Here is a 42,282-nt window from a genome sequence, read left to right as displayed (position 1 = left end):
AATTGTTACCACTAAAAATAAAAAGGTCGGAAGAAAAAATCTTCCGACCACTCCTGCCTGCAGCACCTGGCATCCTCTCTCATACTCGTGCATAACCACCCGAGCGGCAACCTTAAACCCAGCGAGGCCGACCTGAAACTAACAAAGAAATTAAAAGAAGCAGGTGCCCTGCTCGATATCCCGGTTCTGGACCATCTCATCTTTACCGACCATGCCTATTACAGTTTTGCCGATGAAGGAATTTTGTAATGCGACGAATGCTTAGGATATTAGCAAAGGATTCACCTCCTGGTTGAAAGGCAGCAGGAAAGACTGCACCATGCCTTTCACTACACATGAATGGCTCAGGCCTTAAAAAGATAAATTGATGAAAAAAGTCCTTATTCCCTTACTTATTCTTTTCGTAGCAGGCATTTTATTTTATACCCTCTACGGATCCGCCAGCAGCGAGGAGGCCCGGGAAAGTAAATACGTGGAAGAAATTATTCAGAAACGCCGCGATAAGGATAATTTCATGAAACACGATGAACAATCGCCGCTAAAACCGGAGCAGAAAGAAAGTTTTGCAGGACTTAAATATTTTGAGCCTGACCCTGCTTATCGTGTCGAAGCCCGGATAGAGGAAAATAAAAAAAAGGACCTGCTCGTGCTGGCCACCAGCGACAATAAACAGAAACCATTTAAGAAATGGGGCTATGCCATTTTCACACTCGATGGAGAGGAACATCGCCTGCTATTGCTGCAATCGGCACAGGGACTTAAAACAGAAGGACTCTTCCTGGCCTTTAGCGATGCAACCAGCGCCAACGAAACCTATGGAGCAGGCCGCTATCTGGACCTGGAAATACCCAAAAAGAAAACAATGATTATTGATTTCAATAAGGCGTATAACCCCTACTGCGCCTATACTGATGGCTTTAGCTGCCCTTTTCCGCCAAAAGAAAATAACCTTTCGGTAGCCATTCGGGCCGGAGAGAAAACTTTTCAAAATTACGACTAAGCAGTAAGGCCAAGTGGCCAAAATCCTTAATTTTGTGGATTAAAGATTTTTTGCACTGCAAGAACGGTAAAACATGAGAATTTCTCTTAACTGGCTAAAAAAATATATTTCATTCGAACATTCCGCAGAGGAAATTGCCGCTCTCCTTACTGCCTCAGGACTGGAGGTAGAGGGCATTGAAAGAGCAGAAAAAGTACCCGGCGGACTGGAAGGTATGGTAATTGGAGAGGTGCTCAGCTGCGAAAAGCACCCAAACGCCGATAAGTTAAGCATTACCACAGTAGATATTGGCAGCCAGGTATCGCCCATTGTTTGCGGCGCTCCCAATGTAGCAGCCGGCCAGAAGGTGGTTATCGCTACGGTAGGCAGCACCCTGTATCCTGCCGGAGGCGAACCTTTTAAAATTAAAAAAGCGAAAATAAGGGGCGAAGTATCGGAAGGCATGATTTGCGCAGAGGATGAAATTGGCCTTGGCAGCTCCCATGCCGGCATTATGGTGCTGGATACCCATCTGCCCAACGGAACGCCGGCAGCTCAATACTTCCAGCTCGAAAGTGAAGAGGTACTGGAAATCGGACTTACACCCAACCGTGCGGATGCCGCTTCTCATATGGGCGTGGCCCGTGAGTTGAAAGCACTGCTTAACCGCCCGCTCCAGCTGCCTTCTGTCGATGCTTTTAAAGTAGAAAATACCGACCATCGTATCGAAGTAGAGGTGCAGAACCTGGAAGCCTGCCCCCGCTACTCCGGCCTTACCATAAGCGATGTAGAGGTAAAGGAATCGCCGGAATGGCTCCGTAACCGCCTGTTGTCAATTGGCCTCCAGCCTATTAATAACATTGTAGATGTTACCAACTTTGTACTCCATGAGCTGGGGCAGCCCCTGCATGCCTTCGATACCGCAGCCATTAAAGGAGACAAGGTAGTGATTCGTACCCTGCCACAGGGAGCAGCCTTTACCACGCTTGATGAGAAGGAACGAAAGCTACAGGCCGAAGACCTGATGATTTGTAATGCCGAGGAAGGAATGTGTATTGCCGGAGTATTCGGCGGCCACAAAAGTGGCGTGAAGGAAAGCACAAAGGCCATCTTCCTCGAAAGTGCCTATTTTTCTCCTGACTGGATACGCCGTACTGCTCAGCACCACAGTCTCAAAACCGATGCCTCCTTTCGCTACGAGCGGGGAGCCGATCCTAACATCACCGTTTATGCCCTAAAGCGGGCTGCCCTGCTGATTAAAAAAGTAGCCGGAGGCTATATCTCTTCCGAAATCACAGACATCTATCCCCAAAAAGTAGAGGACTTCCGGATTGAAACCACCTACAGCTACATAAACCAGCTAATAGGAAAGGATATACCCGCGGCAGAAACCGATCGCATACTCGAAAGCCTCGATATTAAACTGACCGACAAAACAGCCGAAGGCTTTACTGCCCTGGTACCGCCTTACCGGGTAGATGTGCAGCGTCCTGCCGACCTGGTAGAAGAGGTGCTTCGTGTGTATGGCTACGACAATATTGAAACCAGCGAAACGCTCAGCAGCAGCTATCTGGCAGCCTTTCCGGCATTAGACGAGAACCTGCAGCAGCGCCGTATCAGCGAACTTTTAGCCGCTAACGGATTTCTGGAAACCATCACCAATTCGCTTACCAAGCCAGAGTATGCACAGGAGGTCGACTTTATTGACAAAAGCCGAACGGTGGAAATTCTCAATAAGCTGAGCGAAGATTTGGGGGTGATGCGCCAGAGTCTCCTGTTTGGCGGTTTGGAAGTGATTGCCCATAATATTAACCGCCGCCAGCGCGACCTCAAGCTGTTCGAGTTTGGTAAAACTTACCAGACCAATGGCGATGGCTTTGAGGAAAAGAAGTTCCTGGGTATCTGGCTGAGTGGAAATGCCGGGGCAGAACACTACCTGCAGGCTTCCCGCCCTGTAGCTTTTCAGGACATCCGCCTGGCTGTGGAAAAAATATTTGGCCTCTTTGGCATCAGGGAGTATGATACGCAGGTGATTCATGAAAAAGGATTTGCCTACGGCACAGAAATTATGTATAATGGTAGGTCGAAACGAAGGAGGGGCCAGTCTAAGGAGGAGCCGCTTGCCCGATTAGGGAAAGTAGCCCCGGCACTCGCCACACTGGCAGGTGTTAAGCAGGAAGTATTCTGGGCCGAAGTAAGCTGGGCAGCTTTGCTCGAGGCTTATAAAGAGCATTCGGTTACTTACCAGCCGATTTCAAAATTTCCGGAAGTAAGACGCGATTTGTCGCTGGTTATCGATAAAAAAGTACAGTTCGAAGACATCAGCAAGATCACCAACCGCCAGGAAAACAGCCTGATAAAACGTGTAGGCGTTTTTGATGTATATGAGGGCGACAAGCTGGAAGAAGGTAAAAAAGCATATGCTCTGAGCTTTATTTTACAGGATGAGGAAAAAACCCTTACCGATAAGGTAATAGACAAGGTAATGCAGCGGCTGATCAAAACGTTTGAAGACCAATTGGGAGCAGTTATCAGAAAGTAAGCATGGAGCAGGAATCTTTAGCCGGTAAGTTAAACATGCTTGAGCGCAGGCTTAAGCTGCTGTTATCCGACCATCAGCGGGTACAAAAAGAGCTCGAACAGGTACGAAACGAAAATAAAGAGCTAAAGTCTGTTGTGCGGACTAAAGAAGAACAACTGGATAACTTTAAAAATAAAATTAATATTAGTAAAATTGCAAATTCGGCAACAGTAGATGAGAGTGAATCTGCTGAGATAAAGCAAAAGCTGAGTGATTATATAAAAAAGATAGATTTGTGTATTGCTCATTTGAGCGAGTAATAAATTTAGAAGGTTTTCTATGGCAGAACTTTCCATCCGCTTAAAGATCGGCGACCGCGAGTACCCCATGAAGGTAAGCGCGGAAGATGAGGAAAAAATACGTAAGGCAGGCAAAATCATAAACGAACGGATTCGGACTTACCGGAACCGCTTCGGAATTAATGATAAGCAGGACCTCCTGGCCATGGTGGCGTTCGATTGTGTTGTAGAACAAATGGGGGCCTCCATTCCGGAAAGTCTCCCTGAGGATACAGGCATGAGCGCAAAAATAGACCAGCTGAATGCCCTGATTAACGAGGCTTTACAGTAAAACAGATCCACCTGTCATACTTTTTATGTAGCACTTAATTTTGCACTCTGCAGTTGCCTCCATTTATTGTTAACTATATCAATAAATTAATCATAGTTTAACAAACTCAACATGGAAGTAGCCATATATGTCCTGCTCACCGCCATTGTAGCGCTGGCAGCAGGTATCTTTATCGGGCGTATGCTTTTACAAAAAGTATATAAGCAGCGAGAAGAAGACGCAAAAGAGAGAGCAGCCCTTATTATCAAAGAAGCGGAAGCCAGCAGCGAGAGCATTAAAAAAGACAAAATGCTGCAGGCAAAGGAAAAATACCTGAAGCTTAAAGCAGATTTTGAAGAAGAGGTAAACCGTAAGAAAAATATTCTCAGCAATAATGAGAATAAGCTGAAGCAGAGAGAGCAGCAGCTAAAGCAACAACTCGAAAAAGTAAACCGCCAGGAAAAAGAGCTCGACAAGCAAAAAAGCGAACTGGAAGAGCAAACGGAAATAGCCCGCCGACGTCGCGAAGAGTCCGAGAAGCTTAAAGAGCAACAGATTTCCATTCTTGAAAAGGCGGCTAACCTTACCGCCGAAGAGGCTCGTAACCAGCTGATAGAAACCTTAAAAGATGAAGCCCGTACCAAGGCCTCGTCGCATATTAAGGATATTATTGAAGAAGCAAAGCTTACTGCTACCAAAGAGGCTAAAAAGGTGGTACTGGAAACGATTCAGCGTACCGCAACAGAGCATGCCATTGAAAACTGTGTATCGGTATTCAATATTGAAAGCGACGACATTAAGGGCAAAATCATTGGTCGCGAAGGACGAAACATCCGTGCTCTTGAAGCCTCTACAGGGGTGGAAATTATTGTTGACGATACCCCGGAGGCGATTATTATTTCAGGCTTCGACCCCGTTCGCCGCGAAATTGCCCGCCTGTCGCTGCACCGCCTGGTTACCGACGGCCGTATACACCCGGCCCGCATCGAGGAAATTGTAGCCAAAACCACTAAAAACATTGAAGATGAAATCGTGGAAATAGGCGAGCGTACCGTTATTGACCTGGGCATCCATGGCCTGCACCCGGAGCTGATTAAGATGGTAGGTCGTATGCGCTTCCGTTCCTCTTATGGCCAGAACCTGCTCCAGCACAGCCGCGAAGTAGCCAAGCTTTGTGCCACTTTGGCAGCTGAGCTTGGACTGAATGCGAAGCTGGCGAAGCGTGCCGGTCTTTTACATGATATTGGTAAAGTATGGCCGGAAGAGCCGGAGCTACCGCACGCTATCCTGGGTATGCAGCTGGCAGAGAAATACAAGGAAAATCCGGAAGTTTGTAATGCCATTGGTGCTCACCACGACGAAATTGAAATGACCTCCATGATATCGCCGATTATTCAGGCCTGTGATGCCATCTCCGGCTCCCGCCCTGGTGCCCGTCGCGAAGTAATGGAAAGCTATATTCAGCGCCTCAAAGACCTGGAAGAACTGGCTTTGAGCTTCGATGGTGTGAATAAGTGCTACGCCATTCAGGCTGGTCGTGAATTAAGAATTATGGTTGATGCCGAAAATGTAAATGATGAGCGGGCAGGTCTGCTCTCCTTCGAGATTTCACAGAAAATTGAAAAAGACATGCAGTACCCCGGCCAGATAAAAGTAACGGTTATCCGCGAAATGCGCTCTGTCGCTTATGCCAAATAGCAACGAACCAGAATAAATAAGGAGCCCCGGCAAATTTGCCGGGGCTTTTTTTTACCATTGCTGATGATTAAAAAGAACTGAAGTGGTGGTTCCGTATTTATTTGCTACAATCGATTTTTGAAATAAATACAGAAGGACGGGTAGACGCCAAGGAGGGGGAATATTTACTTTTCTATTACTTCTCAAGCCCTATACTGCTAAGGAGGCAGCTGAAATTATTCTGTAGCTTTGCTCCGATGACACTAGCTATATCACTGGCCATCTCTCGTTGTGGATGGTGGTATGAGCGCTCACTTGCGATAACAGAAATACTGAATCTGATTTTAGAAGAAATAGCTGCTTTCCTGAAAGGCAGAGGCAAAAAGAAAGGTGAGAACCTCATGCTCCTCACCTCTTCAGAATCTTTATATTAAATACTGGCCAGCAGCTTTCATGGCCGACTATTTTTTCACAAAGCGGTACGCACGTTTATAGCCGGTATTTGCATCCTTCACCGTTAGAAAATAATAGCCTGGCGAAAGGTCTTTCACATAAAATTTATAGCGGTTTCCGCTCATCTTCTCGCTTCTGAGACTGTAGGTATTTCCAAGAATATTATTCAGCTCAAAATTTACCGACACCATGGAAGGATCCTTCAGTTCTATAATCAGGTAATCGACAGCAGGGTTGGGAAACAGCTTAATATCGCTTCTTGGTTCCAGTACCTTGTCTTCAAAGAAAGAGAACTCTCTCGGCTTTTGTGTCTGATTTTCGGACGAAGATTGCGCCATAAGCCCCGAAACGGGCAGGACTACCAGCATTAACAACAAAAATACTTTCTTCATCTTCATGAGTGTAAATTTATAACATATAAGGCAATTTTTTTTATGTAGTATAACAAATACTGAACCAAATTCCACAACATTTCTGTTTGACGGCAGAAATATTGTGCCTAAAGGTAAGTTTCTTTTATTTTTTCGCCTATTTATAAATGTAACATTACCCTTTAATGGCTTTTTTCCTTATCAGAAAACAAGCTTGGAGCGTATCAAAGGCCTTCTTTAGCGTACGTAAGCGGGCGTATAAAGATATCAACTTTCTTACTTGCTGAAAACCAAACTGTTATACTTACGTAGAATAGGACAAATATTTTTTGAACTAAACCTATTTAGTTATGACACTTTTAGAAATAATACTAGCTATTATACTGCCACCGGCAGGAGTAGCCATGCGCTATGGTTTAGGTGGCAAGTTCTGGTTGAACGTGTTACTAACCATTATTGGGTGGTTACCCGGCGTAATTCACGCATTTATCGTGCTAAGCCGTTCAACCTCATACAGCAGATAATAAAACCAATTAACCATAAAATGAAAGGGAGCCGTTGTTACTGGGGCTCCCTTTTATTTTTGGCCTTTTAAAACGGGCTTTATCTCGTGCTCCCTGGAATATTCTTTTAACAGCCTTAGGGCAATCTTTTCATGCTTATCTAAATCATACTCATCTTTTTTTTCGGCCCGGCTCCGTTTAACCGCCTGCTCCAGGCGGCCATCTTCCGCTGCCTCCAATATGGCCGGATGTATATAATATTCTCTGCAGACCGCAGGGGTATTTCCTAATCTGTCGGCCACTCTTTGCACGAGAGTGCTCATAAGTTTTTTCCTGGGGTACTCCTCTGCTTCAGCCAAAGCTGCTTCTAACTCTTCCACCGCCGAAACAGTACCACCCCAGGTACGAAAATCCTTACTGCTAAATTCCTCACCTGCTATTTCGTGCAGGTAATCATTTACATCCTCCGAATCAACCGCCTTTCCTTTTCCGTTTTCCCGATAGCGGAAAATCTCATAGCCAGGCAATTCGCTACATTCCCTGATGAGCGCTACCAGTTCTTTATCATCAATATTAACTTCCCGCTCCTTGCCACTTTTCGCTTTATACTGAAAAACAGCTTCCTCTCCTTCTACTTTTAAGTGCTTCCGCCGCAGGGTAGTAAGTCCATAGGTATTATTTTCTTCCAGGTAAGCCTTATTCCCGATTCGGATATAGGCTTCGTCGAGCACACTCACTACCAGCGCAAGTACCCGCTCCTTTGTCCATTCTTCCTGCTGCAGGTCCTGCTGCACCCTCTTTCTGATGGAGGGCAGTTCTTTCGCAAAATCAATAAGTTTATTGAACTTATTGGCATTCCGGTAGGTCACCCAATCCGGATGATACAGATACTGCTTCCTTCCTTTCTCATCAAAACCCGTTACCTGCAGGTGCCCGTTCTCCTTCTGGCAAATCCACACATCATCCCACATAGGCGGAATAGGCAGCTTTTCCAGGCGCTCTACCATTACACTCTTGTTTATTTTGTGCCCATCCATATCGAAGTAAACATGCCCTCGTCCATGCTTCTTTCGCCGGTAACCTGGCTGCTCATCAGTAACATATATCAGCTTTCTTCTTTTCTTTCCTTCCATATCTCTGTTCAATCCTTAGCCATAACCGGACATGAGATGGATAAGTTTATGCCTGCTAACAAAAACCCTCCCGGATTATGGTCGTAAAATCAGGTAAGTTGAACTGAAATAAAATTGATTATGGCAGATATATTGAAAGGAAAAAAAATAGCTATACTGGCAACTGACGGTGTGGAACAGGTAGAATTTACAGAACCTAAGCGCCAGCTCGAAAAAGAGGGTGCCGAAGTACATACAGTTAGTATTAAAGATGGCAAAATAAAAGGCTGGGACCATGACCACTGGGACAAGGAGTTTCCGGTCGATAAGAAAGTAACAGAAGTGAAGGCCGAAGATTACCATGGCCTGGTACTACCCGGCGGGCAGATTAACCCCGATAAACTGCGGGTGGACAAAGATGCAGTTAGTTTTGTCCGCGACTTTTTTGAGCAGGGGAAACCCGTAGCCGCCATTTGTCACGGCCCCTGGACCATGATTGAGGCCGATGTGGTAAAAGGCCGAACCCTTACTTCTTATCCTTCCATTAAAACCGACCTTAAAAATGCCGGTGCCAATTGGGTAGATGAGGAAGTAGTAGTGGATGAGGGACTGGTAACCAGCCGAAACCCCGATGACCTGCCTGCCTTTTGCCGAAAAATGATTGAAGAATTCTGTGAAGGAGTTCATGATGAACAAACTGCCTAGCAGAATATGATGATGTATGTATGAAAATGTTAAGTTAGAAAAGGCTCCTGTTTTTAACAGGAGCTTTTTTATGCTTCCATTTTAAGGCTGTTTGACTGCACTATCTACACTAAATGTTTTACTTTTGTATGCATGCATAACATTAAAAGGGAAAATTCTTCCAGCTTAGAAAAGACAGCACTCCGGCAGGAATCCATCTATACTACCGTGGGTGAGCAAAAGCTCCACCTCCGCCGTTTTTACCACCATACCAATGGGCCAGCAGTGTGGATGGTCCATGGCTCCGTGGAAGATGGCCATATTTTTTACTCCTCTTCCGGTAAAGGGCTGGCCCCTTTTCTGGCTAAACAAGGTTATAACGTTTTTGTGGTCGATTTACGGGGAAGAGGCAAAAGTACTCCAAAAGTAGATGCCACAAGCAAATGGGGTTTAAGTGAAATACTGGAGAAAGACTTTGCCGCCTACCTCAGCAAAATAATTGAAATAAAAGGCCCACAGCCCCAGCACTGGATTGCCCACTCCTGGGGTGGGGTATTAATGCTTGCTTGGCTGGCCCGCCATACACCTGCTGCACGCGTAACAAGTATGGTATTCTTTGGTTCCAAGCGCCACATTAGCATTTTTAACTTTAAAAAACTCCTGCAAATCGATTTTGGCTGGAACTTCCTTTCGCGCCTGCTCGTGAAGCACTATGGCTATTTGCCGGGAAAAAGGTTCCGCATTGGTTCAGAAAGTGAATCGGCCCGCTCTTACCGCGAAACTTTTCGCTGGGTAGCCGATAAGGAATGGCTCGACTGGCACGATGGTTTCAACTATAAAAAGGCTTTAAAGAAAAAAGGCCTCCCTCCTGCACTTTACCTCACGGGTGCCAACGACAAAGTACTGGGACACTATAAGGATGTTGCCCGCCTGATAGCAGAAACAGGTTCGGACAGAGCAAAACTACAAATTATCGGTAAAAAGGAGGGCTTTCTCCACGATTACGACCACATTAACCTCCTGACTCACCCAGATGCAACCCGCGACCATTTTCAGCTGATTCTTCGCTGGATGCAGAAGCACAAACTATAGCTTAACTATTTCTTAACAAATACATAATCTTAACAAATCGATAAAAATAGCTTCATAATTCCGTAATTTTTTAATTTTGGGAGCATGGAAAACAAACACTTACCCGGAGCCATATTTTTATTATGCCTGCTCCTCTGGCAGGCTAAACCTGCCCAGGCACAAAAAGCACTTACTTACCCTGCCGCAGATGGCGTAATTTTTTACGCACCAGATACCAGCAGCCAGATCCAGTTTGGAGCACGCATTCAAAGCCGGCTGGATGTCAGTTCCATTTACTCTGACGGACTTACTCCTACCGAGGCAGAGTTCAGGCTACGCCGCCTCCGCCTCAAAGCCTCAGGTTATGTAATAGACCCCCGCCTGAGTTTTAAGCTGGAGCTAGGCTTTAGCAGCAACGACCTGAGGGAATCGCTGAATAATACGGCCAACATCCTCTACGATGCTTACATCCAGTACGCTCTCAGCCCCAGCCTTGCCCTGAGCTTTGGCCAGTTTAAACTACCCGGCAACCGCCAGCGGGTAATCAGCAGCCAGGCCATGGCCCTGGTGGATCGAAGCCTTCTTAATTCAGAATTTAACCTCGACCGGGATGTTGGCCTGCTACTGGAGTACGAAGAATCGTTAGGACAGTTAGGCTTCCGCTATGCAGGTGCTCTTACTAATGGAGAAGGCCGCAATATCCTCTCAGCTTCTCAGGACCTTAACCAGGGAGAGCTGAACCTTGCCGTTACCCAAAGAGTAGAACTGCTGCCTTTTGGCTGGTTCGAAGGTGGTGGCGACTATTTTGAGGGAGACCTCCTGCGCGAGGAAACCCCTAAACTTTCTGTAGGAGCCGGCTATTCCTACAACGATGACGCTATCCGTGAAAGAGGACAGAGAGGTTCGCTGCTGCTTGAGAACAGGGACATCAATACTTTTTTTACAGACTTTATTTTTAAATACGCAGGCTGGTCGCTCATGGGAGAATACATGAATACTTTTACTGATGAGCCTGTTACCATGTTTGAAGAGGAGGAAGTTGCCGTAGGTACAGGTAACGGTTATATGATACAGGGCGGCTACGTTTGGCCAAACCTTTGGGGTGTAAATACCCGCTACTCCTCCACCGAACCCGACCCGCTTGTGCTTTCCTTCTACCAGCCCACAACCGAGCTTTTGTTTGGTGTCAGCAAATACATCAGAGGGCACCGTATAAAGATTCAGTCTGATATTGGCTACTTAACTGATGAAAGTCTGGCTCCTGAGCAGCAGGAATACTGGCAATGGAGATTTCAGATGGAACTGGGTCTCTAAGCCCACAACACTACAAATAAAGAAAAGAAAAAGGAGCTTCAGGGGTTTAATGCCCTTGAAGCTCCTTTCTTTATAATTGCTACCATAGTAGCATAAACCTATTGCTGCATTAAATATGCCTTTATGTAGTCGTCAAGGTCTCCGTCCAGCACATTCTGCACATCTGTGCGTTCTACGCCCGTGCGGGCATCTTTAATGAGCTTGTAGGGGTGCAGCACATAGTTGCGGATTTGCGAGCCGAAGTCAATTCTTTTCTTCGTACTTTCGATCCTGTCGCGCTCCTCATTTCGTTTATTAATTTCCTCCTGGTAAAGGCGCGACTTCAGCATTTTCATGGCCAGCTCCTTATTTTTAAGCTGAGAACGTTCCTGCTGGCACTCCACTACTATGCCGGAAGGGGCATGATGCAGACGCACTGCGGTCTCCACCTTGTTCACATTTTGCCCTCCTGCTCCGCCTGAGCGGAAAGTATCCCAGCGAATATCGGCAGGGTTTACTTCTATTTCAATAGTATCGTCCACTACCGGGTAAGCATACACCGAAGCAAAAGAGGTATGCCTGCGCCCGCCGGAGTCGAAAGGCGATATCCGCACCAGGCGGTGTACACCAATTTCTGACTTAAGGTAACCATAGGCAAATTCACCATCGAATTCCAGGGTAGCGGATTTAATACCGGCAGCTTCGCCCGGCTGGTAGTTTACCTGCCGAACGGTAAAGCCGCTTTTCTCCCCCCACATAATATACATCCGCATAAGAATTTCGGCCCAGTCCTGGCTTTCGGTACCACCGGCCCCGGGATTAATTTCAACCATGGCGCTGAGCTGGTCTTCTTCCGCACTCAGCATCTTCTTATACTCCACCTCTTCGAGTATGTCCAGCACTTTCTGGTACTCCTGTGCTATCTCCTTCTCTTCCACATCGCCGGCTTCGTAAAATTCGTATAAGGTAGCCAGGTCGTCGAAAGCAGTTTGCACCTTCTCAAAGCTATTCGTCCACACTTTTTTGGAGCGGATTTCCTTCAGCACCTTTTCTGCTTCTGATGGGTTTTCCCAGAAGTCGGGCTGGGTAGTAATGGTTTCTTCTTCTTTTACTTCTGCAATTTTAGTATCGTAGTCAAAGATACCTCCTCAAGGCCGAAACGCGCGCCTTCAAGTCTTTCAACTGTTCAGTTGTCATAATTTATTTTTTAGGTTGAATGGTCTGTTACTGCAATAATATACTTTTTGCCCATACGGGCTTTTTTATCTCTTAGTATCCTGTCTAATACTTTTATCATCAGCCCTCCTGCCACGGCAGCTACGCTAAAGATAGTAACGCTCTCGTTCAGGTGGAAACCACCAGTTTCCATTAATATGTTGGCCTGGTCCAGTGCAAAGTAACCAACGCCTGCAACAAGGAGCAAGTCAGAGCTTACATTCCAGAGCCTTTCTCCCTGGTTCACCTCCGAGATATCTATCCAGTCGATATCGCGCAGGCGGATAAGGCTGTCGGCAAAGAGAATAGTTTCTTTATCATAATAGCCCAAGGACCCGCTTATTGCCTCCGATTGCCCTTCCAGCTGCAGGCGAAGGGAGTCGCCCTTCATTATATAATAATATTTATTGGTACCGCGCTTATGAATCTGCAGGCTCTGCTGGGCCTGCAGGCAGGAGAAGCTGAACAGGAGAAGTAAAAAGCTAAAGAGCAGCTGTTTCATTATTGAACAAAAAATAAATCCACTTAAGGGTGTTTAAGTGGATTTATTATAAAAACTAGTTTTCCCTTAGAGCTTGTATACCCAGTTCCATTTATCTTCGGCACGGCCTGTTTTAATGGCATCGAGGGTTTTTAGTACCCGGTTCGACAGCTCACGACCTTCAATCGGCGGAAGCTCGTAATCCTTATCTTCATGGCCGATAAGGGCAATGTGGGCAATGGTAGCGGCTGTACCGGTACCGAATGCTTCTTTCAGTGTACCGTTTTCGATAGCTTCTATTACTTCCTTAACGCTCACTTTACGCTCTTCTATCTTATAGCCCCATTCGCGGGCAAGGGTTAATACACTGTTGCGGGTAATACCCGAAAGAATGGTATCACTGATAGGTGAGGTAATTAGGGTATCGCCAATCAGGAACATCACATTCATGGTGCCGGACTCCTCAATATACTGATGGGAGCGGGCATCGGTCCATACCAGCTGGTGGTAGCCTGCCTGCTGAGCTTTGCGGGCCGGGAAGAGAGAAGCGGCATAATTACCTGCTGCTTTGGCTGCTCCGGTTCCGCCCTCTACTGCGCGGGAATATTTTGTTTCAATTTTCACACGCACAGGCTCTGAATAATAAGAACCTACCGGGCAGGTGAAAATGATGAACTTATAGGTTTCGGATGCACGGATCCCGATATACTCATCTGTAGCAAAAATAAATGGCCTGATATAGAGGGCAGTATTAGGGGTTGAGGGCACCCAATCTTTATCCAGCTTTAGCAGCTCAGTCAGGCCGCTCATAAAAATGTCTTCGGGAAGTGTGGGGATACACATTCTTTCGGCCGATTTATTCAGGCGCTGAAAATTTGCCTCAGGCCTGAAGATAAGCACTTCGCCTTCTTCATTTTTATACGCCTTCATTCCTTCAAACACGCTCTGGCCATAGTGGAGTGCGGAGTTGGCCGGGCTTAAGCGTAAATATTCGTAGGGCTGAATGCGGAGGTTCGTCCATTGCTTCCCGTCATAGTCAGCAACAAACATGTGGTCGGCATATACTTTGCCAAATGGAATATTGGCAAAATCAACCTCTTTTATTCTGCTGTTTGCAGTTCTTCTGATATCAATATTCAACGTATCAACCATTTTACCAAATTAAGTTCCGAAAACGTTTGAAATTCGCTTAAACGCAGTAAATAAGCGTTTACGAATATACTAAAATCAGAACCTAATCCCAAATTACTTTTCACCTCTTGGCCTCCAGCTTACCTCTTCGGCTCCCAGTTCATGACCCATTTTACGTGCCAGCACGAAGAGGTAATCGGAGAGGCGATTGAGATAGCGGATGCAAATATCAGCTATAGGTTCCTGCTCATGGAGCACCACGGTATTCCGCTCAGCCCGTCGGCAAACGGTGCGGGCAATGTGGCAAAAGGAAACAGCCTGGTGCCCGCCCGGCAAAATAAAGTATCTAAGCGGAGGCAGCTCCTTATCCATTTCGTCCATGGCCTTCTCAAGCAGCTCTAAATCTTCTTCTTTTAAATCAGGTATATTCTTTACGTTCTTATCCGGAGCGGTAGCAAGATTAGCTCCTAAAGCAAAAAGGCGGTCCTGTATTTGCTTAAGCAAATCGCGCCTCGAATTGTTTACTTCCTGGTCCCGCACAAATCCGATATAAGAGTTCAACTCATCAACCGTTCCATAGGCTTCGAGCCGGAGGTGCGCCTTACTTACGCGGGTTCCGCCAAGCAAGGCAGTGGTTCCTTTATCACCTGATTTTGTATATATCTTCATTAATTTTCTTTCTCTTTACTTCAATGCTTCTATGGCAGTAATATTTTCGTTGCGCACATCAGTTTCCACCAGCCCGTCGCGCATACGTACGATGCGGTGGGCATAATGGGCAATATCATCTTCGTGCGTTACCATTATAATGGTATTGCCGGCATCATGCAACTGCTGGAAGAGGTTCATGATATCGTAAGATGTTTTGGAGTCGAGGTTACCGGTGGGTTCATCGGCCAGAATAATGCTGGGGTTATTTACAAGCGCCCTTGCAATGGCTACCCGCTGGCGCTGGCCACCCGAAAGTTCATTGGGCTTGTGCTTCGCTCTATCGCCAAGGCCAACATTTTCAAGTGCCTGGTATGCCCTCTCTTCCCGCTCCGACCTGCTGTAGCCGGCATATACCAAGGGTAAGGCCACATTCTCCAGGGAGGAAGCCCTCGGCAGCAGGTTAAAAGTCTGGAATACGAAACCTATCTCTTTGTTGCGGATTTCGGCCAGTTCATTTTCCGAAAGATCGCTCACATCATTGTTGTTGAGGATGTACTGCCCTTTCGTAGGCGTATCGAGACAGCCGATAATATTCATAAGGGTAGATTTACCAGAGCCGGAGGGCCCCATAAAAGCGACATACTCCCCTTTATTAACAGTAATAGAAATAGATTTTAAGGCCTCTACTATTTCACTGCCCATTCTGTATATTTTGGAAATCTGGCTGGTCTGGATAATTGCTTTCATAAACGCTCTTCGTTGTACTAAAGATAAGTGCTTGGCTTAAAATAAAAAACCTTTTATTTATTTCTAAACAAAAGGCTACTTAACAACAATTAATGCAATATTAAAATACTTCCCTACCACATTTATATAAACGGAACTTTGGCAGGATTACAGGAAAAGGAAGGGTTTAGTTAAGGTTATTCGCCCCCAGGTGCTTCAGGTAAGGGTTAATTTTTTTATTCCTGATGTGGTCGATTTTGAAGATTCTTCCGCTCAGCGACTCGTACCAAAGCTCTACAAACTCATCGTCCATCCGGTACAACGATATTTCCAGCTGAAAAAATTCTGATCTGGATACATATATACCTTTATTCAGAATAAGCTTCGCCTTCTCATCAATCGTTAAATTATCAAACTCTGCTGGCTTCATGCGTATATTTCGGGTTAATCAGAAAATCGGCCAGGGCCAATCCACCGGAGTACCTTCGCTAATAAATTACAGCTGCAGAGAGCAGCCCAACCCATTGAGCAGATACTTTACTATACGCAAACAACGCTTTATTGTTAGAGAATTACCTCCATATATTGCTTATTACATTACAGGTGCAATAAAGCATTTCCTTTACCGGAATTACCAGTTTATTTCATCTGCAGCCAGCTTTTGTTTCATTCGCTCATACTCCTGAACGAATTGTTCAAAATACTCTTTATCAGTCAATTGTTCCAGTCGCAGCAGCTCATCTTCTGCATACTCCTCCAGGCCCATTTGCAGGCTTTGCAGAATATACAGCTCTTTTAGGGGAGCAGAATAAGGATTAAAATGTATACCCTTCAGTAAAAAATCATACGCCACTTCATCTTTTCCCGCCTCGTTAAAGAGCGGAATTCCTGAAAGGTAGGCTTTTTCAAGAAAAGGAGTAACGCTAAATATCCGGTTATAGTTCTGCAATGCGGCTACCGTATCGCCCGCAGCGGCCGCCTTTCGGGCAGACCGGTAGAGCTCATCCAGCTCACCTTCTGCGACTACATCCTCTGCCATCCCTTTTTCAGCATTGCCCTTTTCCAGCTGTAAGAGTGCGTTTGTTTTCAGCTGCTGCAACTCTTTATTCAGCAGGCTGTCTGGCAACTGCCGCCACCGCTGTATTGCTTCTTCAGGCTTACCGGCCCTGGTGAAGGCAATGGCTTCCATCGCTGCAGCCTCCCCTCCTTCCAGCTCTGCCGCCCGATTAAAATAAGAGGCCGCCAGTGCAGGTGCCTGCAGCTCCAGCGACCACACCCCTAGTAACTTTAAATAAAGGGCATTATTAAATACACTGCGGTGCGCCAGATTCCTTAACAGGCTAAAGGCAGCATAATGATTATCCTGTTTATACTGCATTACTGCCAGCGCCAGAACGGCGGGTTCTTCATAATTTACTTCGAGAGCCGAATCGACTAACTGCTGAACATGCTGCACAAGAGAGCTGTCCGGCTCGGGCAAAAGCAGGGCATAGTTGAGCAGGTAGGCCGCTTCGAGCCCTCCTATTTCCTCCAACTCTGCGGGACTCAACACCTCCGGAAAGCCTGCTGCCTTTAACGCTTTCTGCCGGTTGTAAAATGCTAACAGGTTATTCTGGTAGAAAAGTGGTCGTTCCACAGCTCTTCCTGCAATGGAATCCAATGCGCCCGCCCCTCCCTTTTGAGCTACGATAGCCAGTTGGTTCGCCAGGGCCTCCTCTTCCGCTTCAGGGTCTTTGGCCGCAATGTTTAGGTAGTAGAGTGCAGAGTCCAGCACATTGGTTTTACCGAACTCAAGCCCCAGGTTATTATAAAGCCGCCCTTCCTGCGGATAACGTTCAATACCTTCCTTTAAAGTAAAAAGTCCGTCGAAGAATAAGTTGTTGTTAAAGTAAAGGTTGGCCAGGTTTGCATAGGCATAAGGGGTTGGCTGGCGATCAATTCCCTCCTTCAGAAAAAGCATGGCCTGCACCGGCTTATCTGCCTTACTGGCCAAAGATGCAAGGGCATAGTTAGAGCGGTGGTTTCCGTATTTATAATCGCTCCCCAGTTTATAGTACTGCTCCGCCAGGTAGTAGCTTTTAGAAACAGTATACAGGTCGCCTATGCTGTTATAGTAGCCGCCCATCGGCTGGTAAAGGGCATACATGCCGTGCAGGCTGTACATGCCGATTACTGCTACCAAACCAGCCAGCCGGATGCTAAAAAGGGGTACATACTTTGGCTTGTACAATACCCGGTACACCCTTTTATTCTCCTTTAAAAGTGCCAGAAAATTGACAAGAATGTATACAAAAAAGAGCGCCCCAAAGCCGAGGTGGGTATATAGAATAGCATCCTCAAAGGTTTCTATAAAAGGATCGTTAGCCGTAACAAATACATAGCTCATGGTGGCCAGGCAAATTATTGCCAGCGACACATACAGCATCGCCCCCTGTGGCTGGTAGGGTATTATATTTCCAAAAGCCTCCTCCCTGGCATTCAAAGTCCACAAAGCAACCAACAGGCTAATCAGCAGTATCCAGAAGGGATTGATGGTATACAGACCAAGGTCCAAAATTCCTCTTACCTCCAGGTAGTACAGCGCAAGGTTGAGCAGGTAAATAAGGCTTGCAACCGAAAAATGGGTGAGGGACTGGCGGCTGTGTTCATTGTTAGAAGCCGTTACCAAGTAGAGAATGCCGGCAATAATTTCGGGCGAAACCAGCACAATCAGCAAAACAGAAAGTGTAATAAAGGCTGGCAAACCGTAATTTGCTACGTAGAAAAAGGGATTATGTACGCCTGCAAAGGCATAAATCAGCAACCCCATCAGGATAAACAGGGCCAGAAAGGCAATAAAGCGCCTGAGAAGAACAATAGTGGGTTTTACCGCATGAAAAAAGTAGCTCAAAGGCAGAAACAGCAGGAACATAATTACATCGCCTGTTTTGTCGATTCGGCCGAACATGTGCAACTGCTCCAGCCGCAGGCCTACCACCATGGCACAGAAAAGCCCCATTCCTACCAGGAACCATAGCCTCCTGAGGCTGCTAAGGACTGCGAGCGCCGCTGATAAACCAATACTTACCAGCACCAGCAGAATATGGGCCGGCCAGATATTGATCTGCATCTCGCTCCCTAAAAAAGTCTGGCGCACCACATAGCTGCTGGCCTCCAGCTCCAGGTTTAGCAAAGGGCCGGACCACCGCTCCAGCGGAAGCTTTACAGGCTCAAGTGTGGCGACTGAAAGCCATTCAAAAACAAGGCCGTCACCTGTCAACATGGCCGCTATGAAACAAAGAATGCTGCCGGCAAATAATACCAGCAGCATCAGCCATAACGCTTTTGTTGATTTTACCCAGTTACTCCAGAAGGAAAAACCACTCATGAATATACTTCTGTTTATTCCATCACTTTAGGAACCCGGAAATAATCCGAATCTTTCTTAGGAGCATTTAACAGGCCTCGCTCATGCGAAAGTGGCTCCTTGGCCTCGTCTTCGCGCAGCACATTTTGCTCGGCCGACATATTGGTGAGTGGCTCTACCCCATCAGTATCCAATTCATTCAGCTTTTCTACCCAGTCCAGAATTTCTGTCATATCGGCCACCATTTTATCGGCTCCTGCTTCCTCAAAGTCGAGCCGCGCCAGGTGCGCTATTTTCTGCAAAGTTGCTTTGTCTATTTTCATGCAAATTGTATTTTTTCAGTTCCGCATCAATAATGGTATATACCTGTTCCTTCAGGGCAGGAAGATCTTCCATACTCATGCCGGTCGTTTCTATTGGCTCATGCACCACCACATAGGAGGTTTGCGGGTAGAGCAGGTAAGTGCCATCATCGGGCAAAATTAACCAATTGTACGGAATGGTGACAGGAATGACGGGGATTTGTTTCTCAATGGCTACCCGGAAAGGACCATCTTTAAAACGGGCCATATTGGGCGCCTCTTCCGACAACACTCCTCCCTCCGGGAACATCACCAGGCTGTGGCCCTCATCTACCGCCTTCATTGCTTTCTGCAGCGCAAGGTAACGGTCCTTAAGAGAGCTTCGGTTGACGGTGATGTGCAGCTTCCGGAACATATAGCCGAAGAGGGGTATCTTTCCCAGTTCGCTTTTACCGACAAACACAAAGTTCAGCGGCAGGAAGCCCAAAACAGCAATATCAAGAATGGAGAAGTGGTTGGCGCAAATAACAGAAGGCTCCTTCCTTAATTTACCGCTTTTATACCGCAGCTTTACCGGCAAAAAGCTCAACCCCAGGAAAATGGCCGACCATATCCAGTGGAGGTAATGCAGGTATTTCCGCAGAGGCTTAAATGCGATAAGCAGCAGGAAGAAAGGAAGCAAAATAAAGAAAGCCAAGCCGAATAGCAGAAGGGAGTAGGTGGAATAAATCCTCCTGATAATTTTGATGAACAGCTTTTCAATTGGCATTTCCAAAAATAAGCCCAAGCCGGCAGAAAACAAATCCTGCCGGCTAATTATATGAGATTAAAAGCGATAGTAAACAAAGATGTTACTGGCTGGGGCCAGATATGAGACCCCAATCCTCTATTTTAATTTCGTCTTAATCATACTCATCTTTCATAGTCTCCTGCTGGCACAGACAAAAAGTACCGGTTTCTGATCAATTTATATATCCGGAATTATTAAAGTATTAAATCCCTCTGCGTCTATAAATTTCAATGTACAGTCTTCTCTGGTAATAAAGGTAGGGCGAGAGGTCCCGTGCATAATTCTAAAATCAAGATAGCCTCTTGGGATATCTGAAAAAGCTACTACCTGACTCCCTTTCACAAAAATCAGGTAGTGTTTCCAATCGATACTTTCCATTATTTCCAGTCTCTCTTCAAGTGGATCGATATTTTCCAGCTCAAGATCATCCCAGCTTTCAACCCGCATATAGGGGTGAATGATTAAAGCAGAGTCCCATTCCAGGGGAAAGGACTCGCAAAAGTTAACGGTAGAATTTGCTGTATCAAATGCTATGTTTTTATGGTCTAGCTGCTCTGGTTCAGGAATCTCAGTACAGGCAAAAACCATAAAAAATGTAAAGCAGATTAGGTAATTATGGCGTCCAGGTAAGCGCTCCATTATTGTCGGACTTTTCTTTTGTTAATACACTCCGATTGTGATTCCATTTTTCCCGTCAAATTGTTCTCTTTAACCAGAACAGCCAGACGATGAGACTTTTGTTTTCCCTTAATGTACCTTCTCTCCCTCCTGCTTTTCCCGCTTCCGGTGGTCCCACCAAACATAGCCGGCAAAGCCTGCTAAACAGATGGCGCTAATCCAGATGAGGCCGGTTTTTAAGCTTCCGGTATCTCTGCCAAAAAAAGCAATTACGGCCGTAAGCGGAACAATACCCAGCATGGTAGCGCCGATAAAGCGCCAGTAGCCCATCCGCAGCATACCGCCTACAAAGCTAATGGCATCGTTCGAGAGGAAAGGGGCCAGACGGGTTACCACTACGGCACCAAAACCATAGCGTTCTATAAATTTAATCAGCTTCTTTTCGGTACTGGTACCCAACAGCTTTTCAATGACCGGAGTGCCCAGGTAAGCGCCCAGCATATAGCCGAAAGAAGAAGCACAGAAAATAGCCACTAAAATAATGACAGAACCACCCCAGGGGCCATAAGCCAGCACAGTAACTGCCATCAGCAGGGGCGAGGGAATTACCAGCAGAAACATCTGGGCTATCATGGCCAGCACAATAATGACAGGCCCCCATAAGCCAAAATCGCTTACCCAGTTTTTAATCCGCTGTTCATCATCGCTGGTAAGTACCTGCCATGCTTCATTAAGTGACTCCTGTACGGAAGGTACCAGAAAATAGGAAAGAATTGCGGCCACCAGCAGGGAAAGCGAAAGGTAAAGAGGCCATTTAGACTGATGAACCGGCTCATCGAAAGCAGTATTTTCTTCTTCATAACGCATAGCTATTAAAGCTACTGTAAACAAAAATTGTTAGAAGTTTTACCCAAACAGCTTCGCCTCTTTCTGCTTTTAAAGGAAGGAAAATTGCCCTACCTCCACCCTTACACTTATTTTTTGAGGCGGATCTGGCAGCGCTCGCCCTCCAGCTTTTTAATTTCTTCTTCCATATCAAATGCTTTTTTAGCATTTTCCATTTCCTTGTGCGACTGAAAGTATATGCGTCTGCGCTCCCTGGCCTCTACAAAGCGTCGTACATCTTCCTTGTTCTCTAATATAAGCGGAGGCACCTTTACGAGTTTATTCTCCTCATCTTTGGCTACCAGGGCAAAATAGCTGGTGTTGGTATGTTTGACAAAGCCTTTCATCACGTTTTCAGCTGTTACTTTTATCCCTACCACCATACTACTGTTGCCCACATAGTTGACAGATGCTTTCATACTTACCAGCTCGCCCACCTCTACAGGCTGCATAAAATCGACATTATCGACCGAAACAGTTACACAGTAGGCGCCGCTATGCTTACTGGCGCAGGCATAAGCTACCTTATCCATCAGGCTAAGCAGAATGCCACCATGTATCTTCCCGCCAAAATTGGCATAACTGGGAATCATAAGTTCGGTAATTGTAGTACGGGAGGCGGATACAGGTTTTGGGTCCATCAGGCAAAAATTTAAATGGTTTAAAAATACTGGCCCCTCTCCTGAAGGGTACATAAGGAGTAAAAATAAAAAAAGACAGTCAAACGACTGCCTTTTTCATAAAATATTCGTGAAATGGGTTTTTACTTAATCTTTATCGTCGATGGCATCTGTAATATCTTCCAGCGCTTCCTTCACTTCATGGGCGATGTCTTTGTTATCATCCGCTCCTTTCGGATCAATCTCAATAATTCCATCGCCATCGCTATCTCGAGCCGCAGAGAGATCAATATTGCTCATTCCGCTAAACAGCTGGCCAATATTGAAGTTAATCACTGCCTTTACCTCTTCGCCCTGAATAGCCATACCATTCTGGTCTTTGAAATTAATTTCAAATTCCTCATCCGTGTCATGCCATAGCTCAAACGGAATATTGCCTATCGTGCCAGCAATGAAAATTGACTTTCCATACATTTCGCTCCCTGCAACATCGCCTTTGTGCAGCTTAAACTCTACCTCCTTATATACCGCGTTTGGCAACTCCGCAACGCCTATGGTACTCGCAACTACGGTTCCATCCTTTACTAAATCCAGCTCGAACGGCCCTTTCAGCTTAATATCTTTGTATACACTGTCGGCACTATCGTCATCTTTATCATCAAAATCAAACTCCACTTCGCGGATGTTGATTTTAAAGTCAGTGATGGTTATTCCGCTGGTAGTCCGCAGGTTGGCGCTTCCTGCTCCTGTGTTAACAGAGGTGTTGGCAGTTGCCTCGAGCGTAAGCTCTCCGGTTGGCGAAGGCTCCCCATCTCCACAGCTAGAAAGACCTATCAGCGAAAAGGCAGCCATATACATGAACAGGTTCTTTTTCATTTTTTTTTGTGTTTAGTTTCCTGACAGACGCCCAATTATCCTTAACGGTTGGGATACAATTTAAACCTCAGTAACAGACCTCAAAAAAGAAATGTAAGAAAGCGGCGGGTTTTTTCAGGAAAATGAAAAAAGAAACATTCACATTCTCCGTAGGAGGGAAGGAGCTTTAGAAGCTTATTTAATTAACAAGAGCCTAAAGAACCCTCAAGACATTCTATAAGCAGTCGGATAAAAAAGCAGTGATTATGAGGTAATAATTTCTGTTATATTCCTTATCAAAACTTTATTTTTTTCAGCAATATTTTCACCGGGATTTTCTGCTCCCTCGGCCTTCCCAGCAGCAGCAGTTCTCCTTTGGTGTCGTTGTATACCAGCAGCCGCTCTTCTCCTAATCCAATAAAATTCTCCTTCAGGCGAAGGAGCTTGGCCTGACCCGAATCCAACGGAAGGCTGATCAGGGCAAAACTCTCTTTCGATTCCGAAAAATTCTTCTTCACTATTTGCCCCTCTTCTGCACAGGCAAAAAGCTGATAGTCCAGTGGCTGGTGCTTATTTCGCCCTACTTCTTTTAGCAAAAAGCAGAGTCTGCCGTTACGCTCAGACAGGAAACGGATATCTGCCCTGCTGCTCACGTCAGCTCCGGCTGCTTTTGGCACCACTTCATTCCGGATAAAATTAACCTGTTCATCGAAGTGCAGAAAGGCATAGCTGCTGTAGCGACACCTGGCAGGCAGAGGCTCCCGGCGATGTGGAAGAATACGCTCCGGCTCTTCGGTATACTGATGCTCACCATAAAATACGATTCCTCCACCACTGGTAATCCGGAAACCGGCAGGCTCAAAGTTACTGGCATACTCCTTACTGATACCGAGTCGATAGTCCCCGCGGGTTTTTTCGAAAAGAAGGTCAGGGTTTATCAATACTTCCTTTTTTAACCCACGCTGGTCGAACAGCAGCAGGTGATAATCAGGTTTTCGGCCTACTCCTTTCCCAAAAATATAGATGCTATCGCCTTTGGCTGCTGCAAAAATCGGCTCAGAGGTATTTTCAGGGGAACCGTATCGAAACGTATGCTGAAAGCGCTTCTGGCCGAGCGTGTCGAGCATCACTACCTGGTAAGTAGTTGGGTCGGGGGCGGCTCCTTTCTTTCCAAAGCGCCTGGCAGAACCGAAGATATAAATGATTCCGGTAACGAGTCCTTCCTGGTTTTTAACGAACTGGTGCAGCCGCAATTCCATAGGATACTCAAAACGGAGGGGATGCTGGCTAAGCAGCTGTCCTTTTAAGGAGGTGATAATAATGGACTGCTGCCGGTAATGAGAAAGGTTGAGGCTATCTGTCTTGAGCTTCTCCCCCATCACCATGCTCAGGAGTCCGGCCTCCTTCTCAGTCTTTATTTCTTCGTGTATATACAGGCTTCCCCGCGAAAGGGGAGGCACCTCTACCATTATTTTATTCTCCTTTTTACTTTCTAGAAAAGCATTACTAAGCGGGTCGTAGGTAAAGAGGGTGCTGGTACGCGAAATAATAGGCTTTCCGTTCAGGAAGTGGGCTACTTCATAAGAATGTTCAGTAGGCTTATACTTCCCTGATGCCGATCTTAGAATTTCGGATTCATTAGCAGGAGAGCCTCCCGCCACCGAATCCTGCCCATGGCCTGCTGCCAGATAACTTAGCTCAGACCTGCTAATTAGCTGAAGGCTTGAATCCAGCTGAAAAAGATGCAGGGCAGGAATCCAGTTTTTAACCGGAGCCCCATGAGAACCCTGCGAGAGCACACTTGCTTCTTTCTGCGAAAATGCAATAATGGTATAGGTACCATCCTGGTTTAAGCGCACCTCCTCGACAGAAACCTTATCGCGGGAATTGTAGAGGAGCTCCAGCTCTTTTTCGCCCACCACTGTTTGTGCGAAGGCAGAAAAGCTCTGAAGCAGCAGCAGTAACACTCCAGGGGCTATCCCTGAAAGAGTAAAATATTTCAGCATTTCCCCAAGTTTAAATTTGACGAAGGGTGAAAATGTGAAAAATTCCAGTATTTTCTTAATAAAAATCTTTAAAAAATCGGATAAAGCATTTTTATTGAGCCACTTAGCGCTGGTATCTATTGCTAAGTCGCCAGAAGCGCCACGACAGGAATACAGCCGCCACGGTAAGACCGCATAATAGTCCCCACCAGATCCCCTGCACTCCCAATCCTGCATGAAAGGCCAGGAGGTAGCCCCCGGGCAGGCCAATTACCCAATAGGCAATTAAAGTAATAAGGGTAGGCACTTTTACATCTTCGAGCGCCCGAAGTGTTCCCAGTCCTACTACCTGCACACCGTCCGATAGCTGAAAAAAGGCTGCAATAACCAGTAAAGTAGCGGCTATTTCTATGACTTCCTCATCATCTATGTAGAGCGACGGAAAAAAGTGCTGTCCGGCAATAAAGGAGAGCGCAAAAAAGAGCATAATCAGCAAACCTATACCAAACGAAATAAAGCCGGCCTGCTGCATGGAGGCATAATTCTTCTGCCCCAGCTGATTACCCACCCGCACGGTAGCCGCTGCTGCAAAGCCCGATGCAATCATATAACTGACCGAAGCAAGGTTAAGGGCAATCTGGTGGGCCGCCAGGGCTTTGGCCCCTATCCAGCCCACCATGATGGCTGCCCCACTGAAGGCCCCCACCTCAAATACATACTGGAAGCCCATGGGCACTCCCAGACTTAGCAGCTTCCGGATTATCTTCTTCTTAAATCCTTTAGTGGCATTCCGGTAAGCGGCAAAGAGGCGGCTGCGGTAAAAATAAGCAGCCATCATTGCGGCCATAAATACCCGGGAGAAGAGGGTGGCCCAGCCTGCACCAACCAGTCCCATTTCGGGGAAGCCAAGCTTACCAAATATCAGCAGGTAGTTTAAGCCTACATTCACCCCATTGGCCAGCAGTGTAATAACCATCGCCTGACGGGTATGGCCCAAGCCTTCTATCAGCTGTTTATAACCCTGAAAAAGCATAAAGGGAAGCAGAGAGGCTCCTACCACCCACAAATATGGCGTTGCCAGTTCTACAACCGCTGCCGGCTGGTCGAGTGCATATAAGAACGGAATAACCGCCATGAGGAGCAGGAAGAGCAGGAGGCCTGAAATAATATTGATGAGCAGGCTATGCTTGAGCAGGCGCGTTATTCGCCCCACCTGCCCCTGCCCGTCGGCAGCGGCCACAAGAGGAGTTAACCCTATAGAAATGCCGATGCCGAACATAAGGGCCAGCACGAAAATGCTGTTGGCCAGCGAAACAGCCGCCAATGGCAGAGCCCCCAGCTGGCCAACCATCATACTGTCGGCCACGCCCACGGCAATATGCCCCAGGTGGCTCAGCATTACCGGGTAAGCGATAATAAACAGCCGCCGTATATGTTGCCGGGAGCTTGGCTGCTCCAGTTCCTTCTGCACTTCTGCCCTCATATATTCTTCAACCTGGCTACTTTAAGCAAACCTCCCACAGAAATGCTATCGGTAATCTTCCCTTCCATCACCCAGTCAATGGCCTCTTTCAGCGGCAGCTTTTTCACCATCAGTTGCTCGGTTTCTTCAGGTTCTTTTTCGCCGGGAGTCAGGTCCTCGGCCAGGTATACTACGCCCAGTTCGTCTGTTACAGAGTTAGAGGTATGAATGGTCATGATGTTGGTCCACCGGGCAGCCGTATAGCCGGTCTCTTCTTTCAGCTCCCGCTTTGCCGACTCCAGCATATCGATATCTTTTAGACCACCACCCATGGGTATTTCCCAGCTCCATTCATTAAGCGAATACCGGTACTGCCCTACCAGCCAGGTATTGCCTTCCTGATCGACGGGAATAATACCGATGGCAAAATTTTTAAAGCTTACGACTCCATAAATGCCCGGTTTACCGGCCGGATTCAACACCTGGTCTTCCCGCACATTAATCCACGGATTATCATAAACCACACGGCTGCCGGTGGTTTTCCATGGGTTACGGTGAATATCAATCTTCTCTTCTTTGCTCATGGGCGCAAAATTACATTTATATTGCAATAGCTTATGCCATTTTAAACCAATAATCATTTACACTTTTGTTACAAACCATTACGCATTACAGTCTTCACTTTTTAGCTCCAGGCTTACTGGCATGGCTGTTTTTCCGGCCTATATGGCTGAAGGCATGGGGCCTGATGCTCCTGAGCATGGCCGTTGACCTTGACCACCTGCTGGCAAGCCCTGTTTTTGCTCCCAACCGCTGCAGTATTGGCTTCCATCCGCTACACCTATGGCCCTCGATGCTGGTATATGTGGGCATGCTGTTCATCCCTAAATGGTGGGTAAAAGCTATAGGCACCGGCCTGCTATTCCATATGGTTACCGACTTTATCGACTGCCTCTGGATGTTTACCCGCTGCACGGGCTGCTGCGAAGAATCGGGTATTGCCTGGCTCTGCAGCTGGTGGCTAAGCTAAATAATTGTAGCTACAGCCCTGTTGTTTTTCTATTTGCTGATTAACTTTAACTCAACATGCTGGAACCCTTTCATCAGAACATAGTACCCGAAGCAGGCTGCGATGAGGCCGGCCGTGGCTGCCTGGCCGGCCCGGTAGTAGCGGCTGCAGTTATTTTACCAAACGACTTTTACCACCCCCTGCTGAACGACTCCAAGCAGCTCAGCAAAAAGGAGCGGGAATTACTTCGTCCCGTCATTGAAAAGGAGGCCGTAGCCTGGGCTGTGGCAGAATGTAGCCCGCAGGAAATCGATGAAATCAACATCCTTCAAGCCAGCATCCTCGCTATGCACCGCGCGGTGGACCAGTTAACAGTAAAGCCAGGGCTCCTGCTCATCGATGGCAACCGATTTAAGCCCTACCCTTTTGTGCAGCACCTGTGCGTGGTAAAAGGCGACAGCAAGTATGCCTCTATCGCTGCCGCTTCCGTACTGGCCAAAACCTTTCGCGATGAGCAAATGGAAAAGCTGGCACAGGAGTATCCTGACTACCTCTGGCACAAGAATGCCGGCTACCCTACCAGGGCCCATCGTGCCGCCATCGAAAACATTGGCCCCTGCTGCTGGCACCGCAGGAGCTTCAGGCTTCTGTAGGATTTAGACTTTAGGCAGGAGATATGAGAAGTAAAACAATAGAGTTTAGCACCGGGAATTTAATAACCTGAAGTCCAGAGCCATAAACACTCATAAATAGCTGTCATTGATAAGGAGGCACGACTGAAGCAATCAACGCGGAATGTAAGCGGAGCAGCAAACAAACAGACAGCTTGCCACAACCGGGTGTTCCCGCACTTCGCCAAAGCTCCGTTCCTCGCAGGGGCAGTTCCCATTCAAGATACCTCTATAACCCAATTGTACTGACTAACCCCCAGTCGCATCCACCAAAATCAAACAACCAACAAACAACTAAACCTGCCATTTTTCCTGAATAATCATTAGCTTTGTGCAGCAAAAAACAAGCCCTATGGAACTCAAAAAAACTGCCTTAACACATATTCACGAACAGCTTGGTGCTAAAATGGTGCCTTTTGCCGGCTACAGCATGCCCGTTCGCTATACCTCCGATATGGAAGAACATAAAACCGTACGCGAAGGCGTGGGGGTGTTTGATGTATCGCACATGGGCGAATTTATGGTAACAGGCCCCGGCGCCGAAGCCCTTCTCCAGCAGGTAACGAGCAACGATGTAAGCAAACTGGTTGACAACCAGGCCCAGTACAGCTGTCTCCCGAATGACCAGGGCGGAATTGTTGACGACCTGATTGTGTACCGCTTTAATGCTGAAAAATATATGCTGGTGGTAAATGCCTCCAACATAGAAAAGGACTGGAACTGGATAATGCAGTTTGCCGACGGCAGAGAAGGGGTTAACATGGAGAATATCTCCGACGAAATTTCTCTTTTTGCCGTACAGGGGCCAAAAGCAGTGGAAGTACTCCAGAAGCTGACAGATATTGACCTTTCTACCATTAAGTTTTACCATTTTATAGAAGGTTCTTTTGCCGGTGTAGATGAAGTAATTATTTCCGGCACCGGCTATACCGGCTCAGGAGGCTTTGAGCTGTATGTGCCGAATGCCGTTGCAGAAGAAGTGTGGAAGAAAATCTTTGAAGCAGGAAAAGACTACGGCATTAAACCTATTGGCCTTGGTGCCCGCGATACCCTTCGCCTCGAAATGGGCTTTTGCCTCTATGGCAACGATATCGACGACACCACCTCTCCGCTCGAGGCACGCCTGGGGTGGATAACCAAATTCAACAAAGAGTTTACCAACAGCGAAAAGCTGAAGGAGCAGAAAGAGGCCGGGATTACCCGTCAGCTCAGCGGCTTTAAAATGGTTGACAAGGGAATTCCGCGCCAGGGCTATGATATTACCGATGCGGAAGGAAATATTATCGGCAAAGTTACTTCCGGCACCATGTCTCCCTCCCTGGGCTATGGCATTGGCATGGGCTATATTAAAAAGGAATTTACTGCTCCCGGTACAGAAATATTCATCGCCGTCCGCAACCGCCAGTTAAGAGCGGAGGTAGAAAAAGCCCCCTTTTATAAAGCACAATAAGATTCAAACATCATGCCGGGCCTCTGTTACAGGTCCGGCTTTCTTTTGGAAGAAAATATTTACCATATCGGTATACCTTAAAAATTTCCTCCTGAAAAGAAACAATATACCGGAGCAACAGATCCGGCTAAGGCCAGATTTTAGGCCCTTGTACCTACTACTTTATACTCTATACCTAATTTATGCGCAAGAAAATTGATGTGTGTTTGTCGCCTGAGTTGCTGAATTTATACAGCCTGGACGGCAAAATAGTGGTGGTGGTCGATGTGCTGCGGGCAACTTCCTGTATGGTAACGGCCCTCTCGGAAGGTGTTAGCCGTATATACCCTGTTGCTTCGCTGGACGAATGCCAGGCACTGAAAGGGAAAGGCTACTTAACAGCAGCCGAAAGAGGCGGCCAGCAGCTGGAGGGCTTTGATCTTGGAAACTCACCCCTCAGCTACCTTAACAGGGCCCACGAGGGTGCAAAAGTAGCCGCGACTACGACTAATGGAACCCTTGCAATTACCAAGTCGGCCCCTTTTGCCAAGCAGGTAATTATTGGCGCTTTCCTTAACCTGAGTGCCATTGCCAGCTACCTTCGCTCCCGCTCCGAAGATGTGGTCGTGCTGTGCGCCGCCTGGAAAGGAAAGATAAATATGGAAGACACCCTTTTTGCCGGTGCGCTGGTGGACAGGCTTTCCGGAGAATATGAGCTGGAATGTGATGCTCCACTGGCAGCGATGAGCCTTTACAACTGCATAAAAGGCGACCTTTACGGCTATATGCAGCAGTCTTCCCATGCCCGCCGCCTTAGCAGGTTTGGAGTGGAAGAAGATATCAGGTTTTGCCTGGAGCAAGATAAATATACCCTTATACCCGTACTGGAAGGCGATGAGCTGGTGCCGCTGGAAGTATAAAACACCATCCGGAAGAGCGACCCTAGAAAGGGCTGCTCTTCTTTTTACTTTATTTCTACCATTTCCTCTGCTTATTGCAGCTTCTCATTATTCTTATGCCGGTCTTTATCGCGAATATTCTTCTTCTCAAAGTTCTTCTGCAAGGCTTCTGTTAAGTCTACCCCGGTTTGGTTGGCAAGGCAGATGAGCACCCATAGTACATCGGCCATCTCGTCGGCCATATTCCTGTCCTTGTCCGACTCCTTAAAGCTTTGCTCGCCGTACTGCCGGGCAATCAGGCGGGCCAGCTCTCCTACCTCTTCAGTTAAAATGGCCATGTTGGTGAGCTCATTAAAATAACGGACACCAGTGGTTTTAATCCATTCATCCACTGCTTTTTGCGCTTCTTCTATCGTCATGCTTAGTTATTGGTTGGTCGTTGTTGGTTGTTCGGGCATAATGGATTGCACCGGTGCACTTTTTCCCATGTTATAAACAGGAGAAAAAGCCCGCAGGGCCTGGAGTCTGCCAAAGATTACCCTTACTCCTCCTCAAAACGGATAACCTGCAGGGGGCGGGAGTTTTGCTCCAGGTTCTCATAAATCAGGAGGTACTGAGTGCCGGTTTCTCTGTCCACCGCAAAAACGTTAATGAAAGCCCGGCCGATTTCTCCTTCGAAGGATGTACTTCCATTTGAAGTTGGCAAATAGAGCTCCGCATCATAATCGACAGATACCACCTGAAGGCCTGCAGGCAGCCTTAGTACGGTTTCCAGCGTACCTTCCGGCCGCGTACCTGCCGTGGGCAGCGTATTGATATAACCGGCACAGGAGGTTAAAAATAACAAGAAGAGGCTAAGAGCTGGCGAAAGCTTTTTCATAGGGGAAAGATGTTTTACTTGAAATAAATTTACTCAAGCAAAAATAATGCCCTCTCTTTCCCTACAGCCTATTTATTCCTACGTACCAGGCTATTTTCGGTCTTTGGTATCAATAATAATTGTTACAGGGCCATCATTGATAAGGCTAACCTTCATGTCAGCCCCAAACTCACCTGTTTGTACAGGCTTACCTAAATCAGCTTCCAGCTGCTGGATAAACTGTTCGTAGAGAGGGATGGCAATGTCGGGCCTGGCAGCTTTAATATAGCTGGGGCGGTTGCCTTTTTTGGTGCTGGCGTGCAGGGTAAACTGGCTGATGAGCAATATATCGCCTCCGCTATCGAGCAGGCTCCTGTTCATAACACCCTTCTCATCTTCGAAAATACGGAGGTTTACCATCTTTTTGCTTAGCCAGCTAATATCCCCGGAACCATCGGCCTCCTCAATTCCTAATAACACCATAAGGCCCGGCCCTATTTCTCCTCTGGCTGTTCCGTTAATCCGTACAGATGATTCGCTTACGCGTTGAATAACTGCTATCATGCTGCTAAACTACGCATTCTACATCTTTTGCGAAACGGTAATCTCGCCCGAAAGATTTTTTATCTCTTCTGATTCGTAAACATTTACCCCTCTCGGCTCCTGGCGGGCAATACTGAGCATGCCATTGGCAACGGTACGGGCGTAAATGGGGCGGTACTTTCGCAGGAAACCCTTCATGAGGGGCTGGAGAAATACCATCAGCTTAGCGGCAATACCTTCGCCGGTACGGTTCTCCTGCCTTTCGCCTAACAGCAGGGAAGGGCGGAAAAAAGAAATGCTATGCAGCTCGGATACTTTACTGATATCTTCTTCTACCTCTCCTTTTACTTTATTATAGAAAAAGAAGGATTTGCGATTTGCCCCCATTGCTGTTACCAGCAGAAATTGTCTGGCGCCTTTAGAGGCTGTTTTTTTCGCTAATTGCAAAGGATACTGGTAATCTACTTTTCGAAAGGCGGCTTTCGAGCCGGCTTTTTTCATGGTAGTCCCCAGGCAACAGAACACATCATCGACCTCCGGCAGATAATAGCTTTCATCCAGCTCATCAAAATCGAGAAGAATCTCTTCAACCTTTGGACTATCCAATGAAAGCGTTCGGCGGGTGAGGACATACACTTTTTCATACTCGCTGCTACTCAGCAGGAGCGATAAAAGTTGCTGCCCCACCAGGCCAGTGGCACCGGCAATAAGGGCTTTTTTGTTTTCCATATTTCTAAAAAATGAGCTGACTTTCGAGCACTAAAAATAAGGCGTACTAGTCGATTTCGTCCACACCCTGTTCCCAGGCCAGGTAATTTTCCACATCGCCCTCCACACTTCTGTATACCCAGGTAAGGAGGGTAAGGTCATCGAGAAGGCCAATACCCGGAATAAAGTCGGGGATAATATCGAAAGGATTAAGAAAGTACAGAAGGGCACCAATAATAGCCGTGAGAGATTTCCAGGGAAGGTGCGGATAGTAGCCTCTCGAGTAATCCCGGAGCATCTGGATAAATACCCCCACATGCCGCACAATATTTTTAAAGGTACTGCGATGGTCTTCCATCTCCATCAGTTTTTCCTTGGCCCTGTTTATCAGGCGCCATATTTTACCCGGGTTGCGTGCATAGTCCTCTGCCTCTCCGGCCGATTCCTCCATCTTTCTTCTGGTTCTGTCCAGTAAATGGTCTTTTTTTCTCCTCATGATACATTTTTAATATTTCTATAGGGTTTAACCTGCTCCCTGCTATATAGTTTGCACTTGGCAGAAAAAGCCTTCAGCTCTCTAAAAAATTTGCCTGATTTCGTCCTTTACCCTCTTTAGAGCCGGCCCGGTCGGGTCAATATTTTCATCGACCGAGTTCTGCAGTATTCTCCGGTGCAGTTCAATGCTTTTGGCCTCGGCCGGCAATCCTTCGGCCGACTGGTTAATGAGTGCAATGGTTTCTTCCATGCTCTGGCGGATGGTACGCCAGCACTCATCACTCATATACACCTGCTGTGCCAGGTTGTGCGAATATTCTTCCCTTATTTCATGCACCAGCACATGCTGAAGTTCTTTGGCCGTAAGCTCCGCCCGGCTGAGTCGCCGCAGCAAATTATTGGGTGTAATCCGCTCCAGAAAGAGCACCATTCTTTCATAGGCCTGCAAACGAACAGGCAATACTATTTCGGTGTTTTTATCGCGCATGCCTACTACCTGTTTTTGCAGCTCCTTATCAAGAAAAGACTTAACAGTCAGGTACATGGCATACAGCACCAGGGCAGCGGGTACGAGAATCTTCAATAATTCGAGCAAAACTTCCATTCAATTTCCTTATCTAAAATCTACTATCTTTATTACAAACCTTCTGAAGCGTATAAATTTGAATTAAATTTACTGAAAATCCATTATTAGCATAAAAAGATTTGAATTTGAGAGGCAGAGATGCCGGTGGTAAATTAGTTATCAGGAGATGTTCATGCTTCATAGAGCTTATCCCCGACCCACCTCTTTTTATACTATACTGCAAAACTTAACACGAACCGTTTTAATCTAAACTTATGTTAGAACCTGTAACACTTTCAGAAAAAGCGGCGAAAGAAGTGAAGGCCATTATGGCCAGTAAAAATATTCCGGAAGGATATGGGCTCAGAATAGGAATGAAGGGTGGCGGCTGTGGCGGCATGTCTTTCGTGCTTGGCTTCGACAAACCCAAGGATAATGACCTTACCTACGAGATAGAGGGCATTCCTGTTTTTGTTGAGAAAAGGCATACCATGTACCTGCTGGGCATGCAGGTCGATTTTTACGAAGGGGCCGATGCCCGCGGCTTTATGTTTATTAATCCGCTGAAAAAAGAAGAAGAGAAGCAGGCAAACTAGAGCCCCTTCTCTTCTGTTGCGCTTCTATGCCTATCGCTCAGCTTCCAGTGCTTCGTATTCCTGCCTCGACTTTTTAATACTTACCCTGGCCCTGTGGCACACGCCACCAATAGGAGGGTTAAACTTCGAAATGCTTACCTCTACCACATGCGCCGCCGCAAAGGCGGCAAAGATATCTTCTATAATCTTATAACTGATAGCCTCCAGTAAGCGGGCTGGTTTGCCCATTACTTTCGCAATCAGCTTATAAAGCTCTTCGTAATTGACGGTTTCTGCCAGTGCATCTTTTTTGCCAGCCCTGCTCAGGTCTGTTTCAACCTCTACATCTACCGCGTACTTATTGCCAATTTTCTGCTCTTCATCGTAAAATCCATGATAGGCAAAAAACTCCATTCCTTCCAGGGAAATCTTACCCATAACTGCTTAAATGTCGTCGAAAAATGACTTTTCAGAATTGCTGTTATTCTCCTCCGGCGCCGGTTTTTGTTTGGCAGGAGGCTCGGTTTCCAGCGGCTGGCGGTTACGCTCTGCTTTTAGCTCCTTGGCTGCCTTATCGGCCCGGTGTACCAGGCCCTCAATATCGTGCTTCCTAATTTTCTTTTCGGCCTGCTCCACTCTTTCCAGTGTGCTGTTGGCCGTAACCACCAGGTCGTTCAACAGGTTTTCGCGGTAGCTTTCGAGCATCCGGTAATTTTGCTCCAGCTGGCGTACCCGCTCTTCCATTCCTCCAATAATGTTGTCGGCCTTTTCTTCGGCGCTGTCAATAATCTCCTTGGCACGCGAACGGGCATTATTCAGAATAGTTTCTGCCTTCAGCTCTGCTTCCCGCACCTTTAGCTCGGCCTGTTTGTTGGCCTGCTCCACCATGTTATTGCCGGTAGCTTCTGCGGTTTTTAGGGTTTTGAAAAGAGAATTTTCCACCTCCCGCAGCTTTTCTACTTCTTTCTCCGATACTTCCAGCTTGTATCTCAACTCTTTCTGATCTTCGACCACACGTTCCCACTCCTGGGAGAGGGAAAGCAAAAAGGCATTTACCTCTTCCCTGTCGAAGCCTCTGAACTCTTTCTCAAAGGTTTTCTGGCGTATTTCTAAAGGTGTTACTTTCATTATAATTGGTTGTTCGTTGCTTGTTGTTTGTTTTTAGTGGCAGGTGCCTTCTCGCTCATTATCCTATTCAGCAGGCAAAGCTCCCATGCCTTTGTCATTGCAGGAAGTGGGGCTAAGCGGAAAGACGAGGTAAGCTGACGGCAAGCCAGTCTCCCGCAAACTCCTGATTACCCTTATACCTATTTAGAATCCCTTTCCTTTCAGCCTGGTAAAGAATGCCGCGCTTCGTTCGCATTGACAGTTGTTTATCGGCTTTTCCGACTCTTTGCTCCTGGCTCTGTTAACCATCGTCTAACATCCCCTCAAATCTATGCTCTCTCCTCCCACTCGATATCCCATACGGAAATAGTCCGGTCGTCGCTGGCTGATAGCAGCACATTTTCCGATAGCCACAGCAGGCGGTTAACAGAAGTCCCATGCCCGGCATGTCGGCCTTTGTCGATTACTTTTAGCAGCCGGAAGGCTTCGGCATCCCACAGTTTTACTGATTTATCCATACTACAGGTAGCAAAGTAACCACCTTCCGGGCTATACGCCACATGATTGATGGCATACATATGGGCAACGATGCTGTTTTCCTTTTGGTATTCGCCGGCGCTGTTCCAGATGTTCAAATGCGCATCCCTACTGCCGCTCAGCAGGTAGCGGTAATCCGGAGAGTAAGCCAGGGTAAAAACAGAATTCCTGTGCGCTTCTATTACCTGTTTGGGCACAACAAAGTTTAAGGTAAAAATTTTAATGGTATTATCGCTGCATCCTACGGAAAATTCCTCCTTTTGCGGGTGAACCTGAATGGTTCGAATACTTTTGTCAGAAACTTTCTGCTGGTAAAGCAGCTGCAGCCCATCCAGCTCCACCACACTCAGGGTGCCATCTCCGCTGCCAATAAAAAGTCTGCCATTGTACTCTTCAATAGCAAAAATAGCCGCCGGCGTTAACTGCAGAGAGCCGGCTGCTTTGCGCGTCTTCATATCGACCAGGTGAATACCATCAAAGTTCTGCCCCAGCACCAGGAGGCCTCTCTCCGGCAGGTATTTGAGGGCATAGACCGATGAAGGGGACTTCGCCACCAGGCGCCCTTCTTCCGGCTGCTCTACCTGCCACTGCGCCACCATTCCATCGGCCCCTGCCGAAAAAAAAGAGCCCTGCTCCGGACCATGGGCTAAAGCATAAATGCTGTCTTTATGACCGCTAATGGTATACCTTTTCTTTACATTTAGTCGGGACATTCAGCACTTTCTTAGGTGAGGACTACTTTTTCTGTTACTTTTGTAAAAATAAGGACTAAAACGCTCTTTTGTGAAGATATTGGCAGAATAATCGTCCTGGGTTTTGAACCTTATGTCCCCTGAGAAAGCAGCTGGATCCTCTACCGACTCAAACTAAAAGCTCAAGCTACCACCACCAATGCCCCAGATACTACACGAAAAACTGCATGAGCACTCCTCCTGGGCCCTCTGGCACATCGAAGAAGGCATTGCGGAACTACAGGAGTCCCTGCAGGCAAACCAGCCATCAGCCACAGAGCTTGATGTCATAAAATCAGAAAAGCAAAAGCTCGAATGGTTGTCCAGCCGCCTGCTCCTCCGGCAGCTGGCAAAAGAATACAAAATTGATTATCCTGACGTAGTGAAAGACGAGCACGGGAAGCCTTTTTTACACAATACCGCTGCCCATATTTCCCTGTCCCACTCCTACCCCTATGCTTCAGCCATTATCCACACCCGCCAGCCGGTTGGCATCGATATTGAAAAGCCCCGGCAGCAACTCCTCAGGATAGGGCCAAGAATCCTGCATCCGGAAGAATTATCTGCCGCCGGAGATGAGGTGCAGAAGCTATGCATTTACTGGGCCGCCAAGGAAGCCCTGTACAAGTGCTATGGCAGGAGAGGACTTACTTTTCAGGACGAAATTTTTATTGAGCCTTTTCTGTTACAGCAACAAGGGCAGCTCCGGGGCCGTATACATACAAGGGCTGTTAAAGAAGAACATACCTTACATTACCGCTACCATAACGACCTGCTCATCTGTTTTAGCCTTTGATTATGGCACTTTATTTGATAGTTTTAAACTGTAATTATTAAGCTGATAAGCTGAACTAACAGAAACATCCATGAAAAAAATATTAGTAGTCCTGCTCATTTTGGTCTTTGCAGTCTCCGGCAGCCTGCAGGCACAAACCAAAAGAGTAGAGAATTTTACCCTGCCCGATGCGGTCAGCGGCAAGGAGGTTTCGTTATCTGATTTCCAGAACCGCAAGGCAGTGGTCGTGCTGTTTACCAGTAACTTCTGTCCCTATTCCAAGCTGTACGAAGAGCGTTTTTCTGCTCTGGTAAAGGCTTATGCCGGACAGGACGTTGCCTTTTTAATGATAAACCCCAACGACCCGAACGAAAGCAGGGAAGACTCTATGGAGTCGATGAAGGCTAAAGCTGCCAGCTGGGGCCTTAACATCCCTTACCTGGCCGATTCCGACCAAAAGGTAGCCGCACTGTTCGGCGCCACCAAAACGCCCGAAGTTTTTGTGCTTTCCAATAAGCCAAACCTTTTCACTGTTGCCTATTCCGGTGCTCTTGATGACAACCCACAGGTGGCCGCAGATGTAAACCAGGAATACCTGAAGCAGGCTCTCGACTCGGTATTAAAAGGCAGAATCGTTAATGCTCCCCATAAACGCCCCGTTGGCTGTATGATTAAAATGTAGTTTTAGTTGTTGGCTGGTAGTTGTTTGTAGTTAGTGGCTGGTGGTTAGTCGTAGGTTGTACGGATTGATTATCAAGCAAATTTCAATGGAAACTGTGCTTGCGGGGAAAGGAGATTTACGAAGTGAGGGAGACGCTCTGTTGGGGTATTCTGCCCGCAAAGATAACTCTCCCGTCCATTTTAGCTCCTTCGAAGCTTTCCCTTTAGTGCTCCCTTTCAGCTGGATAAAGACCTGCCGGCAGGCGGGTTGCTTCAGCTTCCTGCGTCTGCTGGGCGCCCCCTGCTTTGCAATGACAGGCGCTTAATGGACACTCCTGACTCCTGGCTCCACGCCAGACTCCTAAATCCATTGTCCATAGTCTAATATCTTAGCTCCCCTCTTACTTTACATTAAAGCCTACTCTCTTTTTGCCCTTCCAGCTACCTGTTCTGAACCATATAATGGCGGCAATGGCGGCTATTAGGTTGGAAACCGGAAAGGCCCACCAGATACCCTCGAAGGATAGAGATGTTTGGTTCGAAAGTATAAAGGCCAGCGGGAAGCGGATAATCCACAATGAAAGGACCGATAAAAGCAGGGAGGCAAGCGTAAAACCAGCGCCATTAAATACCCCGTTGATTACCTGTTGAACACCTAACAGGCCGAAGCTGGGCGCCATCACTTTAATAAACATGGCGCCATTATGGATAACCCGTTCCTCGCCCGGCACAAAAAAAGCGGTAAGGGGTTCTGCTACTAAAAAAAGTAAGCCTCCAATAAGCGTTAAGCTGAAAAAGGCCAGCTTGGCACTTAACCTTCCTACATCTGCTGCTTCTTTAATTCTTTCGGCCCCCACATATTGCCCCACTAAAGCGGTGGTGGCCGAAGAAAGCCCCAGCGCCGGAATAATGACGAAGCTGAGAATACGTGCTCCAATACCGTAGGAAGCAATAACCATCCCCCCGAAGCCCGTCACCAGCACCATCAGCACGGCCATTCCCAAAGCACGGGTTGACATTTCCATGCTGGCTGGCACTCCCAGTTTTACGAGAATTTTAGTGAACTCAAAATCGAATTTAAAATCTTTCCAGCTTAGCTGAATTCCGTTCTTCCCCCGATAAATAATGATAAAGCCGGCAAGGGCCGATAATCCCTGGGTAATAACACTGGCCATGGCAGCGCCCGCCACTCCCATGGCCGGGAAAGCACCCCAACCATAAATAAAGAGCGGGTCCAGGAAAAGATTGAGGAAAACGGTGGAGAGCACTACGTAAGTAGGAATGACCACATTCCCGATACCCCTCATGAGTGACTGAAATACAAAAAACAGGAATAGAAAGATAAAACCAATGGAAGACACTTTAAAGTAGTCGACCGAATCACGAAGAATTTCACCTTCTGCCCCTACCAGCCGCATGAGGGGCTCTGCAAAGTAATAACCTGCTGCCGCCAGTAAAGTGCCTATAAACAGCATCACAAAATACGTCTGCGCGCTGGCATAGTTAATCATCCGCTGGTTATCCATTCCTTTATACTGCGAGGCAAGAATGGAACCGGCCAGGGTTAAGCCAATGCCCAGCGAAATAATCAGGAATAAAAGCGGAAAACTTAAGGACACTGCCGCCACGGCACCAGCTCCTATACGGCCCAGCCAGAAGGTATCAATCAGCTGATAAGCTGTTTGCAAAATGTTGGCCAGCACAATGGGGCCGGAGAGCTTTAAAAGGGAAAAGAGGGTTTCGTGTTCTTTTACTTTAGTTATTAAATTCATATAATCAAAAAAAACAAAGTCCTTAGCAGGCTGTCCTGTACCTGTTTTACAGATATAGTTACGCACCTGCTCAGGCCTTTGTTAGGAAAAATGAAGGCTCCTGTTTTACTCCTCAGCCTGCCTGCTTAAGAGGAGTGGCACAATAATAATCGATGAGGTCATTGACTCGCCGGGGAGGCACACCATCGGGAATAAGAGTAGCGCTCAAGCTCTCAACTTCCAGGGCAGAACAATCAGTATAATAATACCTAATATGGAGAAATACTGAACGCGGAAGCCGACAAAGCCAGGGCCGGCAGGGCTCCGATAATGGCGAGCGGAATCGAAAACAGCACCACCAGCGGGTATATATAGCTGTCGTAAACCCATCATAATGAAGTACACAAAGATAATAGAGGCCAGCAAGGCCATACCAGGTGTACCAAAGCCTTCGGACTGGCCCTTAGGGTCGGACCGTATTTAGCAGTTCCTCAGCAACTCAGGCGACAATAGAGAGGAATAGTCTAAGCTTTTTATTGGTTGTAAGTAACAGGACAAAATTAAATTATGGCTGTCGTTGCGAGGAGGCGGATCGCGCGCTGTACAAAAGGGCAGCAGCCGGAGCAAGCTATCTGCAGGCAGCTTGCTCCACAAATAGCGACAGATGCGGCTGCGGTCCCGGTGGGGAAGCACGACCCTTATGCTCCCAATGGCAATTCAAACCATTATTACCCTCCTATTAAATAAAAATACATTCAGATACAGAAGAAGTGAGGAGGATCCAAATTGAGGGTGCTCCTCTTCAGAGGTTGAAGAAAACTACTCCACCGCCTGTAATACAATCTGCTCATTGAGTTTTTTTACCATCATTTCAAAACAAGTCTGAATTCTGGTATACTCCTCAGCGGTGTAAACGGCTTTTCTAAATGTATAACTGGCATCTGCTATAACCTGTCCACCATTTTGTGTGTAGTTTACTATAAGCTGGGCAAGTCCATTATCCATTTTAAAGTTCGCAGGAATACTAAATGCTTTATACCCCTGAGGCACATGAATGGTAGAACGAAGTTTCTCTGTTCTGGGATAAATAAAATCGATCGGATAAGAGCGGCTCTCCTGGGTAAAAGGATTCTCTTTTATCGGAAACTGCAGAAATGGCGAAACTATAATCTTATTGCTAATCTCTTCAAGAGGAACCTCCCCTTCCAGAGAAATTACATAAGGCCGTTCATTTTCGTTAAAGCCAAGGGTTTTTATCCGCCCAAGTTTGTTAAAACCCTTACTTAATAAGCCTTCCTTCAAGGCAATCGTATCATTGTGGTAGCTATTTTTATAATCAAAGGCTTCAAATTCGGTTGCCTGTATAGTTACCATCGCATCTGCCAAAAGCTTTTCCGGATTTATTTTAAGATCAATCATTTTGCTATCCAGAGAACCTACATTATTAATCAGGTTCACCCACTGCGGCTCCCCTTCCGCCACTATCAGCCCTCTTTCATTTATACATCTTGGGGGAATTCTGTTAAAAGCCAGGAGCTTTTCGGTACCATCTGCCAGAAAGGCAAATTGTTCGCCTTCCACCAATACCACCACATAATTGAAGAAATGATCAAAGGGATAATCAACCTTTATTTTTCCATGGTCACGGGTACTCAAAATAACCGGCCGGGCGCTCACTCCTGCAGCCTCCAGCATGGCAGCCATAAAGAGATTAATTTCAGCAGCATTCCCCTTCTTTTGCTCTACCAGTTCTTTAGGCTTTTTAGAGGTGTACTTGGAGTTAAATCCATTCCACCGGAAACTGGATTTTACATATTCAATTACCATTTGAGCCTTTTCCGCGCTACTCTTGCCGGTGAGATTCATTTCTGCTTCAATGATTTTCTCTGCCTGCCTTTTGCTTTTCCGAAGGTATTTACCAAAATGATCATTCTTCAGGAGGCTCTTATTCAGCTCCGGCCAGGTAGTAACAACTTCATTTGTGCCACCTGCAGGACTGTGGAATTTAGATAGCTGAAAATCAATCTTCATCAGGTAGTCTTTCGAAGAAGTAATGAAAGACTCATCCTTAAAGGCCGGCACATCCTTCATTACATAGGTATGAATCATGTCTTTGAACTCAAAGCCACTGCCGAAATTGTTGCCATAGACCTTGCTCACCTGCCCGAATGTTCTTTCCGCATCACCTAAACGGGTATCATGATAATGGAACCTGCTAATTCCCTGCGCCAGGAAGGCATACTCATAGAAGGGAATCATTTTTACCGTATACTGGCTGTAAAGGGTGGGTATTTTATCCTGAAATGTCCAGTCCGGGAGGTTAAAGTGGAAAGGGGTTTCCAGCACATACTTATATTCAATAACAGAGCCCTCTTTTACAGATGGGAATACAAACTTTTTAACTCTCCAGCTTTCATTTATCTTTTCTTCAAAAACCGTGTTCGGGTCTAAGGCTGTTTTTCTCAGTGCCCCGTTTTCCAGGTTATAGGTGTAAGCTTCAATCGATACCACTCTTTCTGTTCTTCCATACCCATCGACATAAAACGGTATAGCAACTTCAGAAAATGGTATACCGGCTTTATCAAAAATCTTGATTCTTCTGGTTCGGGTAAACCGTATATCGTAACC

47 protein-coding genes and 1 pseudogene (1 of these 48 cut by a window edge) are annotated in these 42,282 nt (G+C 46.7%); 19 read left to right on the top strand and 29 right to left on the bottom strand.

The window, feature by feature from the left end; all coding sequences use genetic code 11:
* Positions 1-57: 57 nt before the first annotated feature.
* The 6 genes and pseudogenes from F752_RS25790 to rny form a co-directional block, all read left to right on the top strand.
* Positions 58-249 (top strand): annotated as a pseudogene (locus tag F752_RS25790) (JAB domain-containing protein); the annotation flags it as partial.
* A 118-nt stretch (positions 250-367) separates the two neighbouring features.
* On the top strand, positions 368-1,000 hold the full coding sequence (locus F752_RS0112870; protein ID WP_017732160.1) for a DUF1684 domain-containing protein: 633 nt from the start codon (positions 368-370) through the stop codon (positions 998-1,000).
* Between the two features lie 73 nt (positions 1,001-1,073).
* The gene (gene pheT / locus F752_RS0112865; protein WP_017732159.1) at positions 1,074-3,521 is read left to right on the top strand and encodes a phenylalanine--tRNA ligase subunit beta; all 2,448 of its coding nucleotides are present in this window, start codon (positions 1,074-1,076) and stop codon (positions 3,519-3,521) included.
* A 2-nt stretch (positions 3,522-3,523) separates the two neighbouring features.
* The gene (locus F752_RS0112860) at positions 3,524-3,820 is read left to right on the top strand and encodes a hypothetical protein (RefSeq protein ID WP_017732158.1); all 297 of its coding nucleotides are present in this window, start codon (positions 3,524-3,526) and stop codon (positions 3,818-3,820) included.
* 19 nt (positions 3,821-3,839) lie between these two features.
* A complete protein-coding gene (locus F752_RS0112855) occupies positions 3,840-4,130 on the top strand; it encodes a cell division protein ZapA (RefSeq protein ID WP_017732157.1) in 291 nt (96 codons plus the stop codon).
* Positions 4,131-4,241: 111 nt separating this feature from the next.
* Positions 4,242-5,807: a ribonuclease Y gene (rny, locus tag F752_RS0112850; protein ID WP_017732156.1), complete on the top strand. Its 1,566-nt coding sequence runs from the start codon at positions 4,242-4,244 to the stop codon at positions 5,805-5,807.
* Positions 5,808-6,247: 440 nt separating this feature from the next.
* Here rny and F752_RS0112840 read toward each other — a convergent pair whose 3' ends face one another.
* The gene (locus F752_RS0112840; protein ID WP_152425131.1) at positions 6,248-6,631 is read right to left on the bottom strand and encodes a T9SS type A sorting domain-containing protein; all 384 of its coding nucleotides are present in this window, start codon (positions 6,629-6,631) and stop codon (positions 6,248-6,250) included.
* A gap of 329 nt (positions 6,632-6,960) precedes the next feature.
* Here F752_RS0112840 and F752_RS25785 point away from each other — a divergent pair, with 329 nt between their 5' ends.
* Entirely contained in the window at positions 6,961-7,134 is a 174-nt protein-coding gene (locus F752_RS25785; protein ID WP_081604563.1) for a YqaE/Pmp3 family membrane protein, read from the top strand.
* Positions 7,135-7,187: 53 nt separating this feature from the next.
* Here F752_RS25785 and F752_RS0112835 read toward each other — a convergent pair whose 3' ends face one another.
* Positions 7,188-8,258 carry a DNA topoisomerase IB gene (locus F752_RS0112835; protein WP_236614007.1) on the bottom strand — a complete coding sequence of 357 codons (1,071 nt, stop codon included), beginning with the start codon at positions 8,256-8,258 and terminating at the stop codon, positions 7,188-7,190.
* Between the two features lie 108 nt (positions 8,259-8,366).
* On the opposite strand from F752_RS0112835, the gene F752_RS0112830 reads away from it, so the two are divergent.
* From F752_RS0112830 to F752_RS27045, 4 genes are all read left to right on the top strand, one after another.
* Entirely contained in the window at positions 8,367-8,930 is a 564-nt protein-coding gene (locus F752_RS0112830; RefSeq protein ID WP_017732152.1) for a type 1 glutamine amidotransferase domain-containing protein, read from the top strand.
* Positions 8,931-9,062: 132 nt separating this feature from the next.
* Positions 9,063-10,001: an alpha/beta fold hydrolase gene (locus F752_RS0112825; protein ID WP_017732151.1), complete on the top strand. Its 939-nt coding sequence runs from the start codon at positions 9,063-9,065 to the stop codon at positions 9,999-10,001.
* 84 nt (positions 10,002-10,085) lie between these two features.
* Positions 10,086-11,294: a porin gene (locus tag F752_RS24085; RefSeq protein ID WP_017732150.1), complete on the top strand. Its 1,209-nt coding sequence runs from the start codon at positions 10,086-10,088 to the stop codon at positions 11,292-11,294.
* Positions 11,227-11,370, top strand: coding sequence for a DUF7279 family protein (locus F752_RS27045; RefSeq protein WP_456093668.1), 144 nt, complete (start codon positions 11,227-11,229; stop codon positions 11,368-11,370). The genes F752_RS24085 and F752_RS27045 overlap by 68 nt, the downstream gene beginning before the upstream one ends.
* Positions 11,371-11,392: 22 nt before the next feature.
* Here the strand turns inward: F752_RS27045 and prfB are convergent.
* From prfB to F752_RS0112740, 16 genes are all read right to left on the bottom strand, one after another.
* Positions 11,393-12,470, bottom strand: a protein-coding gene (gene prfB / locus F752_RS0112815) for a peptide chain release factor 2 (protein ID WP_152425130.1) whose coding sequence is annotated in 2 segments (ribosomal slippage) — positions 11,393-12,409 and positions 12,411-12,470 — 1,077 coding nt in all. Because the reading frame shifts where the segments join, the coding sequence is not laid out codon by codon here.
* Between the two features lie 10 nt (positions 12,471-12,480).
* The gene (locus F752_RS0112810; protein WP_017732148.1) at positions 12,481-12,990 is read right to left on the bottom strand and encodes a hypothetical protein; all 510 of its coding nucleotides are present in this window, start codon (positions 12,988-12,990) and stop codon (positions 12,481-12,483) included.
* A gap of 66 nt (positions 12,991-13,056) precedes the next feature.
* On the bottom strand, positions 13,057-14,121 hold the full coding sequence (locus F752_RS0112805) for a branched-chain amino acid aminotransferase (protein WP_017732147.1): 1,065 nt from the start codon (positions 14,119-14,121) through the stop codon (positions 13,057-13,059).
* Between the two features lie 93 nt (positions 14,122-14,214).
* A complete protein-coding gene (locus F752_RS0112800) occupies positions 14,215-14,769 on the bottom strand; it encodes a cob(I)yrinic acid a,c-diamide adenosyltransferase (protein WP_017732146.1) in 555 nt (184 codons plus the stop codon).
* Positions 14,770-14,784: 15 nt separating this feature from the next.
* A complete protein-coding gene (locus tag F752_RS0112795) occupies positions 14,785-15,498 on the bottom strand; it encodes an ABC transporter ATP-binding protein (RefSeq protein ID WP_017732145.1) in 714 nt (237 codons plus the stop codon).
* Between the two features lie 166 nt (positions 15,499-15,664).
* Positions 15,665-15,907, bottom strand: coding sequence for a hypothetical protein (locus F752_RS0112790; RefSeq protein WP_017732144.1), 243 nt, complete (start codon positions 15,905-15,907; stop codon positions 15,665-15,667).
* Between the two features lie 201 nt (positions 15,908-16,108).
* Positions 16,109-18,844, bottom strand: a complete 2,736-nt coding sequence (locus F752_RS0112785; protein ID WP_017732143.1) for a tetratricopeptide repeat protein — start codon at positions 18,842-18,844, stop codon at positions 16,109-16,111.
* Positions 18,845-18,858: 14 nt separating this feature from the next.
* Entirely contained in the window at positions 18,859-19,146 is a 288-nt protein-coding gene (gene gatC, locus F752_RS0112780; protein WP_026135723.1) for an Asp-tRNA(Asn)/Glu-tRNA(Gln) amidotransferase subunit GatC, read from the bottom strand.
* Entirely contained in the window at positions 19,088-19,894 is an 807-nt protein-coding gene (locus F752_RS0112775; protein WP_040664596.1) for a lysophospholipid acyltransferase family protein, read from the bottom strand. The genes gatC and F752_RS0112775 overlap by 59 nt, the downstream gene beginning before the upstream one ends.
* A gap of 198 nt (positions 19,895-20,092) precedes the next feature.
* A complete protein-coding gene (locus tag F752_RS0112770; protein ID WP_017732140.1) occupies positions 20,093-20,554 on the bottom strand; it encodes a hypothetical protein in 462 nt (153 codons plus the stop codon).
* Between the two features lie 108 nt (positions 20,555-20,662).
* Positions 20,663-21,400 (bottom strand): TVP38/TMEM64 family protein, encoded by a 738-nt coding sequence (locus F752_RS0112765; protein ID WP_040664594.1) that lies wholly within the window; start codon positions 21,398-21,400, stop codon positions 20,663-20,665.
* Positions 21,401-21,507: 107 nt separating this feature from the next.
* Positions 21,508-22,059, bottom strand: a complete 552-nt coding sequence (locus tag F752_RS0112760) for an acyl-CoA thioesterase (protein WP_017732138.1) — start codon at positions 22,057-22,059, stop codon at positions 21,508-21,510.
* A gap of 126 nt (positions 22,060-22,185) precedes the next feature.
* Positions 22,186-22,914 carry a hypothetical protein gene (locus tag F752_RS0112755; protein WP_017732137.1) on the bottom strand — a complete coding sequence of 243 codons (729 nt, stop codon included), beginning with the start codon at positions 22,912-22,914 and terminating at the stop codon, positions 22,186-22,188.
* A gap of 275 nt (positions 22,915-23,189) precedes the next feature.
* The gene (locus F752_RS0112750) at positions 23,190-24,899 is read right to left on the bottom strand and encodes a hypothetical protein (RefSeq protein WP_017732136.1); all 1,710 of its coding nucleotides are present in this window, start codon (positions 24,897-24,899) and stop codon (positions 23,190-23,192) included.
* Positions 24,900-25,002: 103 nt separating this feature from the next.
* On the bottom strand, positions 25,003-26,361 hold the full coding sequence (locus F752_RS0112745) for an MATE family efflux transporter (RefSeq protein ID WP_017732135.1): 1,359 nt from the start codon (positions 26,359-26,361) through the stop codon (positions 25,003-25,005).
* On the bottom strand, positions 26,358-26,924 hold the full coding sequence (locus tag F752_RS0112740; RefSeq protein WP_026135720.1) for an NUDIX domain-containing protein: 567 nt from the start codon (positions 26,922-26,924) through the stop codon (positions 26,358-26,360). The genes F752_RS0112745 and F752_RS0112740 overlap by 4 nt, the downstream gene beginning before the upstream one ends.
* A 65-nt stretch (positions 26,925-26,989) precedes the next feature.
* Here F752_RS0112740 and F752_RS0112735 point away from each other — a divergent pair, with 65 nt between their 5' ends.
* From F752_RS0112735 to F752_RS0112715, 4 genes are all read left to right on the top strand, one after another.
* Entirely contained in the window at positions 26,990-27,370 is a 381-nt protein-coding gene (locus tag F752_RS0112735; RefSeq protein WP_017732133.1) for a DUF6122 family protein, read from the top strand.
* A gap of 56 nt (positions 27,371-27,426) precedes the next feature.
* Positions 27,427-28,002, top strand: coding sequence for a ribonuclease HII (locus F752_RS0112730; RefSeq protein WP_017732132.1), 576 nt, complete (start codon positions 27,427-27,429; stop codon positions 28,000-28,002).
* A 370-nt stretch (positions 28,003-28,372) separates the two neighbouring features.
* Positions 28,373-29,470 (top strand): glycine cleavage system aminomethyltransferase GcvT, encoded by a 1,098-nt coding sequence (gcvT, locus tag F752_RS0112725; RefSeq protein ID WP_017732131.1) that lies wholly within the window; start codon positions 28,373-28,375, stop codon positions 29,468-29,470.
* A gap of 182 nt (positions 29,471-29,652) precedes the next feature.
* Complete coding sequence (locus tag F752_RS0112715) at positions 29,653-30,369, top strand: 2-phosphosulfolactate phosphatase (protein WP_040664574.1); 717 nt, start codon at positions 29,653-29,655, stop codon at positions 30,367-30,369.
* A 71-nt stretch (positions 30,370-30,440) separates the two neighbouring features.
* Here F752_RS0112715 and F752_RS0112710 read toward each other — a convergent pair whose 3' ends face one another.
* The 6 genes from F752_RS0112710 to F752_RS0112685 form a co-directional block, all read right to left on the bottom strand.
* Entirely contained in the window at positions 30,441-30,767 is a 327-nt protein-coding gene (locus tag F752_RS0112710) for a nucleotide pyrophosphohydrolase (protein WP_017732129.1), read from the bottom strand.
* A gap of 122 nt (positions 30,768-30,889) precedes the next feature.
* Positions 30,890-31,228, bottom strand: coding sequence for a hypothetical protein (locus F752_RS0112705; RefSeq protein ID WP_017732128.1), 339 nt, complete (start codon positions 31,226-31,228; stop codon positions 30,890-30,892).
* 90 nt (positions 31,229-31,318) lie between these two features.
* Positions 31,319-31,771 (bottom strand): D-aminoacyl-tRNA deacylase, encoded by a 453-nt coding sequence (gene dtd / locus F752_RS0112700; RefSeq protein ID WP_017732127.1) that lies wholly within the window; start codon positions 31,769-31,771, stop codon positions 31,319-31,321.
* A gap of 18 nt (positions 31,772-31,789) precedes the next feature.
* Positions 31,790-32,479, bottom strand: a complete 690-nt coding sequence (locus tag F752_RS24080; protein WP_017732126.1) for an NAD-dependent epimerase/dehydratase family protein — start codon at positions 32,477-32,479, stop codon at positions 31,790-31,792.
* Between the two features lie 46 nt (positions 32,480-32,525).
* Positions 32,526-32,954 carry a YkvA family protein gene (locus tag F752_RS24075; protein WP_017732125.1) on the bottom strand — a complete coding sequence of 143 codons (429 nt, stop codon included), beginning with the start codon at positions 32,952-32,954 and terminating at the stop codon, positions 32,526-32,528.
* Between the two features lie 81 nt (positions 32,955-33,035).
* Entirely contained in the window at positions 33,036-33,557 is a 522-nt protein-coding gene (locus tag F752_RS0112685; RefSeq protein ID WP_017732124.1) for a DUF7935 family protein, read from the bottom strand.
* A gap of 236 nt (positions 33,558-33,793) precedes the next feature.
* Between F752_RS0112685 and F752_RS0112680 the strand changes: the two genes are divergently transcribed.
* Positions 33,794-34,114: a HesB/IscA family protein gene (locus F752_RS0112680; protein ID WP_017732123.1), complete on the top strand. Its 321-nt coding sequence runs from the start codon at positions 33,794-33,796 to the stop codon at positions 34,112-34,114.
* 30 nt (positions 34,115-34,144) lie between these two features.
* Here the strand turns inward: F752_RS0112680 and folB are convergent, their stop codons facing one another.
* From folB to F752_RS0112660, 3 genes are all read right to left on the bottom strand, one after another.
* Positions 34,145-34,531, bottom strand: coding sequence for a dihydroneopterin aldolase (gene folB, locus F752_RS0112675; protein WP_017732122.1), 387 nt, complete (start codon positions 34,529-34,531; stop codon positions 34,145-34,147).
* Between the two features lie 6 nt (positions 34,532-34,537).
* Entirely contained in the window at positions 34,538-35,221 is a 684-nt protein-coding gene (locus tag F752_RS0112670) for a DivIVA domain-containing protein (protein WP_017732121.1), read from the bottom strand.
* Positions 35,222-35,529: 308 nt separating this feature from the next.
* Positions 35,530-36,450, bottom strand: coding sequence for a WD40 repeat domain-containing protein (locus F752_RS0112660; RefSeq protein WP_017732119.1), 921 nt, complete (start codon positions 36,448-36,450; stop codon positions 35,530-35,532).
* A 178-nt stretch (positions 36,451-36,628) separates the two neighbouring features.
* On the opposite strand from F752_RS0112660, the gene F752_RS24070 reads away from it, so the two are divergent.
* The 3 genes from F752_RS24070 to F752_RS0112645 all read left to right on the top strand — a co-directional run bounded on the left by F752_RS24070 (position 36,629) and on the right by F752_RS0112645 (position 38,229).
* Positions 36,629-37,264 (top strand): 4'-phosphopantetheinyl transferase family protein, encoded by a 636-nt coding sequence (locus tag F752_RS24070; protein WP_017732118.1) that lies wholly within the window; start codon positions 36,629-36,631, stop codon positions 37,262-37,264.
* A 70-nt stretch (positions 37,265-37,334) separates the two neighbouring features.
* Entirely contained in the window at positions 37,335-37,925 is a 591-nt protein-coding gene (locus tag F752_RS0112650; RefSeq protein WP_017732117.1) for a thioredoxin family protein, read from the top strand.
* An 85-nt stretch (positions 37,926-38,010) separates the two neighbouring features.
* A complete protein-coding gene (locus F752_RS0112645; RefSeq protein WP_017732116.1) occupies positions 38,011-38,229 on the top strand; it encodes a hypothetical protein in 219 nt (72 codons plus the stop codon).
* A 75-nt stretch (positions 38,230-38,304) separates the two neighbouring features.
* On the opposite strand, the gene F752_RS0112640 is transcribed toward F752_RS0112645, so the two are convergent.
* Positions 38,305-39,675 carry an MATE family efflux transporter gene (locus F752_RS0112640; protein WP_040664589.1) on the bottom strand — a complete coding sequence of 457 codons (1,371 nt, stop codon included), beginning with the start codon at positions 39,673-39,675 and terminating at the stop codon, positions 38,305-38,307.
* A gap of 798 nt (positions 39,676-40,473) precedes the next feature.
* Positions 40,474-42,282: the 3' portion of a transglutaminase domain-containing protein gene (locus F752_RS0112635; RefSeq protein ID WP_017732113.1), read on the bottom strand. The gene runs 192 nt beyond the window's last position; only the last 1,809 of its 2,001 coding nucleotides appear in the window; its start codon lies off the right edge, out of view; it ends in the stop codon at positions 40,474-40,476.

Source organism: Nafulsella turpanensis ZLM-10, from assembly GCF_000346615.1.
Classification (GTDB): Bacteria; Bacteroidota; Bacteroidia; order Cytophagales; family Cyclobacteriaceae; genus Nafulsella; species Nafulsella turpanensis.
Note: the sequence above shows the minus strand (reverse complement) of the source record. Positions and strands in the feature narration are given on the sequence as shown.

What these genes read in the sequence shown, in the direction of transcription:
- F752_RS0112790 (WP_017732144.1), bottom strand. Translation starts at nt 15,907, where the DNA reads ATGAAGCCAGCAGAGTTTGATAATTTAACGATTGATGAGAAGGCGAAG.
- F752_RS0112640 (WP_040664589.1), bottom strand. Translation starts at nt 39,675, where the DNA reads ATGAATTTAATAACTAAAGTAAAAGAACACGAAACCCTCTTTTCCCTT.
- F752_RS0112715 (WP_040664574.1), top strand. Translation starts at nt 29,653, where the DNA reads ATGCGCAAGAAAATTGATGTGTGTTTGTCGCCTGAGTTGCTGAATTTA.
- F752_RS0112670 (WP_017732121.1), bottom strand. Translation starts at nt 35,221, where the DNA reads ATGAAAGTAACACCTTTAGAAATACGCCAGAAAACCTTTGAGAAAGAG.
- F752_RS0112760 (WP_017732138.1), bottom strand. Translation starts at nt 22,059, where the DNA reads ATGGACCCAAAACCTGTATCCGCCTCCCGTACTACAATTACCGAACTT.
- F752_RS0112810 (WP_017732148.1), bottom strand. Translation starts at nt 12,990, where the DNA reads ATGAAACAGCTGCTCTTTAGCTTTTTACTTCTCCTGTTCAGCTTCTCC.
- F752_RS0112795 (WP_017732145.1), bottom strand. Translation starts at nt 15,498, where the DNA reads ATGAAAGCAATTATCCAGACCAGCCAGATTTCCAAAATATACAGAATG.
- pheT (WP_017732159.1), top strand. Translation starts at nt 1,074, where the DNA reads ATGAGAATTTCTCTTAACTGGCTAAAAAAATATATTTCATTCGAACAT.
- F752_RS27045 (WP_456093668.1), top strand. Translation starts at nt 11,227, where the DNA reads ATGAAAGTCTGGCTCCTGAGCAGCAGGAATACTGGCAATGGAGATTTC.
- F752_RS0112785 (WP_017732143.1), bottom strand. Translation starts at nt 18,844, where the DNA reads ATGAGTGGTTTTTCCTTCTGGAGTAACTGGGTAAAATCAACAAAAGCG.
- F752_RS0112705 (WP_017732128.1), bottom strand. Translation starts at nt 31,228, where the DNA reads ATGAAAAAGCTTTCGCCAGCTCTTAGCCTCTTCTTGTTATTTTTAACC.
- F752_RS0112710 (WP_017732129.1), bottom strand. Translation starts at nt 30,767, where the DNA reads ATGACGATAGAAGAAGCGCAAAAAGCAGTGGATGAATGGATTAAAACC.
- dtd (WP_017732127.1), bottom strand. Translation starts at nt 31,771, where the DNA reads ATGATAGCAGTTATTCAACGCGTAAGCGAATCATCTGTACGGATTAAC.
- F752_RS0112755 (WP_017732137.1), bottom strand. Translation starts at nt 22,914, where the DNA reads ATGAAAAAGAACCTGTTCATGTATATGGCTGCCTTTTCGCTGATAGGT.
- F752_RS24070 (WP_017732118.1), top strand. Translation starts at nt 36,629, where the DNA reads ATGCCCCAGATACTACACGAAAAACTGCATGAGCACTCCTCCTGGGCC.
- F752_RS0112745 (WP_017732135.1), bottom strand. Translation starts at nt 26,361, where the DNA reads ATGAGGGCAGAAGTGCAGAAGGAACTGGAGCAGCCAAGCTCCCGGCAA.
- F752_RS0112775 (WP_040664596.1), bottom strand. Translation starts at nt 19,894, where the DNA reads ATGCCAATTGAAAAGCTGTTCATCAAAATTATCAGGAGGATTTATTCC.
- F752_RS0112730 (WP_017732132.1), top strand. Translation starts at nt 27,427, where the DNA reads ATGCTGGAACCCTTTCATCAGAACATAGTACCCGAAGCAGGCTGCGAT.
- F752_RS0112660 (WP_017732119.1), bottom strand. Translation starts at nt 36,450, where the DNA reads ATGTCCCGACTAAATGTAAAGAAAAGGTATACCATTAGCGGTCATAAA.
- F752_RS0112685 (WP_017732124.1), bottom strand. Translation starts at nt 33,557, where the DNA reads ATGGAAGTTTTGCTCGAATTATTGAAGATTCTCGTACCCGCTGCCCTG.
- F752_RS0112840 (WP_152425131.1), bottom strand. Translation starts at nt 6,631, where the DNA reads ATGAAGAAAGTATTTTTGTTGTTAATGCTGGTAGTCCTGCCCGTTTCG.
- F752_RS0112770 (WP_017732140.1), bottom strand. Translation starts at nt 20,554, where the DNA reads ATGGAGCGCTTACCTGGACGCCATAATTACCTAATCTGCTTTACATTT.
- F752_RS0112650 (WP_017732117.1), top strand. Translation starts at nt 37,335, where the DNA reads ATGAAAAAAATATTAGTAGTCCTGCTCATTTTGGTCTTTGCAGTCTCC.
- F752_RS0112825 (WP_017732151.1), top strand. Translation starts at nt 9,063, where the DNA reads ATGCATAACATTAAAAGGGAAAATTCTTCCAGCTTAGAAAAGACAGCA.
- F752_RS0112800 (WP_017732146.1), bottom strand. Translation starts at nt 14,769, where the DNA reads ATGAAGATATATACAAAATCAGGTGATAAAGGAACCACTGCCTTGCTT.
- F752_RS0112680 (WP_017732123.1), top strand. Translation starts at nt 33,794, where the DNA reads ATGTTAGAACCTGTAACACTTTCAGAAAAAGCGGCGAAAGAAGTGAAG.
- F752_RS24075 (WP_017732125.1), bottom strand. Translation starts at nt 32,954, where the DNA reads ATGAGGAGAAAAAAAGACCATTTACTGGACAGAACCAGAAGAAAGATG.
- F752_RS0112860 (WP_017732158.1), top strand. Translation starts at nt 3,524, where the DNA reads ATGGAGCAGGAATCTTTAGCCGGTAAGTTAAACATGCTTGAGCGCAGG.
- F752_RS0112740 (WP_026135720.1), bottom strand. Translation starts at nt 26,924, where the DNA reads ATGAGCAAAGAAGAGAAGATTGATATTCACCGTAACCCATGGAAAACC.
- gcvT (WP_017732131.1), top strand. Translation starts at nt 28,373, where the DNA reads ATGGAACTCAAAAAAACTGCCTTAACACATATTCACGAACAGCTTGGT.
- F752_RS24080 (WP_017732126.1), bottom strand. Translation starts at nt 32,479, where the DNA reads ATGGAAAACAAAAAAGCCCTTATTGCCGGTGCCACTGGCCTGGTGGGG.
- rny (WP_017732156.1), top strand. Translation starts at nt 4,242, where the DNA reads ATGGAAGTAGCCATATATGTCCTGCTCACCGCCATTGTAGCGCTGGCA.
- F752_RS0112765 (WP_040664594.1), bottom strand. Translation starts at nt 21,400, where the DNA reads ATGCGTTATGAAGAAGAAAATACTGCTTTCGATGAGCCGGTTCATCAG.
- F752_RS0112855 (WP_017732157.1), top strand. Translation starts at nt 3,840, where the DNA reads ATGGCAGAACTTTCCATCCGCTTAAAGATCGGCGACCGCGAGTACCCC.
- gatC (WP_026135723.1), bottom strand. Translation starts at nt 19,146, where the DNA reads ATGAAAATAGACAAAGCAACTTTGCAGAAAATAGCGCACCTGGCGCGG.
- F752_RS0112830 (WP_017732152.1), top strand. Translation starts at nt 8,367, where the DNA reads ATGGCAGATATATTGAAAGGAAAAAAAATAGCTATACTGGCAACTGAC.
- F752_RS24085 (WP_017732150.1), top strand. Translation starts at nt 10,086, where the DNA reads ATGGAAAACAAACACTTACCCGGAGCCATATTTTTATTATGCCTGCTC.
- folB (WP_017732122.1), bottom strand. Translation starts at nt 34,531, where the DNA reads ATGGGTAAGATTTCCCTGGAAGGAATGGAGTTTTTTGCCTATCATGGA.
- F752_RS0112805 (WP_017732147.1), bottom strand. Translation starts at nt 14,121, where the DNA reads ATGGTTGATACGTTGAATATTGATATCAGAAGAACTGCAAACAGCAGA.
- F752_RS0112750 (WP_017732136.1), bottom strand. Translation starts at nt 24,899, where the DNA reads ATGCTGAAATATTTTACTCTTTCAGGGATAGCCCCTGGAGTGTTACTG.
- F752_RS25785 (WP_081604563.1), top strand. Translation starts at nt 6,961, where the DNA reads ATGACACTTTTAGAAATAATACTAGCTATTATACTGCCACCGGCAGGA.
- F752_RS0112870 (WP_017732160.1), top strand. Translation starts at nt 368, where the DNA reads ATGAAAAAAGTCCTTATTCCCTTACTTATTCTTTTCGTAGCAGGCATT.
- F752_RS0112645 (WP_017732116.1), top strand. Translation starts at nt 38,011, where the DNA reads ATGGAAACTGTGCTTGCGGGGAAAGGAGATTTACGAAGTGAGGGAGAC.